General features: G+C 67.0%; 53 protein-coding genes (2 of these 53 running past the window's edge). 22 read left to right on the top strand and 31 right to left on the bottom strand.

The genetic code is table 11. The features are described 5' to 3' along the window. Both FVF75_RS15260 and FVF75_RS15255 read right to left on the bottom strand, forming a co-directional pair. A protein-coding gene (locus FVF75_RS15260) for a TRAP transporter large permease (RefSeq protein WP_187393095.1) crosses the window boundary here: on the bottom strand, positions 1-1,010 show its 5' portion. The gene continues 313 nt to the left of window position 1, outside the view; the window shows 1,010 of its 1,323 coding nt (coding positions 1-1,010); the start codon lies at positions 1,008-1,010; its stop codon lies off the left edge, out of view. After that, the gene (locus FVF75_RS15255; protein ID WP_148379555.1) at positions 1,000-1,500 is read right to left on the bottom strand and encodes a TRAP transporter small permease subunit; all 501 of its coding nucleotides are present in this window, start codon (positions 1,498-1,500) and stop codon (positions 1,000-1,002) included. Before FVF75_RS15255 ends, FVF75_RS15260 begins: the two co-directional genes overlap by 11 nt. Before the next feature lie 169 nt (positions 1,501-1,669). Here FVF75_RS15255 and FVF75_RS15250 point away from each other — a divergent pair, with 169 nt between their 5' ends. The 3 genes from FVF75_RS15250 to FVF75_RS15240 are packed head-to-tail and all read left to right on the top strand — an operon-like array spanning position 1,670 to position 5,726. Further along, a complete protein-coding gene (locus FVF75_RS15250) occupies positions 1,670-2,257 on the top strand; it encodes a TIGR04282 family arsenosugar biosynthesis glycosyltransferase (RefSeq protein WP_148379553.1) in 588 nt (195 codons plus the stop codon). Between the two features lie 31 nt (positions 2,258-2,288). Next, positions 2,289-4,511 carry a ribonuclease R gene (gene rnr / locus FVF75_RS15245; protein ID WP_148379552.1) on the top strand — a complete coding sequence of 741 codons (2,223 nt, stop codon included), beginning with the start codon at positions 2,289-2,291 and terminating at the stop codon, positions 4,509-4,511. A 45-nt stretch (positions 4,512-4,556) separates the two neighbouring features. Then, a complete protein-coding gene (locus tag FVF75_RS15240) occupies positions 4,557-5,726 on the top strand; it encodes a lytic murein transglycosylase (protein ID WP_148379550.1) in 1,170 nt (389 codons plus the stop codon). Here FVF75_RS15240 and FVF75_RS15235 read toward each other — a convergent pair. The 8 genes from FVF75_RS15235 to FVF75_RS15200 all read right to left on the bottom strand — a co-directional run bounded on the left by FVF75_RS15235 (position 5,697) and on the right by FVF75_RS15200 (position 13,391). Further along, complete coding sequence (locus FVF75_RS15235; protein WP_148379549.1) at positions 5,697-6,401, bottom strand: HAD-IA family hydrolase; 705 nt, start codon at positions 6,399-6,401, stop codon at positions 5,697-5,699. The two genes, FVF75_RS15240 and FVF75_RS15235, sit on opposite strands and share 30 nt — an antisense overlap. Next, positions 6,398-7,072 carry a phosphoglycolate phosphatase gene (gph, locus tag FVF75_RS15230; protein ID WP_148379547.1) on the bottom strand — a complete coding sequence of 225 codons (675 nt, stop codon included), beginning with the start codon at positions 7,070-7,072 and terminating at the stop codon, positions 6,398-6,400. The genes FVF75_RS15235 and gph overlap by 4 nt, the downstream gene beginning before the upstream one ends. Then, positions 7,054-7,611 carry a thioredoxin family protein gene (locus FVF75_RS15225; protein ID WP_148379545.1) on the bottom strand — a complete coding sequence of 186 codons (558 nt, stop codon included), beginning with the start codon at positions 7,609-7,611 and terminating at the stop codon, positions 7,054-7,056. The genes gph and FVF75_RS15225 overlap by 19 nt, the downstream gene beginning before the upstream one ends. Before the next feature lie 14 nt (positions 7,612-7,625). Beyond that, on the bottom strand, positions 7,626-8,327 hold the full coding sequence (rpe, locus tag FVF75_RS15220) for a ribulose-phosphate 3-epimerase (protein ID WP_148379543.1): 702 nt from the start codon (positions 8,325-8,327) through the stop codon (positions 7,626-7,628). Between the two features lie 76 nt (positions 8,328-8,403). After that, positions 8,404-9,486: a class II fructose-bisphosphate aldolase gene (gene fba / locus FVF75_RS15215; protein WP_148379541.1), complete on the bottom strand. Its 1,083-nt coding sequence runs from the start codon at positions 9,484-9,486 to the stop codon at positions 8,404-8,406. A gap of 1 nt (position 9,487) precedes the next feature. Beyond that, on the bottom strand, positions 9,488-11,485 hold the full coding sequence (gene tkt / locus FVF75_RS15210; protein WP_148379539.1) for a transketolase: 1,998 nt from the start codon (positions 11,483-11,485) through the stop codon (positions 9,488-9,490). A gap of 11 nt (positions 11,486-11,496) precedes the next feature. Then, positions 11,497-12,369, bottom strand: a complete 873-nt coding sequence (locus FVF75_RS15205; RefSeq protein ID WP_148379537.1) for a phosphoribulokinase — start codon at positions 12,367-12,369, stop codon at positions 11,497-11,499. A gap of 11 nt (positions 12,370-12,380) precedes the next feature. Beyond that, positions 12,381-13,391, bottom strand: coding sequence for a class 1 fructose-bisphosphatase (locus tag FVF75_RS15200; protein ID WP_148379962.1), 1,011 nt, complete (start codon positions 13,389-13,391; stop codon positions 12,381-12,383). A 116-nt stretch (positions 13,392-13,507) separates the two neighbouring features. Here FVF75_RS15200 and cbbR point away from each other — a divergent pair, with 116 nt between their 5' ends. After that, on the top strand, positions 13,508-14,431 hold the full coding sequence (gene cbbR, locus FVF75_RS15195; protein ID WP_148379535.1) for a LysR family regulator CbbR: 924 nt from the start codon (positions 13,508-13,510) through the stop codon (positions 14,429-14,431). A gap of 125 nt (positions 14,432-14,556) precedes the next feature. Here cbbR and FVF75_RS15190 read toward each other — a convergent pair whose 3' ends face one another. From FVF75_RS15190 to FVF75_RS15180, 3 genes are all read right to left on the bottom strand, one after another. After that, complete coding sequence (locus tag FVF75_RS15190) at positions 14,557-17,481, bottom strand: error-prone DNA polymerase (protein WP_148379533.1); 2,925 nt, start codon at positions 17,479-17,481, stop codon at positions 14,557-14,559. Between the two features lie 69 nt (positions 17,482-17,550). Then, positions 17,551-18,027, bottom strand: a complete 477-nt coding sequence (locus FVF75_RS15185; protein WP_148379531.1) for a hypothetical protein — start codon at positions 18,025-18,027, stop codon at positions 17,551-17,553. Between the two features lie 12 nt (positions 18,028-18,039). Next, positions 18,040-18,549 (bottom strand): RNA pyrophosphohydrolase, encoded by a 510-nt coding sequence (locus FVF75_RS15180; protein WP_148379530.1) that lies wholly within the window; start codon positions 18,547-18,549, stop codon positions 18,040-18,042. 154 nt (positions 18,550-18,703) lie between these two features. Here FVF75_RS15180 and FVF75_RS15175 point away from each other — a divergent pair, with 154 nt between their 5' ends. Beyond that, a complete protein-coding gene (locus tag FVF75_RS15175) occupies positions 18,704-19,510 on the top strand; it encodes a CPBP family intramembrane glutamic endopeptidase (protein ID WP_187393094.1) in 807 nt (268 codons plus the stop codon). A 42-nt stretch (positions 19,511-19,552) separates the two neighbouring features. On the opposite strand, the gene FVF75_RS15170 is transcribed toward FVF75_RS15175, so the two are convergent. From FVF75_RS15170 to gpmI, 3 genes are read right to left on the bottom strand one after another with little or no spacing between them, the layout of a single operon-like run. Then, a complete protein-coding gene (locus FVF75_RS15170; RefSeq protein ID WP_148379525.1) occupies positions 19,553-20,881 on the bottom strand; it encodes a S41 family peptidase in 1,329 nt (442 codons plus the stop codon). A 16-nt stretch (positions 20,882-20,897) separates the two neighbouring features. Further along, entirely contained in the window at positions 20,898-21,986 is a 1,089-nt protein-coding gene (locus FVF75_RS15165; RefSeq protein ID WP_148379961.1) for a murein hydrolase activator EnvC family protein, read from the bottom strand. 44 nt (positions 21,987-22,030) lie between these two features. Then, on the bottom strand, positions 22,031-23,551 hold the full coding sequence (gene gpmI, locus FVF75_RS15160; protein ID WP_148379523.1) for a 2,3-bisphosphoglycerate-independent phosphoglycerate mutase: 1,521 nt from the start codon (positions 23,549-23,551) through the stop codon (positions 22,031-22,033). A 126-nt stretch (positions 23,552-23,677) separates the two neighbouring features. Between gpmI and FVF75_RS15155 the strand changes: the two genes are divergently transcribed. Further along, a complete protein-coding gene (locus FVF75_RS15155; RefSeq protein WP_148379522.1) occupies positions 23,678-24,943 on the top strand; it encodes a SulP family inorganic anion transporter in 1,266 nt (421 codons plus the stop codon). 2 nt (positions 24,944-24,945) lie between these two features. Here the strand turns inward: FVF75_RS15155 and serB are convergent, their stop codons facing one another. Next, a complete protein-coding gene (serB, locus tag FVF75_RS15150) occupies positions 24,946-25,824 on the bottom strand; it encodes a phosphoserine phosphatase SerB (RefSeq protein WP_148379520.1) in 879 nt (292 codons plus the stop codon). 166 nt (positions 25,825-25,990) lie between these two features. On the opposite strand from serB, the gene FVF75_RS15145 reads away from it, so the two are divergent. Genes FVF75_RS15145 through FVF75_RS17660 form a run of 3 tightly spaced genes read left to right on the top strand, consistent with a single transcriptional unit; the run spans position 25,991 to position 28,673 of the window. Then, positions 25,991-26,914 carry an acetaldehyde dehydrogenase (acetylating) gene (locus FVF75_RS15145; protein ID WP_148379518.1) on the top strand — a complete coding sequence of 308 codons (924 nt, stop codon included), beginning with the start codon at positions 25,991-25,993 and terminating at the stop codon, positions 26,912-26,914. After that, positions 26,911-27,933 (top strand): 4-hydroxy-2-oxovalerate aldolase, encoded by a 1,023-nt coding sequence (gene dmpG, locus FVF75_RS17665; protein ID WP_222861236.1) that lies wholly within the window; start codon positions 26,911-26,913, stop codon positions 27,931-27,933. Before FVF75_RS15145 ends, dmpG begins: the two co-directional genes overlap by 4 nt. Next, positions 27,930-28,673, top strand: a complete 744-nt coding sequence (locus FVF75_RS17660; RefSeq protein WP_222861235.1) for an SDR family oxidoreductase — start codon at positions 27,930-27,932, stop codon at positions 28,671-28,673. Before dmpG ends, FVF75_RS17660 begins: the two co-directional genes overlap by 4 nt. On the opposite strand, the gene FVF75_RS15135 is transcribed toward FVF75_RS17660, so the two are convergent. Beyond that, on the bottom strand, positions 28,670-29,425 hold the full coding sequence (locus FVF75_RS15135; protein ID WP_187393093.1) for a DeoR/GlpR family DNA-binding transcription regulator: 756 nt from the start codon (positions 29,423-29,425) through the stop codon (positions 28,670-28,672). The genes FVF75_RS17660 and FVF75_RS15135 overlap by 4 nt on opposite strands. Before the next feature lie 183 nt (positions 29,426-29,608). On the opposite strand from FVF75_RS15135, the gene FVF75_RS15130 reads away from it, so the two are divergent. Then, complete coding sequence (locus tag FVF75_RS15130) at positions 29,609-30,982, top strand: family 4 glycosyl hydrolase (RefSeq protein ID WP_187393092.1); 1,374 nt, start codon at positions 29,609-29,611, stop codon at positions 30,980-30,982. A 15-nt stretch (positions 30,983-30,997) separates the two neighbouring features. Then, positions 30,998-31,609, top strand: a complete 612-nt coding sequence (locus FVF75_RS15125; RefSeq protein ID WP_148379511.1) for a 5-deoxy-glucuronate isomerase — start codon at positions 30,998-31,000, stop codon at positions 31,607-31,609. A gap of 77 nt (positions 31,610-31,686) precedes the next feature. Here the strand turns inward: FVF75_RS15125 and FVF75_RS15120 are convergent, their stop codons facing one another. From FVF75_RS15120 to FVF75_RS15090, 7 genes are all read right to left on the bottom strand, one after another. Then, on the bottom strand, positions 31,687-32,337 hold the full coding sequence (locus FVF75_RS15120) for a polysaccharide deacetylase family protein (protein WP_148379509.1): 651 nt from the start codon (positions 32,335-32,337) through the stop codon (positions 31,687-31,689). Beyond that, complete coding sequence (locus tag FVF75_RS15115; RefSeq protein ID WP_148379507.1) at positions 32,334-33,029, bottom strand: polysaccharide deacetylase family protein; 696 nt, start codon at positions 33,027-33,029, stop codon at positions 32,334-32,336. Before FVF75_RS15115 ends, FVF75_RS15120 begins: the two co-directional genes overlap by 4 nt. Continuing rightward, complete coding sequence (locus FVF75_RS15110) at positions 33,026-33,322, bottom strand: hypothetical protein (protein ID WP_148379505.1); 297 nt, start codon at positions 33,320-33,322, stop codon at positions 33,026-33,028. The genes FVF75_RS15115 and FVF75_RS15110 overlap by 4 nt, the downstream gene beginning before the upstream one ends. A gap of 3 nt (positions 33,323-33,325) precedes the next feature. Continuing rightward, entirely contained in the window at positions 33,326-34,222 is an 897-nt protein-coding gene (locus FVF75_RS15105) for a carbohydrate ABC transporter permease (RefSeq protein ID WP_148379503.1), read from the bottom strand. Between the two features lie 40 nt (positions 34,223-34,262). Then, a complete protein-coding gene (locus tag FVF75_RS15100) occupies positions 34,263-35,198 on the bottom strand; it encodes a carbohydrate ABC transporter permease (RefSeq protein WP_246138106.1) in 936 nt (311 codons plus the stop codon). A gap of 49 nt (positions 35,199-35,247) precedes the next feature. Then, positions 35,248-36,522 (bottom strand): ABC transporter substrate-binding protein, encoded by a 1,275-nt coding sequence (locus FVF75_RS15095; protein WP_187393091.1) that lies wholly within the window; start codon positions 36,520-36,522, stop codon positions 35,248-35,250. Positions 36,523-36,643: 121 nt separating this feature from the next. Continuing rightward, on the bottom strand, positions 36,644-38,374 hold the full coding sequence (locus FVF75_RS15090) for an IlvD/Edd family dehydratase (protein WP_148379499.1): 1,731 nt from the start codon (positions 38,372-38,374) through the stop codon (positions 36,644-36,646). A gap of 215 nt (positions 38,375-38,589) precedes the next feature. Here FVF75_RS15090 and FVF75_RS15085 point away from each other — a divergent pair, with 215 nt between their 5' ends. From FVF75_RS15085 to FVF75_RS15055, 7 genes are all read left to right on the top strand, one after another. Then, positions 38,590-39,648: an ABC transporter ATP-binding protein gene (locus FVF75_RS15085; protein ID WP_148379497.1), complete on the top strand. Its 1,059-nt coding sequence runs from the start codon at positions 38,590-38,592 to the stop codon at positions 39,646-39,648. 9 nt (positions 39,649-39,657) lie between these two features. Next, positions 39,658-40,650: a 2-hydroxyacid dehydrogenase gene (locus FVF75_RS15080; protein WP_148379495.1), complete on the top strand. Its 993-nt coding sequence runs from the start codon at positions 39,658-39,660 to the stop codon at positions 40,648-40,650. After that, positions 40,647-41,669, top strand: a complete 1,023-nt coding sequence (locus FVF75_RS15075) for an SIS domain-containing protein (protein WP_148379493.1) — start codon at positions 40,647-40,649, stop codon at positions 41,667-41,669. Before FVF75_RS15080 ends, FVF75_RS15075 begins: the two co-directional genes overlap by 4 nt. Further along, complete coding sequence (locus FVF75_RS15070; RefSeq protein ID WP_148379491.1) at positions 41,666-42,628, top strand: carbohydrate kinase family protein; 963 nt, start codon at positions 41,666-41,668, stop codon at positions 42,626-42,628. The genes FVF75_RS15075 and FVF75_RS15070 overlap by 4 nt, the downstream gene beginning before the upstream one ends. 228 nt (positions 42,629-42,856) lie before the next feature. Next, entirely contained in the window at positions 42,857-44,002 is a 1,146-nt protein-coding gene (locus FVF75_RS15065; RefSeq protein WP_148379489.1) for a phosphoserine transaminase, read from the top strand. A 42-nt stretch (positions 44,003-44,044) separates the two neighbouring features. Further along, positions 44,045-45,637: a phosphoglycerate dehydrogenase gene (gene serA, locus FVF75_RS15060; protein ID WP_148379487.1), complete on the top strand. Its 1,593-nt coding sequence runs from the start codon at positions 44,045-44,047 to the stop codon at positions 45,635-45,637. Between the two features lie 74 nt (positions 45,638-45,711). Then, a complete protein-coding gene (locus FVF75_RS15055) occupies positions 45,712-46,443 on the top strand; it encodes a metallophosphoesterase (protein WP_148379484.1) in 732 nt (243 codons plus the stop codon). 13 nt (positions 46,444-46,456) lie between these two features. Here FVF75_RS15055 and FVF75_RS15050 read toward each other — a convergent pair whose 3' ends face one another. From FVF75_RS15050 to FVF75_RS15030, 5 genes are all read right to left on the bottom strand, one after another. After that, positions 46,457-46,810 carry an MliC family protein gene (locus FVF75_RS15050; RefSeq protein ID WP_148379482.1) on the bottom strand — a complete coding sequence of 118 codons (354 nt, stop codon included), beginning with the start codon at positions 46,808-46,810 and terminating at the stop codon, positions 46,457-46,459. 165 nt (positions 46,811-46,975) lie between these two features. Then, positions 46,976-49,126 (bottom strand): polyribonucleotide nucleotidyltransferase, encoded by a 2,151-nt coding sequence (gene pnp / locus FVF75_RS15045; RefSeq protein ID WP_148379480.1) that lies wholly within the window; start codon positions 49,124-49,126, stop codon positions 46,976-46,978. Between the two features lie 559 nt (positions 49,127-49,685). Beyond that, positions 49,686-50,270: a DoxX family protein gene (locus tag FVF75_RS15040; RefSeq protein WP_148379478.1), complete on the bottom strand. Its 585-nt coding sequence runs from the start codon at positions 50,268-50,270 to the stop codon at positions 49,686-49,688. A gap of 266 nt (positions 50,271-50,536) precedes the next feature. Continuing rightward, a complete protein-coding gene (gene rpsO, locus FVF75_RS15035) occupies positions 50,537-50,806 on the bottom strand; it encodes a 30S ribosomal protein S15 (protein WP_148379476.1) in 270 nt (89 codons plus the stop codon). Between the two features lie 133 nt (positions 50,807-50,939). Beyond that, a complete protein-coding gene (locus FVF75_RS15030) occupies positions 50,940-51,227 on the bottom strand; it encodes a DUF5665 domain-containing protein (RefSeq protein WP_148379474.1) in 288 nt (95 codons plus the stop codon). A 235-nt stretch (positions 51,228-51,462) separates the two neighbouring features. Between FVF75_RS15030 and FVF75_RS15025 the strand changes: the two genes are divergently transcribed. The 4 genes from FVF75_RS15025 to FVF75_RS15005 all read left to right on the top strand — a co-directional run bounded on the left by FVF75_RS15025 (position 51,463) and on the right by FVF75_RS15005 (position 55,732). Then, positions 51,463-53,196, top strand: a complete 1,734-nt coding sequence (locus FVF75_RS15025; protein ID WP_166129127.1) for an FAD-dependent oxidoreductase — start codon at positions 51,463-51,465, stop codon at positions 53,194-53,196. Positions 53,197-53,267: 71 nt separating this feature from the next. Further along, positions 53,268-53,669, top strand: a complete 402-nt coding sequence (locus tag FVF75_RS15020) for a hypothetical protein (protein WP_148379471.1) — start codon at positions 53,268-53,270, stop codon at positions 53,667-53,669. Continuing rightward, positions 53,662-54,249: an alpha/beta hydrolase gene (locus tag FVF75_RS15015; RefSeq protein WP_148379469.1), complete on the top strand. Its 588-nt coding sequence runs from the start codon at positions 53,662-53,664 to the stop codon at positions 54,247-54,249. Before FVF75_RS15020 ends, FVF75_RS15015 begins: the two co-directional genes overlap by 8 nt. Positions 54,250-54,358: 109 nt before the next feature. Beyond that, positions 54,359-55,732 carry a calcium-binding protein gene (locus FVF75_RS15005; protein ID WP_187393090.1) on the top strand — a complete coding sequence of 458 codons (1,374 nt, stop codon included), beginning with the start codon at positions 54,359-54,361 and terminating at the stop codon, positions 55,730-55,732. Positions 55,733-55,761: 29 nt separating this feature from the next. On the opposite strand, the gene FVF75_RS15000 is transcribed toward FVF75_RS15005, so the two are convergent. Continuing rightward, positions 55,762-55,881 carry the final stretch of a DUF1643 domain-containing protein gene (locus FVF75_RS15000; protein WP_148379465.1) on the bottom strand. The gene runs 387 nt beyond the window's last position, so only the last 120 of its 507 coding nucleotides appear in the window; its start codon lies beyond the right edge, outside the window — the gene reads right to left on this strand; the stop codon is at positions 55,762-55,764.

Genomic DNA, 55,881 nt, shown 5'->3' with positions numbered 1-55,881 from the left:
AGAATGAACACGATGAACAGCATCATCGTGATCAACAGCCAGGGCGCCATGTCCAGCCCACGGATGATCTCCTGCGTCGCGCGCAGGCCGCCGGTGATGTTGAACACCCCGGTAAACGCGGTGGCGCCGATCACGATGAACAGGATCATCGCCGAGGTGCGCCCGGTCTCCAGCATCGCCGAATAGAAGGTCCTGAGCTCGAACTTGCCGCGCACGATCACGATCAGCAGCGCCAGCGCCGCACCGATCGCCGAAGCTTCGGTGGCGGTCGCGATCCCGGCCAGAAGCGAGCCGAGGATGCCGAGGATCAGGATCAGCGGCGGCACGGCCTCGACCGCCAGCATCCGCAGCAGGGCGCCGCGCGCGATCTTCTCGTCCGGTTCGACCGCCGGGGCCATGCTGGGCTTGACGATGGCCACGATCACCACCCAGACCGCATAGAGCAGGCCCAGCAGCACGCCGGGGATCATCGCGCCGGCGAACAGCTCGCCCACCGACAGCGGCGAATAGCTGGCCATCAGGATCAGCATGATCGACGGCGGAATGAGGATGCCGAGACAACCCGACGCGGCGATCACGCCCGTCGTCAGCGTCGGGGAATAGCCATATTGCAGCATCGGCCGCAGCGCCATCACCCCCATCACGGTGATCGAGGCGCCGATGATGCCCGTGGTCGCGGCCAGCAGGATCGAGATGAACACCACCGCCAGCGCCAGTCCGCCACGCACGTTCGACATCAGCAGGCGGAGCGATTCGAACATTTTATCCGTGACCCCTGAATCCGATAAGAATCGGGCCATCAGGATGAACAGCGGAATCGCGATCAGGGTGAAGTTGTCCAGCACATCGCCGAAAATCCGGTTGATGACGATGCCCAGCACCATCGGCTTGCCCGCGATCAGCGCGCCCAGAACCGCCGTGCCGCCCAGGACGAAGGCCAGAGGATGCCCCATGAACAGGCCCGTGAGCAACAGGCCGAACATGATCAGGGCAATGATCTCAGGCGCCATGCGGCTTCTCCTGCTTGTCGAGGATCAGTTTCAGGACTTCGGCGGCGCCTTGCAATATGAGCAGCCCCGCCGCCACCGCCATCGCCATTTTCAGCGGATAGACCGGCAGTTGCACCGACCCATAGGTGGTTTCGCCCTGCTGCCACGACTTCAAAGCAAAATCCCACGACCGGGTCAGGAATACCCAGGCGAAGGGGAAGAAAAAGATCACGTAGCCCGCCACTTCGACCCAGCGCCGCGCCAGCGGGCGCAGCCGTTCGGTCACCAGATCGACCCGCACATGCGCCTGGTGGCGCAGCGCATAGCCGCCCAGCATCACGAAGTAGAAGCCGTAAAGCTGCTTGGTCACGTCGAACGCCCAGCGGGTCGGTGCGTTGAACGCATAGCGCATCACCACGTCGAAAATGATGATCGCCGCGAAGATGACTGCGACCACGGACACGATGCGCCCGACGGTCTCGTTCAAGCCGTCAACTGCCTTGATGATCAAATTTCAATTCCCTGTGTGACCTGCAAGAGGGGAACAGATGTTCATTTCCGCTTCAAGGTCTATCCTGTGTGGCCGGGTTCGCGCAATAAGTCGAAACACGTAGTGGACAGCCGGGGGCAAAGCGGCGACCTTGCAGGGTTGAGGCGCGTTCGCCGGGATTGGGGCAGATATGGACAGGCCGCGCCCGCGCCTTGTGATCATGGTGAAAGAGCCGCGCCCGGGCCGCGTCAAGACCCGGCTGGGCCAGGACATCGGCTATGTCCGCGCCGCCTGGTGGATGCGTCACCGGCTGCGCACGCTGGCGCGCGGCGTCACGTCCCCGGGCTGGGATACCATCCTGGCCGTCGCACCGGATACCGCGCTGAACTCGCCGATGTTGCCCGATCTCGCGCGCATCGGGCAGGGGCCGGGCGATCTGGGCGACCGCATGGGGCGGCTGTTTCGCGGCCTGCCGCCGGGACCGGTCCTGATCATTGGCGCTGACATTCCGGCCATCACCCGCGCCCATGTCGCCGCCGGCTTTGCTGCCCTTGGCGATCATCCCGCGGTGATCGGCCCGGCCAGCGACGGCGGCTTCTGGGCGATCGGGCTGAAACGCAGCGCCGCGGTTCCGGCCGGGCTGTTCGCCGGCGTGCGCTGGTCCAGCCCGCACGCAATGGCCGACACACTGGCCACCCTGCCGTTTTCGCGGGTCGCGCGGCTGCCGGTTCTGAACGATGTTGACGTTGCGTCAGATTTACCTGCTGTTGGGCGCTGACCTTTGCAATCGCGCATGCTACGGCTGGCCCATGACACGCATACCTTCCAAAGACGAAATCCTGACCTGGATCTCCGACAACCCGACCCTGACCTCGAAACGCGACATCGCGCGCGCTTTCGGGATCAAGGGGGCCGCCCGGATCGACCTCAAGCGCATCCTGCGTGAACTTGAGGACGATGGACATCTGACCAAGCGCAAGAAAACCTACCGAGATCCCGACAAGCTGCCGCCGGTCGCGGTGCTCGAAGTGACCGGGCCGGGGGCGGATGGCGAGCTGTTCGCCCGCCCGCTGGAATGGCAGGGCGAGGGCGAGGCGCCGAAGGTGCTGTTCGTCGCCAAATCCGGTGATCCGGGGCTGGCGGCGGGCGACCGGATTCTGGCCCGCATGACCGAGGTCAATGGCGAGGATCACGCCTACGCGGCACGCCTGATCCGCCGCATCGGCACCAATCCCGAGCGCATTCTCGGCATCTTCCGCAAGGGCGCGGAGGGCGGGCGCGTCACGCCGATCGACAAGGGTGCGGACAAGGAATGGATGGTGCCCGCCGGGGCCGAGGAGGGCGCGAAGGACGGTGAACTGGTCGAGGCACAGCAATCCGGCCCGCGCGAGCGCATGGGCCTGCCGCGCGCGCGCATCGTCGCGCGCCTTGGCGACCCCTCGGCGCCGCGCGCCGTCAGCCTGATCGCGATCCACCAGCACGGCATCCCCGACGCCTTCCCCGACGAGGTCATCGCCGAGGCCGACGCGATGAAGCCCGCCGGCCTCGAGGGCCGCGAAGACCTGCGCCACCTGCCGCTTGTCACCATCGACCCGTCCGATGCCCGCGACCATGACGATGCCGTCTGGGCGCATCCCGACGACAACGCGAAAAACCCAGGCGGCCACGTCGTCTGGGTCGCCATCGCGGATGTCGCGCATTACGTCACGCCCGGTTCGGCCCTGGACCGCGAGGCGCGCAATCGCGGAAATTCCACCTACTTCCCCGACCGTGTGGTGCCAATGCTGCCCGACCGTCTGTCGGGTGACCTGTGCTCGCTGCACGAAGGCGTGCCGCGCGCCGTGATCGCCGCGCGCATCGTGATCGACGCACATGGCAACAAGCGCTCGCACAGCTTCATCCGCGGCATGATGAAATCGAAGGCCTCGCTGAATTACGTCGAGGTGCAGGCCGCCCATGACGGCGACGCGAACGAGACATGCGCGCCGCTGATGGACGAGGTGATCGAGCCGCTCTATGCCGCCTATTACGCCTTGCGTGATGCCCGCGCGAAACGCCAGCCGCTCGACATCGACCTGCCGGAGCGCAAGATCGTGCTGAACGAGGACGGCAAGGTCGAAAGCGTCCGCCTTGCCGAGCGCTTCGATGCGCACCGGATGATCGAGGAATTCATGGTGCTGGCCAACGTCGCCGCCGCCGAGGAACTCAACCGTCTGAAACGTCCGCTGCTGTTTCGTGTGCACGAAGAACCCAGCCCCGAAAAGATGGAGGCGCTGCGCGAAGTGGCGCAGGCCTCGGGCTTCACGCTGGCCAAGGGGATGGTCCTGCAAACCCGTCACCTCAACTCGCTCCTGTCGCAGGCCGAGGGCAGCGAGTTTGACGAGCTCATCAACATTTCCACTCTGCGCTCGATGCAGCAGGCTTACTACACGCCGGAAAATTTCGGCCATTTCGGTCTGGCCCTGAAGAACTACGCGCATTTCACCAGCCCGATCCGGCGCTATTCCGACCTGATCGTTCACCGCGCGCTGATCTCGGGGCATGGCTGGGGCGACGACGGCCTCAGCCGCGCCGATATCGACCAGCTCGAGGCCACCGCGCAGCATATCTCCGAGACCGAGCGCCGCTCGATGGCGGCCGAGCGTGACACCACCGACCGCTACCTCGCCGCCTACCTGTCCGAACGCGTCGGCAACGAGTTTTCCGGCCATATCTCCGGTATCCAGCGCTTTGGCGCCTTCGTGAAGCTCGACGAGACCGGCGCCGACGGGTTGATCCCGGTGTCGACCATCGGGGCCGAGTATTACCGCTATGACGACAACGCCAAGACCCTGACCGGCGAACGCTCGGGGCAGGAATTGTCGATCGGGCTGCCGGTGACGGTCCGGCTGGCCGAGGCGGTGCCGGTGACCGGCGGGCTGATGCTGGAGCTGATCGAGGTGAACGGCAAGACGCTCAGGACCGGCGGACGCCGCAACGGGGCGAAAGCGCCGGTGTCGCGCAAGAAGGCGGTGCGGCGGCAGCGAAAATGATGCCGCCGCCCATACCGTGTTGATCGTTCCAGAAGGAACCGATGAATGGACCAAGATCAGTGGCCGAGCGACGCCGCCGTGTTCCGCGCCTGGGTCGACGAGGAATTCGTCCCCCGCGCACTTGAACGCCGGATCAGGCCCGCCGTCCTGCACCGTGCGATGGCCGAGGCCACCTTTCTGCCCGAGGTGATCGAGCGGCAGGCCGACCAGAGCGAGTTCTCGCTTCCGATCCGCGAATATCTGGACATCACCGCCTCGGACGAACGTGCGCGGATCGGGCGGCAGATGCTGCGCCGCCACCGCGACCTGCTGAACCGGATCGAGATGACCTTTTCGGTCGAGCCCGAAGTGATCGCCGCGATCTGGGGGCTCGAGACCGGCTATGGCGTGGTGCCGGGGCGCTTCCCGGTAATCTCGGCGCTGGCGACGCTGGCCTTTCGCGGCCGCCGTGCGGCCCTGTTCGAGGATCAGTTGATCGCGGCGCTCAGGATGGTGCAGACACACAAGGTCAAACCGGAAACGATGTTCGGCTCATGGGCCGGGGCGATGGGGCACGGCCAGTTCATGCCCACCTCGGTGCTTGGCTTCGGGGTCGATTTCGACGGTGACGGTCGGCTTGATCTCTGGGGCGAAGACCCGTCCGACGCGCTGGCCTCGATTGCCAATTACCTCAAGAAACACGGCTGGAAGACCGGCCAGCCCTGGGGTCTCGAGGTCAGGTTGCCGGCAGCGTTCGATTATGGCCTTTCCGCCCCCGATGCCGCCCGCCCGACCCGCGACTGGGCGGCGATGGGGGTCACGGATGCGACGGGCGGCGCGCTGCCAGACTATGGCGCGGGGACCATCCTGCTGCCCGCCGGGCATCGCGGTGCCGCGCTTCTGGTCCTGCGCAATTTCCTGGTGCTCACCGCCTACAACCGGGCCCAGTCCTACGCCATTGCCATCGGCCATCTCAGCGACCGGATCGCCGGCGGCAAACCGTTCCGCAAAGCCTGGCCCGAGGATCAAACCCCGCTGTCCAGAACCGATGTCGTCACGGCCCAGGTGCTTCTGACTCAGGCGGGGTTCGATACCCACGGCGTTGACGGCTTTGTCGGCCACAACACCGAACGCGCGGTCCGGGCGTTTCAGGCGGTGCACGCGATGGTGCCCGATGGCCATCTCGACTCGGCGTTTCTTGATCAGCTACGCGAGATCGCCGCCGATCCGGGCTAGCTGCGCGGGCGTGAGGCCGGTCAGGCTGTCGGCCACCAGCGCCGCGCCCGTGAAATCCTCGCCCTGCGTATAGGTCGAGGGCGTCACCACCACCGGCAACCCGGCAGCCAGGGCCGCACGCAACCCGATGGCGCTGTCCTCGAAGGCGATGCAGGCATCGGGCGGCAGGCCCAGCCGCGCCAGCGCCAGCCGATAGACATCCGGCGCCGGTTTCTTCGCCGCCACCTCGTCGCCCGCCGCGATCGCGTCGAACACCGTGTCCGGTTCCTGCCTCCAGCAGCACCGCGTCAGCGCCGTGACATTGGCGCGGCTGGTCGTGGTCGCCACCGCCAGCCGCAGCCCTCCTGCACGCGCCGCCGCGATCAGCCCGGCCACACCGGGCCGCAGGTCAAGCCCGCCGCTGTTCAGAATGTCGCCATAGATCGCCGTCTTCTCGGCATGAAGCTGCGCGATCTCGTCTGCCGCCAACCGCCGCGCGGCGTCGGGCAGGCTGTCCTGAAAGGCGCGCATCCGTTCCTTGCCGCCGGGGGTGCGCAGGAGGTCGCGGTAGGTCTCCCGGCTCCAATGCCAGCTCAGCCCCCGCGCGTCAAAAGCCCGGTTGAAGGCCGCCCGGTGCGCCTCTTCGGTCTCGGCCAGCGTGCCGTCGACATCGAAGATCAGCGCCGCCAGCCTCACGCCGGGGCGGTTTGGGACAGGGCCGCGACGATGCCGGGCAGGGCGTCGAATTCCGCGAACCGCCAGTCATGCGGCAGGGCCGCCACCGGCTGTTTGCGATATCCTTCGGTGAAGAGCGCGAACCGCACCCCGGTGCGCCTTGCAGTCTCGGCGTCGACCTCGCTATCCCCGACATAAAGCCGCGCGCCGTCCCCCAGCGCCGCAAAGACGTGTTCCAGCGGTTCGGGGTCGGGTTTCTTCCGTTCCAGCGTGTCGCCCCCGACGACCACGTCGAAGAACCCGCCCAGCCCCAAAAGGTGCAGCACCAGCAGCGCCGGTTCCTCGGGCTTGTTGGTGCAGACGCCCAGCCTGTGCCCCGCCGCCTTGAGCGCCCGCAGCGCCTCGGTCACACCGGGATAGGGACGGGTCAGGTCGGCCGGGGCGGCGGAATAGAAGTCGCGCACCGTGTCGCAAAGCTGCGGATACCGGCTTTGCGATATGCCGCGCGCATCAAGCGAGCGTTCCACCAGCTTCGGCAGCCCGTTGCCGATGAACGAGGTGATGGTCGGCAGGTCCAGCGGCGGCTTGCCCTCGCCCTCCAGCATCAGGTTCACCGCCGTTTGCAGGTCCGGCGCGCTGTCGATCAGGGTTCCGTCGAGGTCGAAAACGATGTTCACGCGGCATCCTTCCATTTGATCGAACAGCCCATCGACGGCACCTGTTCCTTCGGCCCGCGCCCGGTCTCGGCCACCTGTTTCATCGCCTCGAACAGCTCGCGTTTCAGGTCTTGCGGCCCGGCCTCCTTTTTCGAGGCGTCGAGCCGCCCGCGATACTGCAGCCCGCCCGCCGCGTTGTAGCCGAAGAAATCCGGCGTGCAGACCGCCCCATAGGCCCGCGCGACCTCCTGGCTCTCGTCGTAGAGATAGGGGAAGGTGAAACCGTGCTTGCGCGCCATCTCGACCATCTTGTCGGGCGCGTCCTCGGGATAGTCCGCCACGTCATTGGCGCTGATCGCCACCACGCCGACGCCCAGATCCTGCAACGCCTTGGCATCGCGCACGATCCGGTCGATCACCGCCAGCACATAGGGACAGTGGTTGCAGATGAACATCACGAGCGTGCCGTTCTTGCCGCGCACATCGTCGAGCGAGAAGACCGTGCCCTCGCCATCGGGCAGGCTGAAATCATGGATCGGGGCGTCGAAATCGCAAACCGGGGGTATCGCGGCCATTGTCGCTGTCTCCTTCAGGCAACTTTTCCCGTGACGCCTTCGGCAGCGGCACGGATCGCGCGGATATTGTCGCCATAGACCGACGCCTTGTCGACCGATCCACCCTTGAACACCGCAGAGCCCGCCACCAGCACATCGGCCCCGGCAGCAGCCACCAAAGGCGCGGTCTCGGTCGTCACGCCGCCGTCGATCTGGATATGGATCGGCCGATCCCCGATCATGGCCCGCAGGCGGCGGGTTTTCTCGACGCCCGAGTGGATGAATTTCTGCCCGCCGAAGCCGGGGTTCACCGTCATGATCAACACCATGTCGCAGAGGTCGAGCACATGCTCGATGCTCTCCAGCGGCGTGCCGGGGTTGAGCGACACGCCCGCCATCTTGCCGGTCGCCTTGATCGCCTGCAGCGTGCGGTGGATATGCGGCCCGGCCTCGACATGCGCGGTGATCATGTCGGCGCCCGCCTCGGCATAGGCCTCGATATAGGGGTCCACCGGCGCGATCATCAGGTGCACGTCCATGAAGGTCGTCACATGCGGGCGAAACGCCTTCACCGCGGGCGGGCCGAAGGTCAGGTTCGGCACGAAATGCCCGTCCATCACGTCGACATGCACCCAATCGGCGCCCTCGGCTTCGATCGCCCTGATCTCGGCACCGAAATTGGCGAAATCGGCCGACAGGATCGAAGGCGCGATCTTGATGGAACGGTCAAAGGGCATGGCATGTCTCCTGTCTGGGGCGGCGGCGGCGCCGGGTCGCCCCCGTCTATCACGCCCCGGGCGCGATGTTCAAAGCCTACTCCGCCGCCCGCGCCGGGGCGACTTTCGGGTCGAGCGAACCGCCTTCATAGCGTTTGGCCATGTCGTCGATGTCGATCACCTTGATCTTCGCGGCATTGCCCGCCGTGCCGAAGCGCTCGAACCGGTCAAGGCACAACTTTTCCATCTCGTCCATCGCCGGGATCATGAACTTGCGCGGGTCGAACTCCGACGCCTTCTCCATCGCCACCCGGCGGAACTGGCCGGTGATCGCCATGCGGTTGTCGGTGTCGATGTTCACCTTGCGCACGCCCGACTTGATGCCGCGCTCGATCTCCTCGACCGGCACGCCATAGGTCTGGGGCATGTTGCCGCCGAAATCGTTGATCAGGTCTTGCAGGTATTGCGGCACCGAGGACGAGCCGTGCATGACAAGGTGCACATCGGGAATCCGCGCATGGATCGCCTCGATCTGGCTGATCGCAAGGATGTCGCCGGTCGGCTTACGCGAGAACTTGTAGGCCCCGTGCGAGGTGCCACAGGCAATCGCCAGCGCGTCCACCTTGGTGCGCGCGACGAAATCCGCCGCCTGATCCGGGTCGGTCAGCATGTCTTCGCGCGTGAGCTTGCCTTCCGCCCCCGATCCGTCCTCCTTGGCCGCCTCGCCGGTCTCGAGGTTGCCCAGAACGCCCAACTCGCCCTCGACGCTTGCGCCCACCCAATGCGCCATCCGCGCCACCCGCTCGGTGATCTCGACGTTGTAGTCATAGCTCGCGGGCGTCTTCATGTCGGCCTCGAGCGAGCCGTCCATCATCACGCTGGTAAAGCCGTGGCGGATCGCGGACAGGCACGTCGCCTCGTTGTTGCCGTGGTCCTGATGCATGCAGATCGGGATGTCGGGATACATCTCCGACAGCGCCTGGATCATGTGGCGCAGCATGATGTCGCCGGCATAAGAGCGCGCGCCCCGGCTGGCCTGCATGATCACCGGCGCGTCGCATTTCGCCGCCGCGCGCATGATCGCCAGGCCCTGTTCCATGTTGTTGATGTTGAAGGCCGGCACGCCGTAGCCCTGTTCGGCGGCGTGGTCGAGCAATTGGCGAAGGGTGATAAGCGCCATGTCAGGTCTCCTTGATGAGGGATTTTGCGGCTGCCGCGACGGCATCCGCCGTGATGCCGAAATGTTGGTAAAGCGCCTCTGCCGGGGCGGATGCGCCAAAGCCGGTCATTCCGACGAACGCGCCGCCGGTGCCGATCAGCGCATCCCAGCCCTGCCGCACCGCCGCCTCGACTCCGACGCGGGGCGCATCGCCCAGAACGGTTGCGCGATAGGCGTCGGGCTGCTGCGCGAAGGCCTCGAAACACGGCGCGGACACCACCGCCGCCCTGATCCCGTCAGCGGCCAGCATCTCCGCCGCCGCCAGCGCGATCTCGACCTCCGAGCCGGTGGCGATCAGCGTCACGTCGCGCGCCCCGTCCGCCTCGCGCAGCACATAGGCGCCCCTTGCGGTCAGGTTGGCGTCGCTGTGGCTGGTGCGCAGCGTCGGCAACCCTTGCCGCGACAGCGACAGCACGCTTGGGGTCGTCTCGAGTTCCAGCGCCGCCTGCCAGGCCTCGGCGGTCTCGACCGCATCGGCAGGGCGAAACACCATCATGTTGGGCATCGCGCGCAGGCTGGCCAGCGTCTCGACCGGCTGGTGGGTCGGCCCGTCCTCGCCCAGCCCGATGCTGTCATGCGTCAGCACATAGATCACCCTGAGCCCCATCAGCGCCGACAGCCGCATCGCGCCGCGCATGTAGTCGGCGAAGACCAGGAACGTGCCGCCATAAGGGACAAAGCCGCCATGCAGCGCGATCCCGTTCATGATCGCCGCCATGCCATGTTCGCGCACGCCGTAGCGGATGTAGTTGCCCGTGAAATCCCCGGCCACGACATCGCGCATCCCCCTGGTGAAGGTCAGGTTCGATCCGGTCAGGTCGGCCGAGCCGCCCACCGTGTTGGGCAGCGTCGCGTTCACAACCTCAAGCGCCATTTCGCTGGCCTTGCGGGTCGCCACCTTGGGCGCGTCCTGCGCCAGCTTGGCCTTGTAGGCACCCATCGCCGCATCCAGCGCGCGGGCGTCGGGGTTGGCCTGCGCCGTCTCGAACGCATCCTGCTTCGGATGCCCGCCAAGGCGCTTTTCCCAGTCCTGCCGGGCATCCCGCCCCCGTGCGGCGATGGCGTGGAAGGCATCGTAGACCGCTCCCGGCACCTCGAACGGCGCATGGCTCCAGCCCAGCGCTCCGCGCGTCGCGGCCACCTCGTCCGCCCCCAACGGCGCGCCGTGGACCGAATGGCTGCCCTGCTTGTTCGGTGCGCCATATCCGATCACCGTGCGGCAGGCGATCATCGAGGGCCGCGCATCGGCCCGAGCCGCCGCGATCGCCTCGGCAATCGCCGCCTTGTCGTGCCCGTCCACCGCCAGAACATGCCAGCCCGCCGCCGCGAACCGCGCTTGCTGATCCGTCGAGGTTGAAATGTCCGTCGACCCGTCGATAGTGATCCTGTTGTCGTCCCACAGCACGATCAGCCGCCCCAGCCGGTAGTGCCCGGCAAAGTCGATGGCCTCGTGCGAAATCCCCTCCATCAGACAGCCGTCACCGGCGATGACATAGGTGAAGTGATCCACCAGATCGTCCCCAAACCGCGCGTTCGCCATCCGCTCGGCCAGCGCCATGCCCACCGCCGAGGATATACCCTGCCCGAGCGGCCCGGTCGTCACCTCGATGCCCTTGGCGTGGCCATATTCCGGGTGCCCGGCGGTGCGCGACCCCAACTGGCGGAAATTGCGGATCTGGTCGATCCCCATGTCGTCGTAGCCCAACAGGTGATTGATCGCGTAAAGCAGCATCGAGCCATGCCCGGCGCTCATCACGAAACGGTCGCGGTCCGGCCATTTGTCCGCCGCCGGATCGACCCGCATGAAGCGGTTGAACAGCACCGTCGCCACATCTGCCAGCCCCATCGGCGCGCCCGGATGCCCCGAATTGGCCGCCTGAACCGCATCCATCGCCAGCGCGCGGATCGCGTTCGCCATCAGGTCTTCGGTGGTGGTGTCGATCTGGGTCTGGACGTTCATCGGGCTTCCTCTCAGGCGCGTTTGGACTGGCTGACCAGCCGTTCGATCATCGGGGTAAAGATCAGCTGCATCGCCAGGTCCATCTTGCCGCCCGGAATGACGATGGAGTTGGCCCGGCTCATCCAGCTGCCCTCGATCATCTGGGTCAGATAGGGGAAGTCGATGCCGCGCGGGTTCTTGAACCGGATCACCACCAGGCTTTCGTCGGCGGTCGGAATCCAGCGCGCGATGAACGGGTTCGAGGTATCGACCACCGGCACCCGCTGAAAGTTGATGTCGGTCTCGGTGAACTGCGGCGTGATGCAATGCACATAGGCGTGCATCCGGCGCAGGATCACGTCCGTCACCGCTTCGGTGGTATAGCCCCGGCTGGCCTTGTCGCGGTGGATCTTCTGAATCCACTCGAGGTTCACCACCGGCACCACCCCGATCTTGAGGTCGGCATGTTTGGCAAGGTTCACCTCACCGTTCACCACCGCGCCGTGCAGCCCCTCGTAGAACAGCAGGTCGCTGCCGTCCTCGAACGCCGCCCAGTCGGTGAAGGTGCCGGGCGGGGCGCCGTATCTCGCCGCCTCGTCCTCGTCGTGGACATAGTGCCGGGTGCGCCCGCCGCCGGTCTCGCCATATTCGCGAAACACCCGCTCCAGCTCATCCAGCACGTTGGCCTCATAGCTGAAATGGCTGAACGTGTGATCGCCACTGGCATAGCGCCGCTCCAGCTCCGCCTTCATGTCGGCGCGGTTGTAGCGGTGGAAGGCATCGCCCTCGATCGACACGGCGGTCACGCCCTCGCGGCGAAAGATCTGGTCGAACGTGCCCTTGACAGTCGAGGTGCCGGCGCCCGACGAGCCCGTGACCGAGATGATGGGGTGTTTCTTGCTCATGGGGTCAGTCCTCAGGCGCGGAACAGGCCGCGGGTTCCAAACAGGGCCGAGACTTCCTCGACCGGCAGATCCTGGTAGGCCGTCACGCGGTCGACCTTCACGGCGCTGCCGAAAACGAACGGGGTGCGGCCATGCAGTTCGGTGGCGGTCTGCGCCATGATCCGGTCATGCCCGTCGGTGGCTTTGCCGCCCGCCTGCTCGATCAGAAAGGCGATCGGCGCGCATTCATAGACCATCCGAAGCCGGCCGCGCTCATACCCCGCCCGCTCGTCCGCCGGGTAAAGGAAGATGCCGCCGCGCGAGATGATCCGGTGCGTTTCCGCCACCAGCGAGGCGACCCAGCGCATGTTGTAATTCTCGTCGCGCGGCCCGGTGTCGCCGGCCAGGCAATCGTCGATATAGGCCCGGATCGCCGGGCTCCAGTGCCGGTAGTTCGAGGCGTTGATGGCAAATTCCCGGCTGAACTCGGGCACCTTCAGATCGGCCTCGACCAGCCGCCACTGGCCGCTGTCGGGGTCGAGCAGGTAGCTCTGCACGCCCGCCCCGAAGGTCACCACCAGAAAGGTCTGCGGGCCGTAGATGATGTATCCGCCCGCCAGTTGCTCATGCGCCGGGCGCAGCACGCTGCCCAGCGGATCGCCGGGTTTGGCCTCGAAGATCGAGAAGATCGTGCCGATGGATACGTTCACGTCGATGTTGGACGACCCGTCCAGCGGGTCGATGGCCAGCGCGAAACGGCCATCGGGATTCATCTCGACCACGTCGTCCTGTTCCTCGGAGGCATAGTAGCGCACCGGCGTCGCCGCCAGTTCGGCGGCAAAGGCCTCGTCGGCCATCACGTCCAGCGCCTTTTGCTGGTCGCCGCCCAGGTTTTCGCCGACCCCGGCCCCCAATGCGCCGCCCAGGGGGCCGCGCTTGATCGTGCGGCACAGGCTGCGCCCGACCGTCGCCAGCGCCGCGATCACCGGCGCCAGGTCGGCCGGAATCCGTGACGTGTCGTCGATGACATCGCTTGCGTTCATCATTCCTCCCGTCCTCCGGCCCGGATCAGATCAGGGGCCAGAGCCCCCTTGTCGTGGCACGGGCTGAACGTCTATAGAATTTAATAAGATAAAACATGGATTAGAAAATCCTGAAGATGCGACGTACGGACGCAATAACTCTCAAGCAATTACGGGCACTTGCCGCGGTCGCCACGCATGGGTCGATCACCCGCGCGGCTGAGGCAATTCGTCTCACTCCCCCTGCGGTGCATGCCCAGCTCAAGCAACTCGCCGACCATTGCGAGGCCCCGATGCTGCTCCGGGGCGAGGGCGGCGGCATGGATCTGACCGAAGAGGGCCGGCTGGTCGTCGCCACCGTGGCGCGGATCGAATCGGAGCTCGAGGCCTGCCTTCGCGACGTCACCGAACACCGCAAGGGCCGCGCCGGGCTGGTCCGGATCGGCGTGGTCTCGACCGGCAAATATTACGCCCCGGCGCTGGTCGCGACGCTGAAATCCGCCTTTCCCGACATCAAGGTCGAGCTGATCATCGGCAATCGCGAACAGATCATCGCCGCCCTCGAAGCCCGGCAGGTCCACCTGGCGATCATGGGCCGCCCGCCCAGGATGCCAGCCAACGTCTCCGAACCGCTCGGCCCGCATCCGCATGTGCTGATCGCGCCGCCGGGGCACAGGCTGGCCGGGGTTGCGAACATCGCCGCCGACGACCTGTTCGACGAGACCTTCATCGGCCGCGAGGACGGCTCCGGCACCCGCATCCTGATGAGCCGCTTTCTCGACCGGATCGGCGATGGCCGGCCCTATGAGGTGATCACCATGAGCTCGAACGAGACCATCAAGCAGGCGGTGATCGCGGGTCTCGGCGTGGCGCTGATCTCGCAACACACCGTGGTCGAAGAGCTGCACGCGGGCCGGCTGGTCACCCTCGACCTGCCCGGCCTGCCGATCGAGCGCACCTGGTTCCTGCTGCACCGCGCCGACACGCCCCTGACCCCGGCGGCCCAGCGCATCCACGACCATATCGCGGCGATGCGGGGCAGTTTCCTGCCGAAATTGTAGGGGCAAGGTCCGTCGCAGGGGGGTTACCCCCGAACCCCGATTGACCGTGCCACCGTCAGGCGGCCTTGCGTGCAGGTCCGGCGCATTACCCAAAACACGCCCCTGCTTCATCTTGGCAAAAATACTCACGACAAGGCGGCTCCCCCGGGTGCGGCATCGGGGCGGGGCGCGGGAATGTCCGGCGTCAGGCGGGCGCGCAACAGCGCGATCGGGTGGGCGCGCAGGGTCAGGCGGGTGGCGAGGTAATCCTCCACCACCTCTTCGCCCAGGCTCATCGCGGGCAGGCGCACCGCGCCTTCGTCAATGCCCTCGCCATCGAGGTCGCCGGCGAACAGCGGCAGCGGCTTTTCGGCGGTGATCGCCCGGGCCTGCCACAGCGCCGCGCGCCGGTCGAGGCCCAGCGACGCGAAGGCATCGGCCTCGGCCAGCCGGGCGATCAGGCGCGGCGGCGTGCCGGCGCGGCGCCAGATGTCCTCGATCGTGACATAGCCGTTGCCGCGCGCCCCGGTGATCCAGCGCGCCTCGTCCTCGGCCATGCCGCGGATCTGGCGAAACCCCAGGCGCAGCGCCAGCCCGCCGCGCCCGTCAGGCTCCATCACGTTGTCCCAATAGCTCGCGTTGACGCAGACCGGCCGCACCGCGACCCCGTGTTCGCGCGCGTCGCGCACGATCTGGGCCGGGGCGTAAAAGCCCATCGGCTGCGAATTCAGAAGCGCGCAGGCGAAGATGCCGGGGTGGTGACGCTTGAGCCAGGCCGAGGCATAGACCAGGAGCGCAAAGCTCGCCGCGTGGCTTTCGGGAAAGCCGTAGCTGCCGAAGCCCTCGATCTGGCTGAAACACCGCGCCGCGAACTCCGCGTCATAGCCGTTGTCGCGCATGCCCCTCATGAAGCGGCCGCGAAACGCGCTGACCGAGCCGTGTTTCTTGAACGTGGCGAGCGAGCGGCGCAGCCGGTCGGCCTCGTCGGGGGTAAAGCCCGCGCCGATGATCGCGATCTGCATCGCCTGTTCCTGGAACAAGGGCACCCCCAGCGTTTTCGCCAGCACCTGCCCCAGCGCGTCCGAGGGAAAGCTCACCGCCTCCTCGCCGTTTCGCCGCCGGATGAACGGGTGCACCATGTCGCCCTGGATCGGGCCGGGCCGGATGATCGCCACCTGGATCACCAGGTCGTAGAAGTTGCGCGGCTTCATCCGGGGCAGGAAATTCATCTGCGCCCGGCTTTCCACCTGGAACACCCCCAGCGAATCGGCCCGGCACAGCATGTCGTAGACCACCGGGTCCTCGGGCGGCAGGCTGGCCAGCGAATGATCGACATGGTGATGCGCCGCGATCAGGTCGAAGGCCTTGCGGATGCAGGTCAGCATGCCCAGCGCCAGCACGTCGACCTTGAGGATGCCCAGCGCGTCGATGTCGTCCTTGTCCCAGCAGATCACGGTGCGGTCCTCCATGGTGGCGTTTTCCACCGGCGCCAGTTCGTCCAGCCGCCCCTCGGTGATGATGAAACCGCCGACATGCTGCGACAGGTGGCGGGGGAAGCCCTGGATCTCGTCGACCAGTTCCATCACCTGCATCAGCCGCGGATCGCGCGCATCGAGGCCGATTTCGCGCAGCCGATCCTCGCGCAGCCCGCCGCCGCCCCAGCCCCAGACCTGGCTCGACATCGCCGCGATGGTGTCCTCGCCCAGCCCCATGGCGCGGCCGACCTCGCGGATCGCCCGCTTGCCGCGATAATGGATCACCGTGGCGCACAGCCCGGCGCGGTGACGGCCGTATTTCTCGTAGATGTGCTGGATCACCTCCTCGCGGCGTTCATGTTCGAAATCCACGTCGATATCGGGCGGTTCGTCGCGCGCCTCGGATACGAAGCGCTCGAACACCATGGTGCCGATCTCGGGGCTTACGCTGGTGACGCCCAGCGCGAAACACACCACCGAATTCGCCGCCGAGCCGCGCCCCTGGCACAGGATGCCGCGCGACCGAGCAAAGGCCACGATGTCGCGCACGGTCAGGAAATAGGGCTCGTATTTCAGCTTGGCGATCAGGGTCAGCTCGTGTTCCAGCATCTTCTGAACCCGCTCGGGCACGCCATCGGGGTAGTGATCGCGCAGTCCTGCCCGCGCCAGCCGCTCCAGCCGGGCCGAGGGGGTCTCGTCGCCGGAAATCTCGGACGGGTATTCATAGCGCAGCTCGTCCAGCGAGAAGGTGCAGCGCGCCGCGATCTCGCCGGCCCGGTGCACCGCGTCCTCGTGGCCGCGAAACAGCCGCAGCATCTCGGCCTCGGAGCGCAGGCGCTTTTCGGCGTTGGGCTGGGCCAGCCGCCCCAGCGTCTCGACCTGCCGCCCGGTGCGGATCGCGCACATCACGTCGACCAGCCGGCGGCGGCGGGCGTGATGCATGATCGGCATGGCCGAGGCGACGCAGGGCAGGCCAAGCCCGTCCGCCAGCGCCCGCAGCCCGGCCAGGCGGATGCTGTCCTGCCCGTCGTAGCGCGGCGCCAGCACCAGCGTCATCTGCGCGGCGAACTTGCGGATCAGCCGCGCCACCTGCCCGCGCCAGCCCTCGGGCACAGGCTCGGGCACGTGCAGCAGCAGTTCCATCCCCACCCCCCAGTCCAGCACATCGCCGACCCGGATCAGCGCGCTGCCCTTGGGCGCGCGCCGCCGGCCCAGCGTGATCAGCCGGGTAAGACGCCCCCAGGCTGCCCGGTCGCGGGGCAGGGCGGTCAGCGTCACGCCCTCGTCGGTGACGATCCGCGCGCCGGGGATCAGCCGGGGCACATTGGCGATATCGGCGGAAGGTGCGCGCGGGCAATGTGCCGGCGCGGGCGGGCCGACCGGACCGTGCGCGGCCTCGAAGTCGCGGCGCATGGCCACCTGCCGGGCAATCTCGCGCGTCGCCACATGGGCACGCACGATCCCGGCGACCGAGTTCTCGTCGGCGATGACAAAGGCGGGCATGCCCATCAGCGCCGCCCGCCCGGCATATTCCTCGGCGTGCGATCCCCCGGTCAGGAAGGTGAAATTGGAGGTGATGGACAATTCTGCAAACATGGTGAGTCGGTAGTATATTCACGTTTTGTTCTCATTTGGAGTCCCGATGGCATCCCGTCCACCCCAGCCCTACCGCACCGCCGCGCAAGGCCCGCCCTGCATGCAGGCCACCACCTCGGCCTCCATCTGCGCGGTCGGCTCGAAGAACGCCATCGGGGTGCAGGGGGCCTGTTCCAGCACCCAGTCCCCGCCGCCCTGACGCAGGAACATCAGGTAGTGGTGCCCGGCGTCAAGTTGCCCGCACCACATCGCGGCGCAGGCCACGTTCACCCGGATCGTCCGGTCGAACGGCGTGACGAACCCGGCATAGGACAGCGAGGTGCCCGTGACCCGCGCGGACAACGTGCTGTCCTCGGCCGCATTCACGCCGTCGGTCCCGGGCAGATCGCGGCTGTCGAAATCGAGCCGGCCGGTCACCACGATGTATCGCTCCGCCGCGGCATTGGCATCGAGAAACGCCTGGGTGTGCGAATAGGGCAGACAGGACAGCGCCAGTCCCGGCAGCGGCAGGCTCAGTGCTGCGACGAATGCGATCAGGCGGATCATGGCGGTCTCCGGTCAGCGGTGCGCCCCCAGTCTATCACCGAATGCCGCGATCACCTGCGCGTAGATATCGCGTTTGAACGGCACGATCTTTTCCACCAGGTCGCGTGGGTCGATCCAGGTCCATTGCCGAAACTCGGGATGCGCGGTCTCGATCACGATCTGTTCGTCGGCGCCGTGAAAGCGCATCAGATACCAGCGCTGTTTCTGGCCGCGAAACCGCCCCTTCCAGATCCGCGGCACCACATCCGGCGGCAGGTCGTAGGTGATCCAGCCGGGATATTCCGCCTCGACCGTGACCAGATCCGGGGTGACGCCGGTTTCCTCGCGCAGTTCGCGCAGCGCGGCGGCCAGCGGTTCCTCGCCCTCGTCGATCCCGCCCTGCGGCGCCTGCCAGGCGGTTTCGTCGATGCCAAGGCGCGGCGCGTCATACCGCTGCCCCGCGAACACAAGTCCCCTGGGATTGGCCAGCATGATGCCGACATTGGGACGATAGGGAAGGCGCGAGATGTCGTCGGGGGTCATGGCGGGCGGGCTCCGGTGTCGTGCCGGGCGAGATTATGCGCATGCGGGCCGAAGGCCAACAGGCCGCGTCGGCGAATGCGACGCCGGGCCACATTTTCCGGCACCGGGCGCGGTGCTAGACATGCCCGGACTTGGGAAGGGAGCCGACGAGAGCATGCGACACCCGTTTCTCGCCTTCGTCACGACCGCCTATGCCCTGTCCTGGAGCGCCTGGATTTTCGGGTTCTGGCAGGGTGAGGGGCCGCTTGCGACCCTGGGCCACTATGCCGGCGGCTTCGGCCCGCTGCTGGCCGCGCTGATCGTGACCATCGCGCTGGGCCGGGACCCCTGGGCGTGGTTCAAGGGTCTGTTCAAGTGGCGCCTCGGCTTGGGCTGGTATCTGTTCGTGCTGGGCTTTCCGGTGCTGCTGGTGGCCATCGCCTCGGCGCTGTTCGTCGCCTTGGGTCATTCCATCGACTTCAGCCTCGCGCCTGCGCGACTGGCCTCCTATGCGCCGTTGTTCGTGTTCATGGCGCTGATCGGCGGCGGTAATGAGGAGCCGGGGTGGCGCGGCTTCGGGTTGCCGACCTTGCAGGAAACCCTGACCCCGTTTCGCGCCACGCTGCTGTTGGGTCTGGTCTGGGCGTTCTGGCACTTCCCGCTGCTCTGGGGCGATCCGGCGGTGCGCGCGGGCGAGGTGCCGGTGTCGGCGCTTGGCGTCCAGGTCGGGTTCCTGCTGGTGTCGATCACCGCGCATGCCTTCTGGTATACGTGGCTGATCAACCGCACTGGCAGCGTGTTTTTGTGCATCCTGCTGCATGCCGGATACAACACCTCGAACGGTTTGCTGGTGCTGGTGTCGGAGGCCGACATGGCGGGCGATGCCGGGGGCGTGCTGTTGGCGCTGATGACCGCTGTTGTGCTCGGCTCGGTGCTCGTCCTCTTGGCGGCCACGCGCGGACGGCTGGGAAAACCGGCCTAGGCAGACCGGCCCCCTCTGCCGCGAGAGAGGGCCGGGCCGGTGCTACTTCAGATCAATCGCCGCAAGACCCTTGAGCAGGTCGACCGCATAGGACAACTGGAAGTCCTCGTCGCGCAGTTTGGCGGCCTCTTCGGCGGCTTCGCGCTCTTCCTCGATCAGCTTGATCTCGTCCTCTGACAGGCTGTCGTTTTCCAGCCGCCCGCGCAGGTCGGCCTCGCTCCGGCGCGCGCGCGCATCCTCGTCCTCGGCCTCGTCAGGATGCGGCACGGGCTGTTCGACCACGATGTCCGGGCTGACGCCCAGCGCCTGGATCGAGCGGCCCGACGGCGTGTAGTAGCGCGCCGTGGTCAGCCGCATCGCGCCGCCCGAGCGCAGCGGCATCACCGTCTGGACCGAGCCTTTGCCAAAGCTTTTGGTGCCCACCACGATGGCGCGGTGATGATCCTTGAGCGCGCCGGCGACGATCTCGGAGGCCGAAGCGGACCCGCCGTTGATCAGCACGACCATCGGCCGGCCCTCGGCCAGGTCACCGGGTTCGGCGTTCACCCGCTCGGTGTCTTCCGGGTTGCGGCCCCGGGTCGAGACGATCTCGCCCGACTCGAGGAAGGCATCGGAAATCGCGATGGCCTGGTTGAGCAGCCCGCCGGGGTTGTTGCGCAGGTCGAGCACCACGCCCTCGATATTCTCGATCCCGCCCAGTTCCTCGGTCACTTCGGCAAAGCCGTCGGCGACGTTGGGATAGGTCTGGTCGTTGAAGGTGGTGACCCGGATCACCACCGCATTGCCCACCGCGCGCACCGTGGCGGCGGTCAGCTTGATCTCGTCGCGGATGATCGAAACGTCGAACGGCTCGTCGACGCCTTCGCGCACCACGGTGATGATGATCTCCGAGCCGACCGGCCCGCGCATCGTGTCGACCGCCTCGTCCAGCGTCAGGCCCAGCACGCTCTCGCCATCGACATGGGTGATGAAGTCGCCCGCCAGGATGCCGGCGGCGTCCGCCGGGGTGCCGTCCATCGGCGAGACCACCTTGACGAAGCCCTGCTCCTGCGTGACCTCGATGCCGAGACCCCCGAACGAGCCGCGTGTCTGCACCCGCATGTCGGCGGCGTCGTCCGGCGCGAGATAGCTCGAATGCGGGTCGAGCGACGACAGCATTCCGTTGATCGCCGCCTCGATCAGGTCCTTGGTCTCGGCCTCTTCGACATACTGGCCGCGAATGCGCTCGAACACGTCGCCGAACAGGTCGAGCTGTTCATAGACGGTCGAATTGCGCTCACTGTCCTGTGCGATCAGCGGCCCGGCCACCTGCGTCGTCAGAATGGCGCCTGCCAGCGTGCCGCCCAGCGCGGCCATGGCGAATCTTTTCATGCTCGGTCCGTTTCTTTCATTTCGCGGATCGGGCAAACCATTCGGTCGGGTCCACCGGCGATCCATTCCATCTGAGTTCCATATAAAGCGTTTCTGTCGCCTCTGCGCCACCTCCTTGCACGGCGGACATCAAAAAGGCTTGAGTTGAGGCGGCCTCGGCCCCTCCCATCAACCCCACGGGCGTGCCCTGGGGCAAGACCTCGCCGACCGAACCGAACAACTGGCCCAGCCCGGCCAGCACCAGCAGAAAGCCCTCGTCCGGCTCCAGAATGGCCACCTGGCCGTAGTCGAGCAGCGGACCGAGATAGCGCAGGGTTGCCGGCCAGGGCGTCGTCACCAGCGTCAGGGGGCGCGTTGCGATCACCCAGCCCGGGCGGCGCACGCCGGCGGCGTCGACCTCGTCATAGCCCCGGATCACCCGGCCCGACACCGGCATCGCCAGCGTGCCGCGCGCGGCGGTGAAATCCGGCCGTTCGACCGTGACCGAGGCATCCTCGATCGTCGCCGACATCAGCCCGCCGGCAAAGCTCTCCAGCGTGTCGGCGGAGCTCAGCAGGTTTTCCATCGCCACCTGGTCCGTGACGAAGCGGCGCGGCAGGTCGGTGCGGTTCGACACCGCCTTGCTGAGTTCCGTGCGCGCCGTCTGCGCCCCGGCCAGCCCCTCCTCCAGCGTCGTCACCGCCGCCTCCTGCAACGCGCGCAGCGTGGCAACCTCGGTCAGGGCGCGGCGCAGGTCCGCCGCCTCGCGGCTGAGCGCCGGGGTCACGTCCGACAGGATCATCCCGGCGCGCACCGTCCCCTTGGGGCCATCGGGGTGCAGCAGCAGGCTGGGTTCCGGCGAGGCCTCGATCGACTGGAGCACGCCCAGAAGCTGCGCCAGCCGCTCGCTCTCGGCCTCGAACACACCCTTGATCGCGGCCTCGCGAATCGCCGCCTGCCGCAGGCCCTCGCGCAGCGCCGCCAGCCCGGCCTCATAGGCCTGCACCGTCTCGGTCAGCGCCGCGACCCGGTCCCGCGCGCCCTCGGCGGCCTCCAGCGCCTCGGCGGCGGCGCGCAATTCCTCCATCGCCACCTGCGCGCTCTCGGTCGCCTCGGCGCGGGCCATCACCGGCGCCAGCGCCAGCGCCAGACAGAGGGCGGCGATGCGTCTCACCGCTCGATCAGGCTCTTGCCGGTCATCTCGTCGGGCACCGGCAGGTTCATCAGGTCCAGAAGCGTCGGCGCCAGATCGCTCAGCCGCCCCTCGCGCAGCCGCACGCCCGCAGGCCCGCCGACCAGCACCACCGGCACCGGGTTGGTGGTGTGCGCGGTATGCGGCCCGCCGGTCACCGGATCGACCATCAGTTCGCAATTGCCGTGGTCCGCCGTCACGATCATCGCGCCGCCGGCCGCCTCCAGCGCCGCCAGCACCTCGCCCAGCCCCGCGTCCACCGCCTCGACCGCCTTGATCGCCGCCGATAGGTCGCCGGAATGCCCGACCATGTCGGGGTTGGCGTAGTTGGTGACGATCAGGTCATAGCCCTTGCGGATCGCCGCCACGAAATGCTCGGTCACCTCGGGGGCCGACATTTCCGGTTGCAGGTCATAGGTCGCGACCTTGGGCGAGGGCGCCATGTAGCGGTCTTCGCCCACCTCCGGTTCCTCCTTGCCGCCATTGAGGAAAAACGTGACATGCGGGTATTTCTCGGTCTCGGCCAGCCGGAACTGCGTCAGCCCCTGTTGCGCCACCCATGCGCCCAGCGTGTTGACGATGTCGCGCGGGGGAAACACCGTGGTCATGTAGTCGTTGTGGCGCGTGGAATACTCGACCATGCCCAGAAGGCCCGAGAGTTTTGGCCGCGTGCCCACGTCGAACTCGGCAAAGCCCGGCTCGCCCACCGCGCGCAGGATCTCGCGCGCCCGGTCGGCGCGGAAGTTGCAAAAGAACAGCCCGTCGTTGTCGTGGATGCCGGTATGCCCCTTGATCACCGTGGGCTGGATGAACTCGTCGGTCTCGCCGCGCGCATAGGCGGCCTCGATGGCGGCATCGGCGCTGCCCGCCGTCTCGCCCATCGCCTTGACGATGGCGTCATAGGCGCGCGCCACCCGCTCCCACCGGTTGTCGCGGTCCATCGCGTAATAGCGCCCCGAGACCGAGGCGATCTGCGCCCCTTCCGGCAGGTCGGCGGCGAATTTCGCCACCTGCTCGCGCGCCGATTGCGGCGGCACGTCGCGCCCGTCGGTGATGACATGCACCCGGACCGGCACGCCCGCGCCCGCGATCACCCGGGCGGCGGCGACGATGTGGTCCTGATGCGAATGCACGCCGCCGGGGCTGGTCAGCCCGGCCAGGTGCGCGGTGCCGCCCGCCGCCTTCACCGTGGCGATGAAATCGAGCAGCGGCTTGGCCGCCTCGAACTCGCCGTCCTCGATCGCAAGGTCGATCATGCCCAGATCCATCGCCACCACCCGGCCCGCGCCGATATTGGTGTGGCCGACCTCGGAATTGCCCATCTGCCCGTCCGGCAACCCGACATCGCGGCCATGGGTGGTCAGCTGGTTGTGCGGGCAGTCACGCCAGATCCGGTCGAAATTCGGCGTGTCCGCCAGCCTGACCGCGTTGTTCTCGACCTCGTCGCGCAGGCCGAAGCCGTCGAGGATGCACAGCACGACAGGTTTGGGAGTTGTCATCGGGCGCCTCATGTTGGTTCGCCCCGTTCTAGTCGCCCGCCCCGGTCAGGACAACACAAGAGCAGCGCCAAGGGGGGTGCATCCGCCAAACGGCGGGCGTAGGGTCGCTTCGAATCGGGGGCCAGGATGAAACCCAAGCTTCTCACCACGCTGAAAACCTACACCGTTGAAACCTTCGCCGCCGACGTGATGGCGGGCGTCACCGTCGGGCTGGTCGCCCTGCCGCTGGGCCTGGCCATCGCCATCGCCTCGGGGGCGACCCCGGCGCAGGGGCTGATCACCGTGATCGTCGGTGGCCTGCTGGTCTCGGCGCTGGGCGGAAGCCGGGTGCAGATCGGCGGCCCGACCGGCGCGTTCATCGTGGTGGTCTACGACATCATCATGCGCTTCGGCATGGACGGGCTGATCCTGGCCACCCTGATGGCCGGCGCGATCCTCGTTGTCGCGGGCATCCTCAAGGCCGGCAGCCTTGTCGCCTATGTGCCCGAGCCGGTGATCAACGGCTTCACGCTGGGCATCGCCGTGATCATCGCCACCAGCCAGCTTGGCGACGCGCTGGGCCTGACGGTGACCAACCTGCCCGCCGATTTCACCGGCAAGGTGGCAGCGCTCTGGGGCGCGCGCGCCTCGTTCGACTGGCAGGCGCTGTTGCTGGCGCTTCTGACCGGCGGGCTGATCGTGCTGATCCGGGTCAAGCTGCCGCCCAAGGTGCCCGGCCTGATCATCGCCGTGACCATCGGCTCGGCCATCGCGGCCCTGCCCGGCGTCGGCATCGACACGGTCGGCGCGCGCTTCGGCGCCCTGCCCAGCACCCTGCCGCTGCCCAGCTTTCCCGAGGTGACGCTGGCCCGGGTGCAGGAGCTTTTGCCCTCGGCCTTCATCATCGCCTTCCTCGCCGGGGTCGAATCGCTGCTGTCCGCGGTGGTCGCCGACCGGATGTTCGGGGGCAGCTACCGCGCCCGGGCCGAGGTCACGGCGCAAGGCGTGGCCAACATCGGCTCGGCCCTGTTCGGCGGCCTGCCGGTGACCGGGGCGATCGCGCGCACCGCCACCAACGTCAAGGCCGGCGGGCGCACCCCGGTCGCCGGCATCGTGCATGCGCTGACCGTTCTTCTGGTGATGCTGCTGGCCGCGCCGCTGGCCGGGATGCTGGCGATGCCCGCGATGGCCGCGCTCTTGATCGTGACCGCCTGGAACATGTCCGAGCCCGAGAAATGGGCCGGCTATTGGCGGGGGCCGCGCGAGGATCTCTTGCTGATCCTTCTGACCATGATCCTGACCGTGCTGGTCGACCTGACCTTCGCCATCGCGGTCGGCGTCGCACTGGGCCTCGCGCTCCGGCGCCGCGGCCGCGAGCGCCCGCCGCGCGACTGGCACCCGCGCGAGAAGTAGCCTCAGCCCGTCACGAATTCCGACCGGGCATAGCCCTGGATGAACAAGAGCGCGGAAAGGTCGCCGTGGTTGATGCGGATATCGCATTCGGCGGCCACCGAGGGCTTGGCGTGCAGCGCCACACCGGCCCCCGCCAGCTTGAGCATCCCCAGGTCGTTGGCCCCGTCGCCCACCGCCATGACCTCGTCATGCCCGATCCCCAGCCGCGCGCTGATTTCTTCCAGTGCCGCGACCTTGGCGGCCCGGCCCAGGATCGGCTCCACCACCGCGCCGGTCAGCGCGCCATCCGCGATGGCCAGCGTATTCGCCCGGTGCTCGTCGAAACCTAGAAGCGCGGCGACCTGCGCCGTGAACGCCGTGAACCCGCCCGACACCAGCGCCGTATAGGCCCCCGCCCCGCGCATCGTCGCCACCAGTTCGCGCCCGCCCGGCATCAGGGTGATGCGGCTGTCCAGCACCTTGGCGATGACGCTTTCCGGCAGCCCGGCCAGCAGCCCGACCCGTTCGCGCAGCGCGCCCTCGAAATCCAGCTCGCCGTTCATCGCCCGCGCGGTGATCTCGGCCACACGCGGCCCGACCCCGGCTTCGGCGGCAAGCTCGTCGATGCATTCCTGCCGGATCATGGTCGAATCCATGTCCGCCAACAGCATCCGCTTGCGCCGCCCCTGGGCCGGTTGCACCACCAGGTCGATGCCCTGGTCCTGCATGTCCTGCCACACCTGCCAGCGATTTTCCGGCATCTTCGGCACCGCAAACTCCGCCGCCTCGCCCGGCGACAGCCAGCGCGCCGCACCGCCGCCCCAGGCGTTGCGCAGGGCCTCGACTAGGGCGGTATCCAGCGCGGCGCTTTCCTGCGCGGCAATCAGGGTGACTACGAACATGACGCCTCCGTTCCTCGGCCCCGAATAAACTGCCCCGCCTCAAAGCGCCAGAGCCGTGGGAGGGTCCGAAACCGGCGCGACTTGCACCGCATCGGTCAAATTGCACCATTGATATGCGTGGTTTTGATCGTTATGGTTCACCCATCGAAAACCGCGAGAGTCACCCATGGCGAAAACCGAAGTAGCGATCATCGGGTCGGGGCATATCGGCACCGACCTCATGGTCAAGATCCTGCGCCTGTCAGACCGGCTGACCCTGTCGGCCATGATCGGCATCGACCCGGAGTCCGAAGGGCTGGCCGCCGCACGGCGCCTCGGGGTGCCGACCAGCCATGAGGGGGTTTCCGGGCTTCGCAGGATGCCGGGGTTCGAGCGTATCCGGCTGGTGTTCGACGCCACCAGCGCAGGCGCGCACCGGGCCAATGCCGATGCGCTGGCCGGTGACGACATCACGCTGGTGGATCTCACGCCCGCCGCCATCGGCCCCTTCGTGGTGCCCGCCGTCAACCTCGATACGCATATCGGCGCGCGCAACGTCAACATGGTGACCTGCGGCGGACAGGCGACGATCCCCATCGTCGCCGCGATCAGCCGGGTGGCCAAGGTCCACTATGCCGAAATCGTCGCCTCCATCGCGTCGAAATCGGCCGGCCCCGGAACACGCGCCAATATCGACGAGTTCACCGACACCACGGCGCGCGGGCTGGAGCGGATCGGCGGCGCGACACGGGGCAAGGCGATCATCGTCCTGAACCCCGCCGAGCCGCCGCTCATCATGCGCGACAGCGTGATCTGCCTGTGCGATCCCGCCGACCGTGAGGCGCTGGTCGCCTCGGTCGACCGGATGGTCGCGGAGGTGCAGGCGCATGTGCCCGGATACCGCCTGAAACACGCGCTCCAGGTCGAGCCGGTCGAGGCCGGGCTGTTCGAGGGCGCCCCCGCCGGCCTCAAGGTCAGCGCCTTTCTCGAGATCGAGGGCGCCGGCCACCACCTGCCGCGCTATGCCGGCAACCTCGACATCATGACCTCCGCGGCGCTGGCCACCGGCGAACGCATCGCGGCGGCCCGGCACCGGGAGATGGCACAATGACCGACCGCCGCCTTTACATCCAGGACGTGACCCTGCGCGACGGCATGCATGCGGTGCGCCACCAATATGATCTGGGCCAGGTGCGCGAGATCGCCCAGGCCCTGGACGCCGCCGGCGTGGACGCGATCGAGGTTGCGCATGGCGACGGCCTGTCGGGGTCGTCCTTCACCTATGGTTTCGGCCGCGAGAGCGATGCCGCCTGGATCACCGAAGCCGCCAAGGTCTGCAACCGGGCGGTTCTGACCACGCTGCTGCTGCCCGGCATCGGAACGCTGGAGGATCTGCGCCGCGCCGCCGATCTCGGCGTGCGGTCGGTGCGCGTCGCCGCGCATTGCACCGAGGCCGACGTGACCGCGCAGCACATCGCCGGGGCGCGTGATCTGGGGCTGGACGTGTCGGGCTTTTTGATGATGAACCACATGTCTCCGCCCGAGGCGGTCGCGCAACAGGCCGCCCTGATGGAAAGCTACGGCGCGCAATGCGTCTATATCACCGACAGCGCCGGCGCGCTTCGCATGGACGGCGTGCGCGACCGGGTGCGTGCCTATCGCGCCGCCCTGCGCCCGCAAACCCAGATCGGCATCCACGCGCACGAGAACCTGTCGCTTGGCGTCGCCAACACCATCGTCGCGATCGAGAGCGGCGCGACGCGTGTCGACGCCTCGCTGGCCGGCATGGGCGCGGGGGCGGGCAACTGCCCGCTCGAGGCCTTCATCGCCGCCATCGACGGCAGCGGCTACAGCCACGGCTGCGACCTCTTCGCGCTGCAGGACGCGGCGGAAAACCTGGTCCGGCCGCTTCAGGACCGGCCCGTCCGGGTCGATCGCGAAACCATGACGGTCGGCTATGCCGGGGTCTACTCCAGCTTTCTGCGCCACGCCGAACGCGCCGCCGCCGATTTCGGGCTGGACACCCGCGAAATCCTGGTCGAGGCGGGCCGGCGCGGCCTGGTCGGCGGGCAGGAGGACATGCTGACGGATATCGCGCTGGGCATGGCCCGCGCGCGGGCCGACGCGTGAACGGGCGCGGGCTGATCGTCACCGGCGGGTCGCGCGGGATCGGGGCCGCCACCGCCCGGCGCGCGGCCCGCGACGGCTGGCAGGTCGTCGTCAACTACCACGGCAACGCCGCCGCCGCCGAGGCGGTCGTGCAGGCGATTGCCGACAGTGGCGGCGACGCCATCGCGGTTCAGGGCGATGTTGCGCGCGAAGCCGACGTTCTGGCCCTGTTCGACCGTGCCGAAGCCGCCTTCGGTCCGGTCGGGGGGCTCGTCAACAACGCCGGCATTCTCGACCGTGCCGCGCCCTTGTCCGAGATCAGCAGCGCGCGCTGGCAGCGTGTGTTGCAGGTCAACGCCACCGGCAGTTTCCTGGCGGCGCGCGAAGCGGTGCGACGGATGACCGCCGCGGCGACCGGCGGCGTCATCGTGAACCTGTCGTCGATGGCCGCCCCGCTGGGTGCGGCCAACGAATTCGTCGACTACGCCGCGTCGAAAGGCGCGGTCGAATCCATGACCATCGGCCTGGCACGAGAGGTCGGGCGCGCCGGCATCCGGGTGAACGCGGTGCGCCCCGGCCTGATCGACACCGACATTCACGGCGATGCCGGCATACCCGACCGCGCCCGGGCGTTGGCCGCGTCCGTGCCGCTCGGGCGGGCGGGGTCGGCCGCGGAAGTCGCCGAGGCGATCGTCTGGCTTCTGTCGGACGCCGCCAGCTATGTCACCGGAGCGATCCTTCCGGTCAGCGGCGGGCGCTAGACCCGCAGCACCTCGATGCCGCGTTGGCGGTAGCGCTCGGCCACCTCTTCGCTCAGGCCGGTGTCGGTGAAGATCCGCGTCGCCCGGTTCAGCGGCAGGATCGTGGCCGGAAACACCTGGCCGAACTTGGAGTGGTCGGCCACGATCCACAACTCGCGCGAGCGGTCGGCCATCACCCGGTTCACATAGGCTTCGGAAGAATCATAGGTGGTCAGACCCTTTTCCAGGTCGATCCCGTCCACCCCCATCACCATCACGTCGATGTTCATGTCCTGCAGCGTCCGCTCGGCGATATGACCCACCGTTTCCGCGGTCCGGCGGCGCAGCGTTCCGCCGGTCAGGGTCACGTCGATGGTGCGGGCGTCCCGCAGTTCCAGCGCGATGTTGACCGCCGTGGTCACCAGGCGCAGCGACTTGTGGCGGATCGCCGGCACCATCTGCATCACCGTGGTGCCGCCGCCGCATCCGACCAGGATGCCCTGTTCGAGCGCCGCGCCCGCCGCCGCGCCGATCCGGCGCTTTTCGGGCAGATAGGCCATGACCTTGGCGTCGAACGGCAGTTCCTCGCGGCGTTGCGGCAAGGTGGCGCCGCCGTGGGTGCGCACCAGGGCCTTGCGCTGGTCCAGATCGGCGATGTCGCGCCGGATCGTGGCCAGCGACGCATCCAGCAGTTTCGACAGGTCCTGCGCGCTGACCGACCCGCGCCGGGCCAGTTCCGCTAGGATTCTCTCATGGCGTTCAGCCCGGATCATGACACTCGATACCCCTCCCGTTCGCTCAATGGATATCGCGTATTTCGCGCATGGACAATCATTTCGCTCAAAATGCCCAGAATGTGCGTCATTTCCAATCATCGAACTATAGACTTTTGATCGTTTTGAAATAGGATGCGGGCAAAGCAAGACTCACCCTGCCAGCAAATCGACGGAGGAAAAATGTCCCGCACAAAGCTCGTTCTCATCGGTGCCGGAAGCACCGTGTTTACCCAACGGTTGGTGGCCGACATCATCCTCGCCGGCGAAGAGGACAAGTGGGAGCTTGCCCTGGTCGATATCGACCCGGTGACACTGGACGCGGTGAACAAGCTGGTCGCCAAGATGCTTGAGGCCAAGTCCGCCGAGATCCCCGTGACCGCGACCACCGAGCGGCGCGAGGTTCTGAAAGGCGCCGATTTCGTTGTCACCACCATCGCCGTGGGTGGCCGCAAGGGCTGGCAGACCGATATCGAGGTCCCGCGCAAGCACGGCATCTTCCAGCCGGTCGGAGACACCGCGATGCCGGGCGGCATCAGCCGCGCCATGCGCATGATCCCGCAGATGATCGCCATCGCCAACGACGTGGCCGAACTGTGCCCGGACGCGCATTTCTTCAACTATTCCAACCCGATGACGGCGATCTGCCGGGCCATCCGCCGTGAAACCGGCGTCCCGGTGGTGGGGCTGTGCCACGGTGTGCATCATGTCGAGGGCGTGCTGGCGCGGTTCCTCGGCGTGGCCGAGGACGACCTCACCTCCTACGGCATCGGCCTCAACCACCTCACCTACCTGACCCGGCTGCGCCTTCGCGGCGCCGATGCCATACCGCTGTTTCACGCCAGGCTTGACGAACAGGCGCCGACGCTGGCCCGGGAACTGGCGGAAAAGACCGTCTGGGACAACATCGTCCAGGGCCGCGCGCCGCGCTGGGCCGACGACCCGTTCAGCTGGGGCCACTTCCGCCGCTATTCGATCTTCCCCTGCGCGATGGACCGGCACGCGGTCGAATTCTACCCCGAACGCTTTCCGGGCGGCGCCTATTGCGGCCACAAGCTGGGGGTCGAGGCGTTCCCGATCGACGAGCGTATCTCCCTGGGCGACACCTGGTATGACGAGATGCTCGCAATCGCCAACTCGCCCGACCCGCTGCCCGCAAGCTACTACGAGAACGTGCCGGGCGAGAGCGAGCAGCTTCTCGAGATCATGCATTCGCTGATGTTCGATCGGCGCGAGGTGTTCTCGGTCAACCTGCCCAATGACGGGGCCGCGCCCTATCTTCCGGCGGGCGCGGTGCTGGAGTGCAACGCCGCCGCGGTCGGTGGCGGCTTCAAGGCGCTGCGGGCCGACGATCTGCCACCGGCGCTGGTGGCCAAGCTCTGCGCCAAGATCGCGGCGGTCGAGATCACGGTCGACGCCGCGATCCAGGGCTCACGCGACATGATGATCGAGGCGATGCTGGCCGACGGCGCCGTGACCGACCCCGACGCCGCGGCCAGCCTGACCGACGACCTGCTCGCGGCCCATGCCGAACACCTGCCGCAGTTCGCGGCCTGAGCGGGAGGAATCGTCATGCACATCATCGAACGCGACGACAGCCGCATGATCGACCTGCCGGGGGTGGGGCCATGCCCGAGGCCGGTGGATATCGACCAGCAGGTGACCGGGTTTTCCCGCCTGAAATCCCTGCGCATCTATGCCTTCGACCCCGGCCAGGTCATTCACGGCGAAAGCGAGGCGGACGAGGTGTTCGTCCTGCCCCTGACCGGGCGCATCGGCCTCGAGATCACCGGCCCCCATCCCTGCCGCGCGACGCTCGATGCGACGGGGCCGGAACATGCGGTCTACATGCCGCCGGGGCATGACTACGCGCTGTCGCCTCTGGAGCGGGCCGAGGTGGCCTATGCCCGCGCCGATGCCACCGCCCGCGTGCCGACCGGGGTGGTGGCCGGGACCGAAAGCGCCGGCCTGGCCGAAGCCCTGACCTTCGCGCTGCGCGTCCTGCCTGCCGGCGAAGCGCTCGACATCGGCGGCGCGGGTGAAACGCTGTGCCACCTGGCGCGGGGCCGCGGCACGGCGGGCACCGAGCCCGTGGTGGCCGGCCAGACCATCGCCTTGCCGGACGGTGCCACGACCCGGCTTGAAGCACAGGCGGAAATGACGCTCCTCCTCGTCTCCGCCTGACACCTCATGGGTGCTTCAGCCGAAAGGCCCGGCAGGTCGCGCTGCCGGGCCTTTTTCGTGGCTGGGGGAGGTGGGGCTCAGCGGGCCGTCGATGGCAGCCGCTGAACATGGAAATTCGAAAACAGGAATTCATAGCCCGCGCGTTCCACCGCGCGGTCGGCCTCGGGGTTCTCGCCGTATCGCCCGCCGAACAGCCAGGCGAAGGCGCGCACCGGATGGCCCAGTTCGCGCCGGAAATCCTCCTGCGACCCGACGATCTCGTCCTTCAGCCGCGCGGCGTCGTCCAGTTCCACCTTGGTGTGGTTGCGGGTATGACTGGCGACCACATGCGGCCCGTCCAGCGCGCGCAACTCGTCCCATGACAACGCGCTGCGCCCGTCCGCATATTCGCCGGGCACCGTGGTCAGCGTCCGCGTCGCCGCGAACGCCTCCTGCTCCTTTGCAGGGCAGCTTGAATAGGCCGTCACCGCCATGAACCAGCCAACCAGCCCGTGCCGTTCCAGCAGCGGGCGGGCCACGTCGTAATTGTTGCGATACCCGTTGTAGAACACCGGAATGATGCCGTCGCGGCCTATCGGCCAGCGCCCGGTCGACAGGTATTCGGCCAGATCATCCTCGCGCACCGGCGCATAGCGCGCCGCAAGGGCGGCAAACTCACGATCATAGGTCGCGGCGTTGCGCGCGGGGGTCAGGTGATAGTTCACCACCCGTATCGTCGGCGCGCTCATTGCAGTTTCTGCAGCCGGAAGTTCGAGAACAGATAGCGGTATCCGGCCTTCACCAGCAATTCGTCGGCGCGCGGATTCAGCCCGAACTCGGCCCCATAGAGATAGCAGAAGGTGTCGACCTCGGCCCCCAGCCCGTCCTCAAGCTCCTGCTTGGCCACCACGATCTCGTCGTGCAGCACCTCGTCGGGGGTGTCTGGCGTCAGGGCGGTGTGGTTGCGCGAATGGCACGCCACGAAATGGCCGCGCGCATGCGCGTCGCGCAGCTCGTCCCATGACATCGCGATCCGCTCGCCGGGGTATTCGTCCGGGCCGTAGTGCAGGCTGTGGCGCGCGGCGAAGATGCGCTGGCGGCGGGGCGGGACGTTCAGGAAATGCGACGGGATGAAGAACCAGCCGGCAAAGCCATGTTCCTCGAGGATCGGCAGGATCACGTCGTAATTGTCCCGAAACCCCTCGAACAGGATCGGCGCCAGCACCGGCTTGCCGCCCGCCTTGCCACGCATCAGCCCGTCGATCCCGGCATCGGCCAGCGAGGCGAAGCGCCCGGCGCAGGCGGCGATCTGGGCGCGGTATTCGTCGGCGCAGGTGCTGGGAGTGGCGTGGTAGTTGATCAGGTGAATCGCCCGACCGGTGCGAAAGCCGGCGGCCAGTTCCGCAACGGTCTCGGCCGGGGTGCGCGGCAACAGGATCATTGCGACAGCTCCGAGAACGGGTGGTCGAGGAAATGCCGGTCGGCCAGCACCTCCAGCACATGCGCGATGTCGCGCGACGACAGCGGCCCGTTGCGCGCCTCGAGCGCCCGGGTGACGGCCTCGAACAACTCGGCCAGCGCGGCCCCCTCGGCGTCAGGTTCGGGCGGCGGCGTCGCCCCGGTCAGGTCTTCGGGCACCAGGTACATCGGCACCCCGGCCTCGGCATAGGTGCGGCGCGACAGCCGCACGATATCGTCCTCGAACGCGTCGAGGTAGTCGTCGTCGATCTTCATGGATCACCCCTTGACGGCACCGGCGGTCAGCCCGCGCACATAGTAGCGTTGCAGAAACAGGAAGGTCACGATCACCGGCAGGATCGACACGCCCAGCGCCGCCTGTTGCAGCGAGCGGGTGGACTGGTCGATGAAGGCGCCGCGCAGCAGGTAGATGCCGACCGGGATGGTTTGCAGGTCCGGCGCGGTGCGGGTGACCGTCATGGTCCAGATCACCTCGTTCCACTGGTAGACGAAGACGAAGATGCCCAGCGTCGCCAGCCCCGGCAGCACCAGCGGCAGCGCGATCGAGAAGAAGATGCGAAACTCGCCCGCGCCATCCAGCCGGGCGGCGTCCATCAATTCGTTCGGCACCGCCATGAAGAACTGGCGCATCAGGAAGATGCCATACCAGGTGATCGAGAACGGCAGGATGATCGCGGCATAGGTGTTCAGAAACCCCGATCCGCCCTGGCCCAGGATATCGTTGCCGCCGAACAGCGGGAAATAACGCAGGATGAAGAAGATCGGGATGATGAACAGAAAGAAGGGAAACATCTGCGCGCCCAGCACCGAGCGGAACAGGATGTCGCGGCCGCGAAAGTTGTATTTCGCCAGCGCATAGCCCGCCATCGCCGAGGTCAGAAGCTGCAGCGCCGTGACCATCGCGGTGACGAACAGGCTGTTGCCCATCCAGCGCAGCATCGGCAGTTCGGTGAACACGCGCAGGTAGTTGCCCCATTGCGGATCGCGCGGGAAATAGACCGGCGGCTGCGAGATCCGCTCGGCCGGGGTGCGCAGGGCGCCGAGGAACATGTCGGCGAAGGGCGCCAGCATGACGAAGGCGCCGATGGTCAACAGGGTGTATTTCAGGACGGTGCCCAGCTTCGACCAATTGCTGCGGTCCTTGACGATGGCCATGTCAATGCGCCTCCACGCCGCCGCGCCGGAAGACGCGCAATTAGATGAGGGTGATCACCAGGATCACGGCGAACAGCAGATAGGCCACCGCCGAGGCGCGGCCCATCCGCAGGTCCTCGAACGCCATCTTGTACATGTAGAGCGCCGTCACCGTGGTCGAGCGCAGCGGCCCGCCGTTGCCATCGGTCAAGACCAGCATCAGGGTGAAATAGCTCAGCCCCGAGATGAAATTGGTGATCAGCACGAACAGCGTCGTGGGCATCAGAAGCGGCACGGTGATCCGGAAGAAACACTGGCGCTCATTGGCGCCGTCAAGGCGCGCGGCCTCGTAATAGCTCTCGTCGATGCTGGCCAGTCCGGCCGAGAACAGCAGCATGTTGTGGCCAAGCTGCATCCACACGAAGATCAGCACCACCGAGGTCAGCGCCAGGTTCGGATCGGTCAGCCAGCCGGGCGCGCCGAGGCCGAGAAAACCCAAGGCCCGGTTCAGAAGACCATAGCGGTCGTCGAGCACGAATTTCCAGATATAGGCCACGGCCACCACGTTGGTGATCATCGGCAGCCAATAGATCGAGCGCCAGACCGTCCGGCCCTTGGAGCGGGTGAAGGCATAGGCCAGCACCATCGCCAGCGGCACCCCGATCCCGATCGAGGCGGCGGCGAAATACATCGTGTTCCAGAAGGTCTGCCAGAACACCGGGTCGGTGGTCAGCAGGTATTCGTAGTGCTTGAAGCCGACCCATTTCGGCGCCGACAGGCTGTTCCAGCGGGTCAGCGAGATGAAGAAGGCATAGAGCAGCGGCAGGATGAAAAAGACGGCGCCGAACAGCAGCATCGGCGTGATGAAGATCCAGGGCGCGACCGCCTTGGAGCTGAGCCGCGCCGCCAATGAGCGGCGCGGCGGTTCCTGGTCTATCAGATCCTCACGGGCTGCGGACAGCATCTGCTCCGAGGCGGTGGGGGATGTGTCGGTCATGGCAAGTCCCTTCTGGCTTCGGTTTAGGCGCTGCCCGCCCGGTTTCGGATCAGTCCTGTTCGGACAGGACCGCGGTGACTTCGGCGTCGGCTGCGGCCATCGCCTCTTCCGCGGTCATGTTACCGGCCCAGACCTGCTCGATATAGCCGCGAAGCGTGCGGTCGTTCTCGGACGCGGCCCAGATGTTGGGCTGCGACTTGGCCGCACCGCTCTCGATCGCCGCGACGAACGGCTTGGTAAAGCTGTCGTCGGTGTCCATCGAGGCCAGGTCGGCCAGGTTGCCCGACAGCGCGCCCAGATCGTTCAGCATCTCGCCGGTGCACGACAGCGAGGCATCGCCCTGCGCTTCGTTCAGCCACTTCAGAAGCGCCCAGCTTTCCTCTTTCGCGTCCGAGGTGCTGTCGACCGCCCACAGGAAGGAATACAGCATCGTGCCCGGATCGCCGCCATCGTTGGGGATCGGGGCGATGCCCACGGTGGCCTCGAACTCGTCGCCATAGACCGATTGGAGCTCGGCCTTGTTCCAGTTCGCCGCGATCATCATCGCCGCCGAGCCGCCGGCGAAGTCGTCGGTGATGTTGGTGTTCGAGGTGATCCCTTCGGCGAACAGCTCGCCCATCCGGCGGACGATCTCGATCGATTCCGGCGTGGTGAAGTTGGTCGAGCGGAAGTCCTCGGAATACGGCGGCACACCGGCGGCATACATCTGGCTGTAATAGACATGCACCGCGTTGGCGACCGACGGGCCATAGACATAGCCCGCCCGCTCGATCACGCCCTGGTCGTTCTTGGTGGTGATCGCGGCGGCGATTTCCTTCAATTCGGCCCAGGTGGCGGGCGGCGCGTCATAGCCGGCTTCGGCCAGCATCTTCTTGTTGTAGAACAGCTGGTAGACCGACAGTTCGGTGGGGATGCCCCACAGGGTTCCGTTGATCGTGGCCGCGCCGACGCTGCCTTCGCCGTAGTTGGCGCGAATCCAGTCCTTCATCTCGTCGCTGGGCTCGTCCAGCGTTCCGGCATCGGCAAGCTGCGGCGCCCAGACCGAGTAGATGTTGTAGATGTCGGGAGAAGTGCCGCCGACCCGCGAGGTCAGGATGGTTTGCAGAAAGTCGCCATAGGCGGCCTGCTGAAACTCGATCTTGATGTCGGGGTTTTCGGCTGTGTACTGGTCGAAACAGGCCAGCAGCGGGCCCATCTGTTCCTGGTTGTAATGGGTGGCGACGGTGATCGTGGTCTCCGCCGCGGCAACCGACGGCGCGACCAGTGCGGTGGCGGCGGTCAGCGCCGACACGACCGAGACCCTGGTGATGCGGACTGGTTTCATCTGAATGATTCTCTCCCTTTGACTCGAGACCCGCACGGGGGTTGCGCGGACTCGGGCCGAGTGTAGCAGGATTTGATCATTATCCAACATTTTTTTGACAGGTTTTGCGCGGTATTGATCGTCAATGACTGGGCCGGGGGTTCTCCAGCGGCTGCGGGCCGGGGTGAAGATCGAGGTCGCAGCCCTCGTCCGCCTGGGTCACATGGTCGATGTAGAGCCGCCGCCAAGCGCTTGAGGCCTTTGGCAGAACCGGCGTCAATTCGGCGCGGCGGCGGTCCAGTTCGGCGGCGTCCACCTCCAGCGTCAGGCTGCGCGCCTCGACGTCGAGTTCGATCATGTCACCATCGCGCACCAGCGCCAGCGGCCCGCCCTCGGCGGCCTCGGGGGCCGCGTGCAGGATCACCGTGCCATAGGCGGTGCCCGACATCCGCGCATCACTGATTCGCACCATGTCGCGCACGCCCTGTTCCACCAGCTTGCGCGGCAGCGCCATGTTTCCGACCTCGGCCATCCCGGGATAGCCCCTGGGCCCGCAATTGCGCAGCACCATCGCGCTGCTTGCGTCGATCTCCAGTGCGGGGTCGTCGATGCGCGCGTGATAATCCTCGATCGTGTCGAACACCACGGCGCGGCCGCGATGCGCGAAGAGCTCCGGCGAGGCGGCCGAGGGTTTGATCACCGCGCCGCGCGGCGCGAGGTTGCCGCGCAGCACCGCGATGCCACCCTGTGCGGCCAACGGCGCGTCCCACGGCCGGATGACCTCGGGGTTGTAGTTCTCGGCCTCCCGCACATTGTCCCACAGCGTCTTTCCGTTCACCGTCAGCGCGTCCTTGTGCAGATGCCCGGCCTCGCCCAGCGCCCGCAGCACGACCGGCAGACCCCCGGCGTAATAGAAATCCTCCATCAGGAAACGCCCCGAGGGCATCAGGTCGACCAGCGCCGGGATGCCGCGGCCCAGCCGGTCCCAATCCTCCAGCGTCAGGTCGACACCGATGCGGCGGGCCAGCGCAATAAGGTGAATCACCGCGTTGGTCGACCCGCCGATGGCCCCGTTGGCGCGGATCGCGTTCTCGAAGGCATCACGGGTCAGGATCTGCGACAGGCGCAAATCCTGCTCGACCATCTCGACGATGCGACGGCCCGAAAGCTGCGCGATCCGGTTGCGCCGCGAGTCGACCGCCGGAATCGCCGCGTTCTCGGGCAGCGCGGCGCCCAGCGCCTCGACCATGCTGGCCATCGTCGAGGCGGTTCCCATCGTCATGCAGAACCCCGGCGAACGCGATTGCGCCTGCTCGGCCTCGTCCAGCAGGTCGTCATCCACGCGCCCGGCCTTGCGATCCTCGAACAACTGCCAGACGGCAGTGCCCGACCCGATCTGCTTGCCGCGCAACCGTCCGTTCAGCATCGGCCCGCCCGACACCACGATGGTCGGCAGGTCGCAACTGGCCGCGCCCATCATCAGCGACGGGGTGGTCTTGTCGCAGCCGGCCATCAGCACCACGCCGTCCAGCGGCGCGGCGCGGATGGTTTCCTCGACATCCATCGCGGCGAGATTGCGAAACAGCATCGCCGTGGGGCGGAACTGGGATTCGCTCACCGACAGCACCGGGAATTCCAGCGGCAGACCGCCCGCCTCCAGCACGCCGCGCTTGATGCGCTCGGCCAGGTCGCGGAAATGCGCGTTGCACGGGGTCAGTTCCGACCAGGTGTTGCAGATCCCGATCACCGGGCGGCCGTCGAAGGAATCCTCGGGCATGCCCTGGTTCTTCATCCAGCTGCGGTGCATCCAGGCGGACTTGCCGCGTCCTCCATACCAATAGGCCGAGCGGCGGGGTTTCTTCGCAGTGCTCACGGTCGTTCTCCCTCGATGACGGGTCTCAGCCTGCCCCTACGGCTCCGAAAAAGCAAGCATGAACCTTCATTTTGATGTTTACTTTTGATCGCTTTTATCTAGACTATCGGCATGATCCTGTCAGTGAGCCAGACATCCGCCCAGACGGCACAGCCTGCACCGGCCCGGCGCGCCGCCGCGCCCAGGGTCCATTTCGAAACGGAGGAGATCACCAGATGGCAACGGTGAAACTGCGCGATGTCCGAAAGGCCTTCGGCGCGATCGAGGTGATCAAGGGTGTGACCGTCGACATCGCGGATGGCGAATTCGTGATCCTGGTCGGGCCGTCGGGGTGCGGCAAGTCCACCCTGCTCAGGATGATCGCCGGGCTGGAAGACGTGACCTCGGGCGACGTGGCGATTGCCGACCGCCGGATCAATCACGTCGCCCCCAAGGATCGCGACATCGCGATGGTGTTCCAGAACTACGCCCTCTATCCGCACATGACCGTGGCCCAGAACATGGGCTTCTCGCTGAAACTCGCCGGCGTGCCCAAGCCGAAGATACGAGAACAGGTCGAGCATGCCGCCGAATCGCTTGGGCTGACCCCCTATCTCGACCGCTACCCCAAGGAACTGTCGGGCGGTCAGCGCCAGCGCGTCGCCACCGGCCGCGCCATCGTGCGCAATCCGGCGGTGTTTTTGTTCGACGAACCGCTGAGCAACCTCGACGCCGCGCTGCGGGTGCAGATGCGCTCGGAGATCCGCGAATTGCAGCGGCGTCTCGGCGTGACCTCGATCTATGTCACCCATGACCAGGTCGAGGCGATGACCATGGCCGACAAGATCGTCGTGCTGCGCGACGGGCTGGTGGAGCAGGTCGGGGCACCGCTGGAGCTTTACGACCGGCCCGCCAATGTCTTCGTCGCCACCTTCATCGGCTCGCCCTCGATGAACATGTTCGAATGCGACGCGACCGGCGGCACGTTGAAACTGTTCGGCGACGTGGCGCTGCCGCTGCCCGACGGCGTCACGGGTGAGGCGGGCATGTCGCTCGGCATCCGCCCCGACGCCATCGAGGTCGTGGCGGAGCAGACGCCCGGCGCCTTTCAGGCGCAGGTGACATCGCTCGAGGCCACCGGCTCGGAAACCATGCTGTTCGCGGTCAGGGATGGCATTGCGATCACCGTCGTGACCAAGGCGCGGTTGGCCTCCGGGGCCGGCGATCAGGTCTGGCTGCGGCCCGATGCCGGGGCCATGCACCTGTTCGGCGCCGACGGCCAGCGCGTGAACTGAGGCGATGCCATGAGGATACTCGTCATCTCCGACAGCCTGCGGACTCTGCCCGACGCGGTCGCGCTGCTCGATGGCTCGGGGCACCGGATCGAACACGTCGACGGCCTTGTGCCTTTTCGTGACCTCGAGGCCGACCGGCCGGGTCTGCTGGCCTCGGCCGATGCCATCGTGATGGGCCGGGTGATGGAGACGGACGCCGCCGCGCTCGACCTCGCCAGCCGCGCCCGGGTGATCGCGCTGCACACCTCGGGCACCGACAACATCGACCTGGACGCCGCCGCCGAACGCGGCATCGCCGTCACCAACGTCAAGGGCGTGAACGCCGAACAATGCGCCGAGTTCTCGATCGGCCTGATGCTGGCCATCACCCGCCAGATCCGGCGCGGCGACATCGACATCCGCGCCGGGCGCTGGGCCGCCGGCGTCGGCGGCTCGATGGACGTGTTCGGCGCCACCTTCGGCATGGTCGGGCTGGGCCGGATCGGTCGTGCCGCCGCCCGCCGTGCACATGCCTTCGGAATGAAGATCATCTGCCATACCCGCACCCCCGACGCCGCGTTCGGTGACGAGCTTGGCATCGACTACCTGCCGCTCGACGAGGTGATGGCCCGGGCCGATGTGGTCAGTCTCTATGCCTCGCTGACGCCCGCGACCCGCGGCATGATCGGCGCGCGGGAAATCGCGCTGATGCAGCCGCATGCCTACCTCGTCAATATCGCCCGTGGCGAGCTTGTCGACGAGGCCGCGCTGACCCGTGCGTTACAGGATGGCCGCATCGCCGGCGCCGCGCTGGATGTGTTCGAACACGAACCGCTGACCGAAAGCCCGCTGTTCGCGCTGGAAAACGTGATCCTGACGCCGCACCTCGCCGGCCTGACGCATCGCGCGATGTCCGATGCGGCGGTGACCGCCGTGCGCAACGCCCTGGCGGTGCTGTCGGGCGAACCGGCGCTGAACCCCGTGAACACGCCGAACGCAACACGCAAGGAAACGCCCGCATGACCGGAGAAATCACCAGACGAGAACTGGAGTCGCAGCCGGAGCGCTGGGCCGCGCTGTTGCAGCGCCTGCGCGCCGGTGCGCTGACCCTGCCGGTGCGCCCCGCCGATTTCGACGAGGTGCTTCTGCTCGGCTCGGGCACGTCCTACTATCTGGCGCTGGCGCTGGCCGACTGGATGCGCCGCCGCGGCATCGCCGCGCGCGCCGTGCCCTCCTGCGAGATCCTGCTCGACCCGTTCGAGACCCGCGACCACGACGCATCGCGGCTGGCCATCGGCCTGTCGCGGTCGGGCCGGTCGAGCGAGCTGATCCTGGCCGAGGCGCGGCTGCGCGATGCCGGTTTCACCACCCTGGGGGTCAGTTGCTCGCAGGGGTCGGATATCCTGGTCCGCTCGCAGCACGCGCTCCTGATTGAGGAGGGGCATGAGGACGGGCTGGTCATGCTGCGGTCCTTCACCTCGATGCTGATCGCGCTGCAATGGCTGACCGGCACCGACGCGGACCGCGCCGGGCTCGAGCGGCTGCCCGACCTCGGGCGCACCACGCTTGAGCGCTATGCCGCCCCGCTGCGCAAGCTTGCGCGCGCGCGCGATTTCGACCGCTTCGTCTTTCTCGGCTCCGGCCCCGATCACGGGCTGGCCTGTGAAGGCGCGCTCAAGATCCAGGAAATGGCGATCGCCACCAGCGAAGCCTATCACAGCCTCGATTACCGGCACGGGCCCAAGGCCTGCGCCGACGCCAACACCGCCGTCGTGCTGTTCGCGCTGCATGACCGCGACCACGGCTTGTCGCTGGCCCGTGACATCAAGGATCTGGGCGCGGCGCTGCTGGTCGTGGGGGGCGATGCGGCGGCCTATCGCGATGTCGCCGACCTCGCCATCGAAGGCGATCCCGCACTGGATGCAGGCGCCGCGGCGGCGCTGACCATGCTGCCGGTCCAGGCCTTCGCCTATGAAACCGCGATCCGGCGCGACCGCAATCCCGACGCGCCCGCCAACCTGTCCAAGGTCGTGGTGTTTTGAGCATCGGGCGGACGTTCGACGTTCTGGCGGTCGGCGAACTCAATCCCGACCTGATCCTGTCGGGCATCCATGCCGACGGCCCCGCCCCGGGCACCGAGCAACTGTTCGATGACGAGATCCTGGCCCTGGGCAGTTCGACCGCCATCGCCTGCGTCCTGATGCAGCGCCTCGGGCTGTCGACCGCCTTCTGCGGGCTGATCGGCGACGATACCCATGGCCGGTTCTGCGTCGACACGCTGGACGCCGAGGGCGTGAACCGCACCGCGGTGCAGGTCACGCCGGATGGTGCGACCGGCATCACCGTGTCGGTGTCCTACCCCACCGACCGCCTGCTGCTGACCCGCCCCGGAACGATGACGCAATTCAACGCCGCGCATGTCGACACCGCGCTGCTGGCCCGGTCCCGCCACCTGCATGTGGGCTCGTATTTCCTTCAGACCGGGCTGCGGCCCGGCCTTGCCGGCCTGTTCGCGGCGGCCCGCGCGGCGGGGTGTTCGACCTCGCTCGACTTCGGATGGGACCCGTCCGGCCAGTGGGACAGAACCGGCCTCGCTGACGTTCTGGCGCTGACCGATGTGGTCCTGCCCAACCGCGACGAGTTGCGCGCCGTCACCGGCCAGGCCGATATCGACGCCGGACTGGCCGCGCTGCACGATCTGGGCGCGCGCGAGATCGCGCTCAAACTTGGCAAGGACGGCGGGTCGATGAGCCTTGCGGGCACGCCGCCCATCCGCCGGGCGGGCCATGTCGTCGACGTGGTGGACACCACCGGCGCAGGCGATGCGTTCAACGCCGGGTATCTCGCGGCGCGGCTCGAAGGGTGGCTGGCCGAGGACCGGCTGCGCCTGGCCAATGCCTGCGGCGCGCTGACCGCCGCCGCCCGCGGCGGAACCGGGGGCTTGCACAACCGGGCGCAGGCGCTGGACCTCGCGGGGCTGGACCCGAACACGCGCCGGTAGAGCACGGCGCCCCCGCAGGCCCGAGGCCTGGCCCGCTCCGCCGCCATGTCGTGCTTCGTGCCTGAATTGTGCCGATCGGAAACTCGCGCGCCGCCGGTGAACCGCACCGCCCCGAAATCCCGTCTTCGTGCCCGTTTGTCCCTATTGCCGTTCCTTCCGGCTCCGCGTATCCCGATCCGCGGGACACCCCTCCCCAACGAGGGGCGCATATCTGGAAGGATAGCACCAATGGTCAAACCGACTCCGGCTGCGCGGCCGGTCAATCCGCGTTTTTCGTCCGGCCCCTGTGCCAAACCCCCGACTTTCACCCTCGCCAGCCTGAAAGACGCGCCGCTTGGCCGTTCGCATCGCGCGCCCATCGGCAAGGCCAAGCTGGCCGCCGCCATCGACGGCACCCGCGAGATCCTGGGCGTCCCCGACGACTACCGCATCGGCATCGTTCCCGCCTCCGACACCGGCGCGGTCGAGATGGCGCTGTGGTCCATGCTGGGTGCGCGCGGGGTCGAGATGCTGGCCTGGGAAAGCTTCGGCGCCGGCTGGGTCACCGATGTGGCCAAGCAGCTCAAGCTCGACGCCGTGGTAAAAACCGCCGACTACGGCCAACTGCCCGACCTTGCCTCGGTCGACTTCGCCAATGACGTGGTGTTCACCTGGAACGGCACCACCAGCGGAGTGCGCGTGCCGGATGGCGACTGGATCGCCGCCGACCGCGAGGGGCTGACGATCTGCGACGCCACCTCCGCCGCCTTCGCCACCGACCTGCCGTGGGACAAGCTCGATGTGACCACCTTCTCCTGGCAAAAGGTGCTGGGCGGCGAGGGTGCGCATGGCATGCTGATCCTCAGCCCGCGTGCCGTGGAGCGGCTGGAAAGCTACACGCCGCCGTGGCCGCTGCCCAAGATCTTCCGGCTTACCAAGGGTGGCAAGCTGATCGAGGGCATTTTCCGGGGCGAGACCATCAACACCCCATCCATGCTGGCGGTCGAGGACTACCTCGTCGCGCTCGAATGGGCGCGCTCGGTCGGTGGGCTCAAGGGCCTGATCGCGCGGGCCGATGCCAACGCTGCAGCGGTGTTCGAGTTCTGCGACCGCCGCGACTGGATCGCCAACCTGGCCGAAGCCCCGGCGACGCGGTCCAACACCAGCGTCTGCCTGCGCTTTACCGACCCGCGCATCAGCGACGGTGCGGCCTTTGCCAAGGCGGTGGCCAGGCGGCTGGATGCCGAGGGCGTGGCCTTCGACATCGGCGCCTATCGCGACGCACCGCCGGGGCTGCGCATCTGGTGCGGCGGCACGGTGGAAACCACCGACCTTGCGGCGCTGATGCCCTGGCTCGACTGGGCCTTCGAGACCGAAATCGCGGCGCTGGCCTGACGGCCGCGCCCCCTTCCGACAAAATTCCAAAGGACCAATTTCATGGCCCCCAAAGTTCTCGTCTCCGACAAGCTCTCCGAAACCGCCATCCAGGTCTTTCGAAACCGCGGGATCGAGGTCGATTTTCGGCCCGACCTCGGCAAGGACAAGGAAAAGCTCCTCGAGGTGATCGGCGATTATGACGGCCTTGCCATCCGCTCGGCCACCAAGGTGACCGCCGACGTGATCGACAAGGCCACCAACCTCAAGGTCATCGGCCGAGCCGGCATCGGGGTCGACAATGTCGACATCCCCGCCGCCTCGCAAAAAGGCGTGATCGTGATGAACACGCCCTTCGGCAATTCGATCACCACCGCCGAACACGCCATCGCCATGATCATGGCCGTGGCCCGCCAGGTGCCCGAGGCCAACGCCTCGACCCAGGCCGGCAAGTGGGAGAAATCGCGCTTCATGGGGGTCGAGGTGACCGCCAAGACCCTGGGCGTGATCGGCTGCGGCAACATCGGCTCGATCGTCGCCGAGCGCGGCAAGGGCCTGAAGATGAAGGTCATCGCCTACGATCCCTTCCTGTCGCAGGAGCGCGCCGACAAGCTGGGGGTCGAGAAGGTCGATCTCGACACCCTGCTGGCGCGCGCCGATTTCATCACCCTGCACGTGCCGCTGACCGACAAGACCCGCAACATTCTGTCGGCGAAGAACATCGCCAAGACCCGGCGCGGTGTGCGTATCATCAACTGTGCGCGTGGCGGGCTGGTCGACGAGGCAGCCCTGGCCGAGGCGATCAGGTCGGGCCATGTCGCCGGCGCCGGGTTCGACGTGTTCGAGGTGGAACCGGCCACCGACAGCCCGCTGTTCGGCCTGCCCAACGTGGTCTGCACGCCGCATCTGGGCGCGGCCACCACCGAGGCGCAGGAAAACGTGGCCCTGCAAGTGGCCGAGCAGATGTCGGACTACCTGCTGGATGGGGCCGTGCAGAACGCGCTCAACATGCCCTCCGTCACCGCCGAAGAGGCCAAGGTGATGGGGCCGTGGATCAAGCTGGCCGGGCATCTGGGTGCCTTCATCGGCCAGTTGACCGATGAGCCGATCGAGGAGGTCAACATCCTGCTCGACGGTGTCGCCGCCGAGATGAACACCAAGGCGCTGGATTGTGCTGTGCTCGCCGGGCTGCTCAAGCCCGCCAACCCCGACGTGAACATGGTGTCCGCCCCGGTGATCGCCACCGATCGCGGCATCAAGACCTCGACCACCACGCAGGCCAGTTCCGGCGTGTTTCACGGCTATGTCAAGGTGACGGTCAAGACGGCGAAGCGCGAACGCTCCATCGCCGGCACCGTGTTCACCGATGGCAAGCCGCGGTTCATCCAGATCAAGGGCATCACCATCGACGCCGCCATCGGCCAGCACATGCTCTACACCACCAACCGGGACGAGCCGGGCATCATCGGCACATTGGGCGTGACGATGGGCAAGCACGGGGTGAACATCGCCAACTTCACCCTTGGCCGCAGCGAATCCGGCGGCGACGCCATTGCGCTGCTCTATGTCGATGGGCGGGTGGCCGACAACGTGCTCGAGGAACTGCGCCAGACCGGGCTGTTCCAACTGGTCGCGCCGCTGGAATTCGACGTCTGATCCGAACGGTCTTTGCAAGGGCCCCGGTGGAAACGCCGGGGCCTTCTTGCTATCTCGGGACCGAAGGAGCCACCATGCGCGCCTATGCCATCGGAGACATTCACGGCCATCGTTCAGGGCTGGAGCGGGCGCATCGCCTGATCGCGGCGGATCGCGACCGGGTGGGCGACAGCGCCGCCCCGGTCGTGCATATCGGCGATCTCTGCGATCGCGGGCCGGACACCAAGGGCGTGATCGACGTTCTGCTGACGGGGCTGGACCGGGGCGAACCCTGGGTCGTGCTCAAGGGCAACCATGACCGCATGATGCAGCGGTTTCTCGAAACGCCGCCGCGCCGCGATCCGGGTCTGCGCGCAGATCTTTCCTGGCTGCACCCCAACCTTGGCGGCCAGGGCACGCTTGCCTCCTATGGCGTCGATACCGGGGCCGATGCGGCCACCGTCCACCGCGCCGCCCTCGACCTCGTGCCGGAAACGCACCGCGCCTTCCTTGCCGGCCTGCCCACCTCGCACCGGCTTGGCGCGCTCTTCTTCTGCCATGCCGGCATCCGCCCCGGCGTGCCGCTCGAAGACCAGGTGGAGGACGACCTTCTGTGGATTCGCGGCGACTTCCTCAACTCCACCGCCGACCACGGCGCGCTGGTCGTCCACGGGCACACCCCGGTCGAGGTGGTCACCCACTACGGCAACCGCCTGAACATCGACACCGGCGCCGGTTATGGCGAACCGCTGAGCGCCGTTGTGCTGGAAGGGCGGCAGGCCTGGCTGCTGACGGAGGAGGGGCGGGCGCGGATCGTCCCGATCTAGCGGACCGCGCCGGTCACTCCTGATAGACGCACTCGGCCGTGTTGCCCTTTTCGAACTGGTTGGACAGCGTGGCGTCGCTGCCCTTGGTCCACCATTCATACGGACCGGACACATAACGTGCCCCCGACGCCGAGACCACGTTGACGAAAACCACCTCCTGCCCGTCGATCGGGATCAGCGCGAGGCTGTTGAGGCCGGCGTTGACATACTGGACGGAAAACGGCTCGCCGGCGTCACAGGTATAGCGCGCGGCGATCACGTCGCTGTCGGCATTGAGGTTCAGAACGACCGACAGCGTCGCTTCGGCAGCGGCCGGTGGGGCAAGGCCCGCGATGCAGAACAGGGTGATCCAGGCGTTCGGTTTCATGTGTCAGCCTCCTTGGTGATCATTTCACCTTATGGAAAAATGCGCGGTGTCGGAACATAAATCCTGCCGGGGCGGCATGACCGCGGCACGTTATGCCGTCACGCGGTCGACATCAAAGGGCCCCGGCGTTTCCACCGGGGCCCTCGTCTTGCAAACGTCCGTCGATTAGTCGTCGTCGTCTTTCTTCTTGCGATCCTCCGGCGGAAGTTCCTCGCCGGTTCCCTGGTCGACCATCTTCATCGCCAGCCGCACCTTGCCGCGGTCGTCGAAGCCCAGGAGCTTGACGTAGACTTCCTGGCCCTCTTTCAGCACGTCCGAGGGGTGGTTCAGGCGGCGGTTCTCGATCTGGCTGACATGCACCAGCCCGTCGCGCTTGCCAAAGAAGTTCACGAAGGCGCCGAAGTCGACGATCTTGACCACGGTGCCCTTGTAGACATGGCCTTCTTCCGGCTCGGCCACGATCGCGTGGATCATGTCGTGGGCCTTCTGGATCGCGTCGGCGTTGGGGCTGGCGATCTTGATCACGCCATCGTCGTTGATGTCGACCTTGGCGCCCGACACTTCCACGATCTCGCGGATCACCTTGCCGCCCGAACCGATCACTTCACGGATCTTGTCGGTGGGCACGGTCATCGTCTCGATGCGCGGAGCATGGGCCGAGAACTCCTGACGGCCAGCCGACAGGGCCTTGTTCATCTCGCCCAGGATGTGCAGCCGGCCTTCTTTCGCCTGCGCCAGCGCCTTCTCCATGATCTCCGGCGTGATGCCGGCGACCTTGATGTCCATCTGCAGCGAGGTGATGCCGTTCTCCGTGCCCGCGACCTTGAAGTCCATGTCGCCGAGGTGATCCTCGTCGCCCAGAATGTCGGTCAGCACGGCGTAGGAGCCATCTTCCTCGAGGATCAGGCCCATCGCCACACCGGCCACCGGCGCCTTCAGCGGCACCGCCGCGTCCATCATCGACAGCGAACCGCCGCAGACCGAGGCCATCGAGGACGACCCGTTCGACTCGGTGATCTCCGAGACCACGCGGATGGTATAGGGGAAATCGGTCGCCGCCGGCAGAACCGCCTGCAACGCCCGCCACGCCAGCTTGCCGTGGCCGATTTCGCGGCGTCCGGTAAAGCCGAAGCGGCCCACTTCGCCGACCGAGTAGGGCGGGAAGTTGTAGTGCAGCATGAAGTTCGACTTGTAGGTGCCGGTCAGCGCGTCGATCATCTGCTCGTCGTCGCCGGTGCCCAGCGTCGTGACCACCAGGCCCTGGGTCTCGCCCCGGGTGAACAGCGCTGAACCATGCGTGCGCGGCAGGATGCCCACTTCCGACTGGATCGGGCGCACGGTGTCCAGCGCACGGCCGTCGATCCGCTTGCCGGTCCTGACCACGTCGCCGCGCACCACGGCGCTTTCAAGCTGCTTCAGCGCGGTGCCGAGGTTTTCGTCGGCCAGTTGCTCTTCGCTCAGCGCCGCCTTGATCTCTTCCTTGGCCGCAGCCACGGCGGCAACGCGCTCCTGCTTGTCGGTGTTGGCATAGGCGGCGCGGATCTTGTCCTCGCCCGCCGCCTTCACGGCCGCGTAAAGCTCCGAGTAGTCGGGCGGCTGGAAGTCGAACGGCTCTTTTGCCGCGTCCTCGGCCAGCGAGATGATCAGGTCGATCACCGGCTGGATCTGCTCATGAGCAAAGTTGACCGCGCCCAGCATCTCGGCCTCGGACAGCTCGTAGGCTTCCGATTCCACCATCATCACCGCGTCCTTGGTGCCCGCGACCACCAGGTCGAGGCGCTGGTCGGGGTTCTCGCGCAGCTTGTGCATGTCGTCGCAGGTCGGGTTGAGGACGTATTCGCCATCCTCGTAGCCGACGCGGCAACCGGCGATCGGGCCCATGAACGGCGCGCCCGAGAGCGTCAGCGCCGCCGAGGCCGCGATCATCGCGACGATATCGGGGTCGTTGACCAGGTCGTGCGACAGCACGGTGCAGATCACCAGCACTTCGTTCTTGAAGCCGGGCGCGAACAGCGGGCGGATCGGACGGTCGATCAGACGCGAGGTCAGCGTCTCTTTTTCGGTCGGACGCGCCTCGCGCTTGAAGAAGCCGCCCGGGATCTTGCCGGCGGCATAGTATTTCTCGTTGTAGTGAACCGTGAGCGGGAAAAAGTCCTGGCCGGGCTTTTGTTCCTTGGCAAAGGTCACGTTGGCCATGACCGAGGTTTCGCCCAGCGTGGCAATGACCGAACCGTCAGCCTGGCGGGCGATCTTGCCGGTCTCGAGGGTAAGCGTCTCCTCACCCCATTCAATGGATTTCGTCGTCGTATTGAACATGTATCGTTTCCTGTATGGGAGCGCTCCCGGCCCTCCGGGTCTCCCGTTTTCATGGCGGCCCCATTGCCGCCGACCCCTCTCATCCATTTCGAGCGCCGGGGTCAGGGCGCCGCGTCTCAGATGCGCGGGCCATACAGCAAAAGGGGCGATGTGGAAAGGGGTTTGGCTTGCACGGGAAAACCCGAGCCGGGCTTGGCGCCGCCCTTCCCGAAACACCCCGGCCAGGATGACGCAACGCACGCATGGTTTCGCGCCCGTTAACCTTTTCCTGCGATAACCTCTCGCGTGCACGAAAGTGGTATCCGTGTCTCAAGCCCGGCCTAGCAAACCGGACAAGAGGCAGCCGGGACACCTAAGACCACCTGATGAAGGTGCAGGCGAGGCTCTGCGCCCGGCGAAGGAACACTTGCCCCTAGGCGGGCCCGCCACTTTACCCCTTGTGAGTATGTGAGCGAACAAACCTCAGACACCCTGCCGGGAGACACCCCGCGCGGGGCGTTCGGCGTTGGCATCGGCGAAAGGAAGGTCGTGCGGGGCCGATCGCCCCGCCCGGAAAGTCTCAGAACTCGCGCTTCATCAGCATCCGGTCGACGGAATACGTCCCGCCGCCCAGCGCCGCGATGATCGCGGCCCCCGCAGTCCAGAACAGCGAGGCATACTCGGCCTTGAGCTGCACCCCGGTCGGCCCGGCCAGGAACGCGGCCCCGCCATCGGCCAGCAGCCGCCGTTGGCCCGCCGGCGTCAGAAGCTCCTTGTTCTCGTTCAGATAGGCGATTCCCTCGGCGGTCAGGAAGGCGTCACCATAGGGGTTCGCGGCATGGTACCAGTAGGTGATCAGCAGGATGATGGCGCTGACCAGCGCCGCCGGACGGGTCAGGAAGCCGAACATGATGAACAGCCCGCCGAAGAAGTTGGCGAAGGCCAGCAGCGGCGAGAACAGCCAGCCGGGCGCAAAGCCGATCATCTCGACGAAGCCCGACATCGCCATCGGGTTCATGATCTTGTCCCAGCCGTTCAGCGCGAACAAGCCGCCGATGATGATGCGAAAGGCCAGCCATCCGACCGGCTGCGCGAAGTAGGCGTAGAAGCCGGACAGGAAGGGCAGAAAGAGGCGTTCCCGCGGTGTGTCGAATTGCTGTGGCATGGTGTGTCCGTCCCCTTGTTGAACCCGGAACCCGGGCCTGAAAGCTTGTAAACGCTAACATGCCACAGAAACCCGGCAGGTGCGACATCTTCGCGCGAATTCGTGCAACAATCACAATGCGCGCGCCGGGAAAAACCATATGACGAACGTCAAATGCCGCCCGGTGCCGGACCCGGACGCAGACACGAAAACGCCCGCGCCTTGCGGCACGGGCGGGTCGGAATTCATCGTCGGCCCGGCGCTGCGACGGCAGCGCGGCCCCAGCCCTAGCGGCGGATGCCCAGGCGCTTGATCAGGTCCTGGTAACGGCCTTCGTCCTTGCCCTTGAGATAGTCCAGCAGCTTGCGGCGCTGGGCCACCATCATCAGAAGGCCACGGCGCGAGTGGTTGTCCTTCTTGTGGGTCTTGAAATGCTCGGTCAGCGTCGCGATGCGCGAGGTCAGGATCGCCACCTGGACTTCCGGCGAACCGGTGTCGCCGTCCTTGGTCGCGTATTCCTTCATCAGCCGGGTCTTTTCTTCGGCGGTAATCGACATCGGGGTCTCCTTTGAGGTTCGAGTGGATGGCGCAGGCCGGGATGTCGTCCAGCACAGGCCCGTGGAGATGCCGCGGCTCATCCGCGGATGCGGGCGGATAGGAAATCCCGGCGTGAAAGTAAAGCGAAATCGGTCAGCGCGGCCCCGGCGGGTCGATCTGGTCGATGATCTCCTGCGCCCAGTCGCCGATCACCGGGATGAAGTCGATGGTGCTGAGCGCCCAGACCAGCGCCGAGATCAGGATCGACGCCCCCAGCACCGAGCCCAACCCGAAGGCAAGCCCCCGCGCCAGCCCCATCAGCATCACCCGCTTGAGGGTGCGCTCGTTCTGAAACAGCTTCTGCTCGTTCAGCCGCTCGACCTCGGCCCTGACGGCGCGAAGCTCGTCCAGCAGCGCGGCTTGTCCGGTCTCGTCCTGCATCGGCGTCTCCCTTCGTCCTCGCCCTGACGCTAACGCAGGTGCGGGGGCACGCGAAAGCCCCGGCGCCCGTGCCTTTGGCGAATGCGCCGCGTGCGGGTAATTTTCTGTCTTGAAAATAAATAATTGACAGGCGCGTTGAATTTTCCACATCTCATATGTAGGATTTGAGAAAGCCATTTGGCGGTCGCACCGACACGATATGTGTCGCTGTCGCACGATCTGGAAGGAGCAAGCCATGACCAAGCACACAATGGACATCGAAGACGAGGCGCAAACCGCGACCGGGTCGCGCATCTCGCGGCGCAACTTCTTCAAGGCGGCGGCGGCCGGCACCTCGGGCGTGGCGCTTGGCGTCGTCACGGTCGGCTCGGCGGCGGCGCAGGACTGGAACGAGGAAACCGAAGTCGTGGTCGTCGGCTCCGGCGGCGCGGCGCTTGCGGCGGCGGTGGCCGCCCTGCGCAATGGCGCCAAGGTCAACATCTACGAAAAAGGCCCGGTGCCCGGTGGCACCACCGGAAAATCGGGCGGGGCGTTCTGGGTTCCCAACAACCCCTACATGCAGGAAATGGGCCTCGAAGACCCGCGCGACGACGCCATCCGCTACATGGCCCGCCTTGCCTATCCGCACCTCTACCGCGAGGATGACGCGCAGTTCGGCATGTCGCAGCACACCTACGACCTGCTGGCGGCGTTCTACGACAACGGCGCGCGGGTGACCAGGACGCTGAGCGAATCCGGCGCGATGGGGTCGCTGATGGCGATCTCGTGGGATGGTGAACCGGCGCCGGATTACTTCGCCCACCTGCCGGAAAACAAGGCCCCCAACGGGCGCACCGTCAACCCGTCCGATGGCGAAGGCGGGTCCGGCTACGGCGCCCACATGATCGGCCAGCTTGCCGCCTTCTGCGAGGCCCAGGGCGCGCCCGTCATCACCGAAAGCCAGGTCACCAAGATCGTCCTCGATGACGACCGCAACGTCATCGGCGTCGAGGTCACCGACTATGACGGCGCGCGCATGATCCGCGCCACCAAGGGGGTGATCTTCGGCACCGGCGGTTTCACCCAGAACGCCGAGATGCGCGACAACTACCTGCGGGTTCCGGTGTTCGGCGGCTGTGCCGTTCCGACCAACCAGGGCGACCTGGTGAACATGGCGATCGAGATCGGCGCCAAGCTCGGCAACATGAACGAGGCCTGGCACCAGCAGGAAGTGCTGGAAGAAGTGCTGGAGTTCTCGTCCGTCCCCTCCGGCACATGGTTCCTGGGCGGCGACAGCATGATCGCGGTCAACAAGTATGGCCACCGGCTCTATGACGAGAAGTTCGTCTATAACGAGCGCACCCGCACCCACCTGACCTGGGACGCGGTCAAGGGCGAGTATACCAACCTCTACCAGTTCATGATCTTCGACGATCACGCCATCGAATACGGCGGCATGCTGATGCCGCCGCCGGGTGCGGAAATGCCCTCCTACATCATCAAGGGCGAAACGCTGGAGGAGCTGGCCGCCAACATCGACGCGCGCCTTGCCAGCCTCAACGACCGTATCGGGCATCACCGGCTGGCCGATACCTTCCTCGACACGCTCAAGGGCACCATCGAGCGCTTCAACGGCTTTGCCGAGACCGGCAAGGATCTGGATTTCAACCGCGGCGAACAGCCCATCGACAAGCACTTCCATAAGCCCGGCGCCAACAACGACAAGCCCAACCCGTGGATGTATCCGATCACCGGCAGCGGGCCGTATTACGCCATCATCCTGTCGGCGGGCACGCTGGACACCAAGGGCGGTCCGGTCACCACCGCCGATGGCCAGGTGGTCGATGTCAACGACCGGCCCATCAACGGTCTCTACGCCGTCGGCAACTGCATGGCGTCACCCACCGGGCAGGCCTATTTCGGGGCCGGCGGCACCTTGGGTCCGGCGCTGACCTTCGGCTTCATGGCCGGCGAGCACGCCACCAGTTGATCAGGTCACGCGCGGCGGGCGCCGGATGCACGCCCGCCGCGGTTTCAATAAAGGTTCTGCCCATGTCTCGAATGTTCGCAGCCGCGTTCGGCGGCTTCCTGACTCTTTGTGCGCCCGCCACCGTGTTCGCGGGCGACACCGACACCGACGCCTGCGTCGAGGCCTGGAAGGCCGACGTGCAGCGCATGGTCAATTCGCGCTGCGTCACCTGCCACCAGAATGCCGCCCCCGCCGGCAACCTCAGCCTGCAACGCGGCACCGCCCCCGGCAGCCTGATCGACCAGCCCAGCGACCAGTCCGAGCTTGTCTATGTCAAACCCGGCTCGCTCGAGGACAGCTACCTGTTTCGCAAGCTCGAAGGCACCCATCTCGAGGCCGGCGGGTCCGGCCAGCGGATGCCGCTTGGCGGGTCGCTGTCCGAGAGCGATCTTGCCATCATCGAAACCTGGATCACGGGGTGCGCCGGTGAATGACCCGTACCGCGGCCCCCTGATCATCTGGAAGACCGGCCAGCAAGGGGCCGAACCGGTCCTGCTCATGCACGACCGTTTCCAGGACGAGGGCGAGCTTGCGGCACTGGCCGACAGCCTTGGCCAAGACCGCCAGGCGGTGCGCGTGCGCAGCCCCCGCACCCAGATGGAAGACACCCGGATCAAGGGCTATTACTGGTTCTTCGGCCCGCCCGAACGCCCCGAGCTTTCGACCCTTGGCGATGGCCTGTTCCACCTCGAAACGCTGATCCTGCACCTCGCCGACGCCAGCCCCAGCGGCAAGCTCGCGCTTGTCGGCAAGGGCGAAGGCGGGGTGATGGCGCTGATCCTGGCCCAGGTCTGGCCCGAGCGGATCAGCCGCGTTGTCTCGATCGACGGCGGCCTGCCCGACAACAGCGCAAGCTTTCCGGTCGACCTCAAACCCGCACCCGGCCTGCCCGCGCTTCTGGTTCGCCAGACCGGCGATCTTGCCGCCACCGCCACCGCGCTGACCGCGAACGGCTGGGCCGTGGAGAGCAGCGACGACCCGGCGCGCATCACCGGGTTCCTGTCGCTGGCGTGAGCGTCGATGGAACATGGTAAACGCCCGCAATAGATAGAATTTTTGGCACTATCCTTTTCGTGGAACCTGCCCCGCGTGGTATTTATCGGGCCGCAATCGGGGTAGGGTCATGGTCTTTGCGCTCCTGTTTCTGGGGTTGTTGCCCATCATGTTTTTCGGTGAGGTCTTTCCCGAGACCGCCACGGACGACGAGTCCGATGACGCCGGCGCGCCCGACGCCGATCCGGGCAATATCGAGACCGCTGGCGATTTCCTCGACGCCATCGACCCGGGGGGCGCCACCGGCACCGAATTTGGCCTGACCGACGCCCCCGATCCCGCCGCGCCCGTCACCGACGACGAAGCGCCGACCGGCCCGGGCCTGGACCCCGACGATATTCTGGCGCCCGTCGAAGACGATGAGCCGCCCGCAGACCCCGATCCGGTCGACCCCGATGAAGTGCTTTCTCCGATCGAAGACCCCGCCGACGAATTCGCCATCGAGGGCGACGGATCGTTCCTGCAGCAGATGCTGGCGGGCGAGAGTGATTCGGATGCCGGTGTCGGCTTTCTCGGCACGCAGATTCACCTGACCGACGACATCCACCTGACCGGCGGCGACGACAGCCATGCCGAACCCGATGACGGGCAGCCCGGCAATGGCGACGGCATCCTCGCCACCTGGGACGGCACCCCGATGCTGCGCGGCGACGACCCGGTCACGGTGATCGACGGCGGCGCGGGCGACGACCGGATCGCGGCGGGCGACGGCGCGGCCTATGTCTTCGGCGGCGATGGCGACGACACCTTGTCGGCGGGCGATGGTGTCTCGGCGCTGTTCGGCGGCGCCGGCGCGGACACTCTGACCGGAAGCGACACGGCCACCACCGCCTGGCTCGATGGCGGCGATGGCGATGACGTGCTGCTCGGCGGCGCGGCGGACGAGGTGCTGTCGGGCGGTGCCCATGCGGCGGGCGACGAGGGCGTCGGGGACGACGACTTCATCGACGGCGGCGGCGGCGACGACCTGATTCGCGGCGGTTTCGGCGCCGACACGCTCCGGGGCGGCGATGGCGACGACGTGATCGACCACCTCGGCCGCGCCGAACAGGACATCGGGTGGGAGCGGCACGACTTCGGCTGGCATATCGACGACGACAGTGACCAGCTCGATGGCGGCGACGGTGACGACCTATTGATCATGGACCGCGCCGACACCGCCACCGGCGGCACCGGCAACGATACCTTCTGGGTCTATTTCGACGGAGCCTCCGGCAGCGGCGCGGCGGAGATCACCGATTTCTCGGTCGGGCAGGATTTCCTGCGCATCTCGCTGAACCCCGCCATCAACCACGGCGACGCCGCGCTGGTCGTCGGCCCCAGCGGGGACGGCCAGGATGCGGTGGTCACGATCAACGGCCAGACCGTCGCGCTGCTGCGCGGCGCCCCGGGCGCCAGCGCCGGGGATGTCTATGTCGAGGTGGCCGAAAACGTCTTTGGCTGAGCGCGCCGCGTGTCACGCATCCAACGCGCCTACCCCCAGATCTCCGGCTGTTTCGTATAGGCGATGTAGAGCGGGTGTTTCGGATGCCCCGCCTTGCTCAGCCCGAGGTGCCACAGCGGCAACCCGGTGCCGCGCAGCAGGGTCTCGAC

The organism is Maritimibacter fusiformis, from assembly GCF_008086115.1.
GTDB lineage: Bacteria > Pseudomonadota > Alphaproteobacteria > Rhodobacterales > Rhodobacteraceae > Muriiphilus > Muriiphilus fusiformis.
Note: the sequence above shows the minus strand (reverse complement) of the source record. Positions and strands in the feature narration are given on the sequence as shown.

What these genes read in the sequence shown, in the direction of transcription:
- FVF75_RS15115 (WP_148379507.1), bottom strand. Translation starts at nt 33,029, where the DNA reads ATGATCCTGTTGCCGCGCACCCCGGCCGAGACCGTTGCGGAACTGGCC.
- FVF75_RS15170 (WP_148379525.1), bottom strand. Translation starts at nt 20,881, where the DNA reads ATGAAAAGATTCGCCATGGCCGCGCTGGGCGGCACGCTGGCAGGCGCC.
- FVF75_RS15225 (WP_148379545.1), bottom strand. Translation starts at nt 7,611, where the DNA reads ATGGCCGCGATACCCCCGGTTTGCGATTTCGACGCCCCGATCCATGAT.
- tkt (WP_148379539.1), bottom strand. Translation starts at nt 11,485, where the DNA reads ATGAACGTCCAGACCCAGATCGACACCACCACCGAAGACCTGATGGCG.
- FVF75_RS15050 (WP_148379482.1), bottom strand. Translation starts at nt 46,810, where the DNA reads ATGAAACCGAACGCCTGGATCACCCTGTTCTGCATCGCGGGCCTTGCC.
- FVF75_RS15105 (WP_148379503.1), bottom strand. Translation starts at nt 34,222, where the DNA reads ATGGCCATCGTCAAGGACCGCAGCAATTGGTCGAAGCTGGGCACCGTC.
- FVF75_RS15005 (WP_187393090.1), top strand. Translation starts at nt 54,359, where the DNA reads ATGGTCTTTGCGCTCCTGTTTCTGGGGTTGTTGCCCATCATGTTTTTC.
- fba (WP_148379541.1), bottom strand. Translation starts at nt 9,486, where the DNA reads ATGGCGCTTATCACCCTTCGCCAATTGCTCGACCACGCCGCCGAACAG.
- FVF75_RS15120 (WP_148379509.1), bottom strand. Translation starts at nt 32,337, where the DNA reads ATGAGCGCGCCGACGATACGGGTGGTGAACTATCACCTGACCCCCGCG.
- FVF75_RS15130 (WP_187393092.1), top strand. Translation starts at nt 29,609, where the DNA reads ATGTCCCGCACAAAGCTCGTTCTCATCGGTGCCGGAAGCACCGTGTTT.
- FVF75_RS15135 (WP_187393093.1), bottom strand. Translation starts at nt 29,425, where the DNA reads ATGATCCGGGCTGAACGCCATGAGAGAATCCTAGCGGAACTGGCCCGG.
- gph (WP_148379547.1), bottom strand. Translation starts at nt 7,072, where the DNA reads ATGGAAGGATGCCGCGTGAACATCGTTTTCGACCTCGACGGAACCCTG.
- dmpG (WP_222861236.1), top strand. Translation starts at nt 26,911, where the DNA reads ATGACCGACCGCCGCCTTTACATCCAGGACGTGACCCTGCGCGACGGC.
- FVF75_RS15030 (WP_148379474.1), bottom strand. Translation starts at nt 51,227, where the DNA reads ATGCAGGACGAGACCGGACAAGCCGCGCTGCTGGACGAGCTTCGCGCC.
- FVF75_RS15240 (WP_148379550.1), top strand. Translation starts at nt 4,557, where the DNA reads ATGGACCAAGATCAGTGGCCGAGCGACGCCGCCGTGTTCCGCGCCTGG.
- FVF75_RS15190 (WP_148379533.1), bottom strand. Translation starts at nt 17,481, where the DNA reads ATGTTTGCAGAATTGTCCATCACCTCCAATTTCACCTTCCTGACCGGG.
- FVF75_RS15145 (WP_148379518.1), top strand. Translation starts at nt 25,991, where the DNA reads ATGGCGAAAACCGAAGTAGCGATCATCGGGTCGGGGCATATCGGCACC.
- FVF75_RS15055 (WP_148379484.1), top strand. Translation starts at nt 45,712, where the DNA reads ATGCGCGCCTATGCCATCGGAGACATTCACGGCCATCGTTCAGGGCTG.
- FVF75_RS15205 (WP_148379537.1), bottom strand. Translation starts at nt 12,369, where the DNA reads ATGAGCAAGAAACACCCCATCATCTCGGTCACGGGCTCGTCGGGCGCC.
- cbbR (WP_148379535.1), top strand. Translation starts at nt 13,508, where the DNA reads ATGCGACGTACGGACGCAATAACTCTCAAGCAATTACGGGCACTTGCC.
- gpmI (WP_148379523.1), bottom strand. Translation starts at nt 23,551, where the DNA reads ATGACAACTCCCAAACCTGTCGTGCTGTGCATCCTCGACGGCTTCGGC.
- rnr (WP_148379552.1), top strand. Translation starts at nt 2,289, where the DNA reads ATGACACGCATACCTTCCAAAGACGAAATCCTGACCTGGATCTCCGAC.
- FVF75_RS15110 (WP_148379505.1), bottom strand. Translation starts at nt 33,322, where the DNA reads ATGAAGATCGACGACGACTACCTCGACGCGTTCGAGGACGATATCGTG.
- serA (WP_148379487.1), top strand. Translation starts at nt 44,045, where the DNA reads ATGGCCCCCAAAGTTCTCGTCTCCGACAAGCTCTCCGAAACCGCCATC.
- FVF75_RS15100 (WP_246138106.1), bottom strand. Translation starts at nt 35,198, where the DNA reads ATGACCGACACATCCCCCACCGCCTCGGAGCAGATGCTGTCCGCAGCC.
- FVF75_RS15080 (WP_148379495.1), top strand. Translation starts at nt 39,658, where the DNA reads ATGAGGATACTCGTCATCTCCGACAGCCTGCGGACTCTGCCCGACGCG.
- FVF75_RS15185 (WP_148379531.1), bottom strand. Translation starts at nt 18,027, where the DNA reads ATGATCCGCCTGATCGCATTCGTCGCAGCACTGAGCCTGCCGCTGCCG.
- serB (WP_148379520.1), bottom strand. Translation starts at nt 25,824, where the DNA reads ATGTTCGTAGTCACCCTGATTGCCGCGCAGGAAAGCGCCGCGCTGGAT.
- FVF75_RS15200 (WP_148379962.1), bottom strand. Translation starts at nt 13,391, where the DNA reads ATGAACGCAAGCGATGTCATCGACGACACGTCACGGATTCCGGCCGAC.
- pnp (WP_148379480.1), bottom strand. Translation starts at nt 49,126, where the DNA reads ATGTTCAATACGACGACGAAATCCATTGAATGGGGTGAGGAGACGCTT.
- FVF75_RS15125 (WP_148379511.1), top strand. Translation starts at nt 30,998, where the DNA reads ATGCACATCATCGAACGCGACGACAGCCGCATGATCGACCTGCCGGGG.
- FVF75_RS15250 (WP_148379553.1), top strand. Translation starts at nt 1,670, where the DNA reads ATGGACAGGCCGCGCCCGCGCCTTGTGATCATGGTGAAAGAGCCGCGC.
- FVF75_RS15020 (WP_148379471.1), top strand. Translation starts at nt 53,268, where the DNA reads ATGTTCGCAGCCGCGTTCGGCGGCTTCCTGACTCTTTGTGCGCCCGCC.
- FVF75_RS15095 (WP_187393091.1), bottom strand. Translation starts at nt 36,522, where the DNA reads ATGAAACCAGTCCGCATCACCAGGGTCTCGGTCGTGTCGGCGCTGACC.
- FVF75_RS15025 (WP_166129127.1), top strand. Translation starts at nt 51,463, where the DNA reads ATGACCAAGCACACAATGGACATCGAAGACGAGGCGCAAACCGCGACC.
- rpsO (WP_148379476.1), bottom strand. Translation starts at nt 50,806, where the DNA reads ATGTCGATTACCGCCGAAGAAAAGACCCGGCTGATGAAGGAATACGCG.
- FVF75_RS15085 (WP_148379497.1), top strand. Translation starts at nt 38,590, where the DNA reads ATGGCAACGGTGAAACTGCGCGATGTCCGAAAGGCCTTCGGCGCGATC.
- FVF75_RS15175 (WP_187393094.1), top strand. Translation starts at nt 18,704, where the DNA reads ATGCGACACCCGTTTCTCGCCTTCGTCACGACCGCCTATGCCCTGTCC.
- FVF75_RS15155 (WP_148379522.1), top strand. Translation starts at nt 23,678, where the DNA reads ATGAAACCCAAGCTTCTCACCACGCTGAAAACCTACACCGTTGAAACC.
- FVF75_RS15065 (WP_148379489.1), top strand. Translation starts at nt 42,857, where the DNA reads ATGGTCAAACCGACTCCGGCTGCGCGGCCGGTCAATCCGCGTTTTTCG.
- FVF75_RS15165 (WP_148379961.1), bottom strand. Translation starts at nt 21,986, where the DNA reads ATGGCCCGCGCCGAGGCGACCGAGAGCGCGCAGGTGGCGATGGAGGAA.
- FVF75_RS15040 (WP_148379478.1), bottom strand. Translation starts at nt 50,270, where the DNA reads ATGCCACAGCAATTCGACACACCGCGGGAACGCCTCTTTCTGCCCTTC.
- FVF75_RS15075 (WP_148379493.1), top strand. Translation starts at nt 40,647, where the DNA reads ATGACCGGAGAAATCACCAGACGAGAACTGGAGTCGCAGCCGGAGCGC.
- FVF75_RS15180 (WP_148379530.1), bottom strand. Translation starts at nt 18,549, where the DNA reads ATGACCCCCGACGACATCTCGCGCCTTCCCTATCGTCCCAATGTCGGC.
- rpe (WP_148379543.1), bottom strand. Translation starts at nt 8,327, where the DNA reads ATGCCCTTTGACCGTTCCATCAAGATCGCGCCTTCGATCCTGTCGGCC.